The sequence below is a fragment of the Picrophilus oshimae DSM 9789 genome (assembly GCF_900176435.1).
GTDB lineage: Archaea > Thermoplasmatota > Thermoplasmata > Thermoplasmatales > Thermoplasmataceae > Picrophilus > Picrophilus oshimae.
This window is the reverse complement of record NZ_FWYE01000004.1, coordinates 115,343-173,013: the sequence shown is the minus strand read 5'-3', so window position 1 is coordinate 173,013 and position 57,671 is coordinate 115,343. Positions and strand designations below refer to the sequence as shown.

The following is a 57,671-nucleotide window of genomic DNA, read 5'->3' as shown; positions in this document are numbered from 1 at the left end:
TCTTTCTGTTAATCCCAGGGATATGGGTCTTGCAACCTCAATGAACAGCACTTTTAGATACATAGGAAGCAGCATTGGTGCACCGGTAGCCGGCTCAGTGCTGTCACTTTACACCGTTTCAAGAATTGTTAGGACATCCTCAGGAATAACAAAATTTTCATTTCCTGATGGAACAGCATACTTCTATGCATTTATGATCGGATCAATAGCCTTGATAGTATCTGCATTCCTTGTATTACTCGCAAATGAGGTCCTTGGAAGGAGAAACCCGAAATTAAATGTAAATGAGAATGCAGAAAAATCCATTTAAAAATTTAAATTATTTTAAAAATTATAATAAAAGAAATTATAGTATAATGGCTCATAATCACCGCCGTAATATATCAGGCCATAATCATTGTATGGAATTGTGCCATTGAAGTTGTACCAGTAGTTTCCACCCTGATAAGATGTTCCAATGATGCTTCCGTAGAGCCTGAAGCCATTAAAGTAATGAACAACATTGGCGGGCTGTTTTGTTATGTTCCACAGATCTTTATATATTGTATGTTCGCCAGTGTATATTGAAATATCTGGACTGTATGCTGTTATAACAACATCGAAGTAGTTATTGTATACTGTTTCGTTTGAGCTAAAGACCGCAAGTCCAAGAGGTGCCCCCCAGATGTTGGTAGCATTCTCAAAGGTGTTATTATAATCGTAAACATCGTTGAAGAAGTAGTTTCCCCAGATGGTGGTATTATGACTATCAAAGGTTAAAAGACCACTGTCCATAACATCAAAGATATTTGAACCAATAAGAAAAGAGGTAGAATTCCAGACAACAACGTTTGCAACCGGAAATCCGGATAGCGTTTCCGGGAAGTATCCCGATACTGGAGTTGACCATAAAGTTATGTTTGAATCATTATAGAACTCATAATTTAAATAATTATATCCTGGAAGATCATAGAAATCTATTATATTTTCATATGCCGGGTTATCATAGATAATATACATTGATGGCATTTTGTAAAGCACTGTACTTTCATTGACGTTCATTATAAGAACGCCTGGAAATACGGGAAATCCATAGTCATTGAATTCCTCGAATAATGGGCTTACTGGAAAGATCTGTTTTCCTGTTATTATGTATGGATTGCCTAACGTTCCGTTTCCTGAATATGAGATATTTTTCAGCTGCTGGTTATTAAATGCATACAAAGGCGTGTATATTCCATAGAAACGGTTTTTATTAAGTGTGATTCTGCCTCCAGGTAGTATGCTGGTGCATAATAGCTAAGCATTGATATTCCAGAATAATGGTCTGCTGGCAGCTCATAGTTATAGCTTCCGTTTATCGATAATGGCAGCCATGATGCAAGGCTCTCATTGAAGTAACAACCCGGGGAAACAAATGCAAAGGCATTGGATGGTTCTATCCTTCCTGAAAATTTTTCCATTCTATCGTTATTTGATATATTCCACATGCCATAAACAAATGATGGGCCTGTTGTTAAATGCTCCGTTGCACCGTGCCATGATATGGCAATTCCATCGGAGGTCTCACCCGTTTCTGAACCAACGTCATATGCAGACGGCACATTTTTATACGATTTATTATAAAGATATTTAAGGTTCATTGTTGCGTTTATATTATATAATGATGTCGTGCTGCCACCGCCGGGGCCGCCTATTATTATTTCAAAATCGTATGGTATGTATCCCGTTGGTGTCAACTGTGTTCCGCTTGCAAGGTATTCTGGATTTATTACAGCCCTTGTTGAATTAAATAAAACCTCATCGTAGGTGCCTGATACATTCATCGAGGCTGTTTTAACAGAATAATTAAAGAAAACCGCGGAATCATTATTCACAATGCCGGAGTTCATGTAAAGATTTAATGTAAATGGTGCTGTAACATTTATCGTTGGGCCAACAGCATAGTAAAACGTTGGTGCACATACAAATCCTGATGAATGATAGCTTATTGAATTTGCCGTGAAGTTTATTGCCGGGCTTGAGAAATTCCATATGTTGACAAGAAACTGAAGCTGGTGCGTCCTTGCAGAGTAAAATGCAACGTTCTGCGTCCAGAATGAATAACCGGATTTACCAAAGAGTGTAACGTTGCTTAATACTGCATTCAATTGAAACGTTTCGCTTTCAGGGCCATCATTTAATAGATAGAAATCTGACATATTATATATTTTTATTGAGGCCATGATGCCCGGTGTTGTTAGGTTAAAACCTGTTAATCTGCCATTGATATTCTCGGTACCATAGAATCCAATACCAAATGGTGCCGGTGCATTATTATACGATGGTTCTATAACACCATCGGCGTAATTTGTATCAGGCATCGCTGCAGGTGGGCTTATGTATCTTAATGGAACGCCCCTTTTTTCGGCGATTTTTTCTAAATTGTATACCCTGTTCCCGCTGTCTTTTTCTGAAACAAATGCACTGATTTGATTTTTATCTCCTCCATGGTCATTTATTATTGCAAAGGCTGAGATCAAAAAAAGCATGGCTATAAAAGCCGCAAAAGCCTTTTTCATAAAATAATTAATCAATAAAGATATAAATATTTTTGTTGATTATAATTTAGAATGAATTTTTATATCTTTCCAGGATCTGAATCCTTTTTGCAGGGTGCGGGTGATCACTGAATATTGATACAGGTGGCTTCATGTTCTTCCATTTCTCAACAAGCTTTCTGTAGTCCCTTCCAAGATCGTTCTCTATATGATCCGAGAACATTAGCATGTTTACAGTGCTGTTTGATGTCTGCTTCGATGGCATTGAATATGAATATATCTTTGCAAGTGCATTCTGCAGGTTTTCAGCGCCGTTTGGTATTGTCATCGCAGAGTTTACATCTGCATAGCTCTCACGGATTCTGTTAACACCAAGAATCATTATGTTGAATACCGAGCTTAATATGAATAATAGTATTGCAACAAGGAAGAAGCTGCCGCCGTTCCTCCTGCCAAAGCCGGAGAAGATCATTGAATAGCCCAAATAGAATATCAATGTTGGTATAAGTCCTATGGCCAAAAGCAGCTCAACATCATGGTGCTTTAAATGGCCAAGCTCGTGGCCTGCAACCGCCTCAAGCTCGTCCCTGTTTAGTATATCAAGTATTGACTTTGTGAATGCTATTCTTTTTCCGGCCAGCGGCGATGAGTACGCAAATGCGTTTGGTGATCCCCTCATTGCTATGTAAACCTCGGGCTCCTTTATATTGTTCTTCTCTGCTGCATCGTGAACAATGTCTATTAAATATCCATACTGCGACATTGGCGATACCTTTTGAAGCCTATAGGTCATACCAATGATGTACGGGCTGACAAGCCACTGGATAATATCAATGAAGAGGACAAAGATTAACAGAAAGTATATTATTGAAATGCCTGATAAACCGTAGAAATAGTAAAGAAGGCCATAGGCTATTAAAGAGAACAGCAGGGCTATTCCAATACCGGCAAGTATCGTTATGACCTTAAGCTTTATTGAGTAAAGATCCATCATTGTATAATCAAAATTTAAGATATAAAGTTTATAATAATTTTTTTTAAATTATATGTAAAAGAAAACCGTCAACGATGTTCATAATTATTGTGAATACAAAAACGCCGGCGAATATGCTGCCCTTCCAGTAAAAGACCTTGCTGCCATCCAGCGGTGGTATTGGTATCATATTAAACAGCGCAAACCAGAGGTTTAGGGCACCAACGTAGTATAAAACGTAGTGAACAATGCCAAGTGAAAATATCGATAATATGTATGTTATTATTCCTATAATAATATTTGTTGCTGGCCCTGCAAGCGCTATCTTTCCCTGGCTCTCATTGTCATAGACCCCGGCAAATTCAACTGCACCGGGTGCGGCAAAAAGAAAGTGGAATAACGATGTTATAAGCGCAAGGAATGCACCAATCGGCCATAGCTTAAAGAAGGCAACAGCACCAAGACGCCTTGCAACGGCACGGTGCGCAAGCTCATGAAATAAAAACGCTGTTACAACCACCAGGAAGGCTATTGCAAGATAAATTAATGATAGTAAACCGTAAAAACCGAGGCCATTCAATAAAATAAAGAAGGCAAGTGTCATTATCAGTAACGCTGCTGCTATGTCACGGCTCTCATTTTGATAATAATACATGTTATGGTATGTTAAAATTATTATTTAAGTATATTGTGAACAGGCTCCATTTTTATGTAAAGATATACGTCCTTTGCAAGTATAACATCGTTGACATAATGGTATATACTGTTAATGCTCAGCTCATCTGTTTTTATATTCTTTATAATGTTTATGTAGAATTCATCCTCGCGGTACATGTAAAAATCATCACTTTCAATGAAGGAGAACACAGGATCTATGTAATTTTCAGGTATTGCAACGGAGGCATCTTCCCTGTTCAGGCGCTTTTTATGGTCGTACTCATATTTAAATAGAACACCTGCGTAATCTATTATCCTTGAAAATCTTCTGTAATTTTCAATTATATATCTTAGATTATTTAAATCATCTTCATTAAATAAATAGCTGTACTTTTCAATGGTTTTAATGGCATCGTCTGTTTTTAATGTTGCAGACATTGATTTTATTACATTAATTATTATCTCCCTTCTCTCAATAAATATACCATTTGAATATGCATTTATTATTCCGTTAAAGTTTCTTGCCCTGAATGAAAATGCGTAGAAGAGAATTAAAAACACATCATTTTTGTATCTTATATAATTGCTGATCAGGAATTTGAAAAGCTCTTTGTATAATCCGTGCCTGAACATTATTGATGATAAATATATTGAATCTTTAATATATCCTGTTTTCTTGTATAATCTCGATGCCATGGAAACCTGGCGGCTTCCTGTGCACCTTTTAATGCACATGTATATTATCTTTCTATCAGGCTTTTTATAAGAATAATCAATTACCGCCCTTTTTACCGATGGCTCACACCACAAATCCAGGATATCGTAAATTAAATTGTTTTCAATGAACTTGCCCATATTTTTAATTATATCTGTGAACTTATTTTCAAATATATAAAGATATAAGATATCACGGTACATTCCCCTTTCATTGAAATAGTAATCTAAATATTCAAGATTCTTCTTTATTGATATTTTATATTCTATATTTATGTTCTCCGGCCTTTTTGCTGATATGTAATTATTATAATTTATAATGAAATCCTCAAGGTCCCTTTTTTGATAGTATATCCTTGAGATCAGCGCATAAAAAACATTGTATTTAATGGAATTTTTTATTAAAAACGATAAGGCTGCATCGTTATTTAATGATTTTAAAATTGAGTAATGGTATAAATAATCGTCTAAGGATCCTGATTCCTTTAATATCATTGCAGAGTATTTTATGGATTCTCTTATCTTTTTATTCTTAAAAAAGAACCCTCTTAATATTCTGTAAATACCGGGATGTTTAAGATTCTTTATATGTTCTATCATATCAATGTTTAAATCAATATTATTCATTGAATATAAAATATTGAATGTATTGTAAAGACCAAGATTATATGAAAGATCCATGTATTTTAAAGCCTCATCATAGTTTTCGAGCTTTATTAATATCATTATTTCAAGTGCAATGAAGTATGAATTCTTAAGCATTGACAGGGATTTTTCTATGAACTTTAGTGCCCTGTTAAAATCATTTTTAATGTAATAGTATTTTCCAGCAAAGTAATAATAAAATGGATCGCTTCCATTTACCTTCTGCAGTTCAAGCAGTGCAAGGTCATATCTTTTTAGCCTTAATAGCGTGTTTATAAACGGATAAATGAAGAATTCAGAATCGTAATTGTCAGTGTCAAAATGGCCATTTACAATATCCCTTATGGTCGATATAATATCATAAACATCATTATATCTTGGGTTTAAATTATTTAATATTACCTTTTTTGGATCAAAATCAAAAGATCTAACATTTGAAATATAACAGGTTGCGGATGATGAGCAGTCATTGAAACCTCCAAGCGGCTCGCCACGCATAAATGATACTATCGCATTAATTCTGGGATCGTTGTTTAACTTCAGCTTCTCATCGGATCTATACGTTGCAAAGACGGCGTTCAAAACATGTCTGTCTATATAATTATAATTAACGTCATCACCAAGGTATATCTTTGATGATATATAATATCCAGGGAACATCTGTTCTAAATTGTTCTCCTCTATAAATTTGATTATTTCATTGTAATCCATATTATAATAATAGTATTTTATTATGTTTGAGTATATATAATCATTCCTGATATTGTTATTATATGCATCCATGCATGCACTGTAAAGCATGCTATAATCCTTTAAGCCATCGTAGATCTTTATCCGCTCCATTGTTATATCCTTATCAAGGCCAAAGTTTTCTATGTATTTTTCAGCATAAGAAACGGCAAGATCGTACTTTCCAGTGTATATAAAACCGTCAATTTTGTACAGCATTATTTTTTTATTTAAACCATTCTCACGCTCATAAATATCAATATATATGTTCATCTCCCTGTAATTTTTAAGCTCATGCTCTATTTCTATAATGTTCATGAGAACAGATCTGTCATAATTCCTGAAGATATTTATGTAAATATCAAGCGCCTTTAAAAGCATTCCAGTTCTAAAGTAGGAATCTGCTATTTCCTTATCATCATTTTTTGCATATTTTATTGCATTTTCGTAATCTCCAAGTATATAAAAATAGTGTGAAACATTATCTACATTGTTTTTTATGAGCTCGTCCATGATAAACCTTAAATTTTTCAAATCGTTTTTCCTTGCATAGTAATCCGCAAGATCCCTTAAAAAGTTTTTATTGTATTCCAGCGCCTTTTTTATCGCCATTTCCTCGTATTCACTATTATTATAATTTTTTAATATGCGCCTTATTGAATTTTCGTCATGGGTCTTAAAAACCTCCTCTATAATATCATCGTACATGCCAATGTATGATATTATTGCGGCCTTATCATATATACTTTTATTTGATAATATTTTATTTAATCTGTTATTTATCTCAGGATTTTCAAGAAGTATCCTGTTATTTTTTATATAATTTATAAATTCTGTGTCGTTTGATCTTAAAGCATTTAAACAAGCATTAAATAATTCAATATTAATCCTTGAAACTGCCATGCTGCATAGATTTTTTTTAATTATTAGTCTATAAAAATTGTTTAAATCCATGCCATCAAGATCGTTCATATATCCTTTTATAATCTTCAATGCAGCGTTTAAATTTTTTTCATCATCAATGTTTTCCATGTAATTATAAAGCTTTTTCCTGACTTTTTCAATTGAAGCCATTGTACTTGGATCACTTTATTATTAAAAGTTTTATGCAATATAAAATAATCTAATAAAGACAATCATAACTTTTTGGATCAAATATTTAATACCATACATAAAATAAAACTATATTTATTAAATCCTAATATATAATTATTTATAAATATACCCTTTGAATGATGTATAAGGATTGATATGCCATTATCATATATAATAATAGGCGTAATACTGCTTGGTGTATCGATTTATCTTATAGTCTCCATTCTGGAGGCTGAGAAGATATGACATCGGAGAGCATATATCAAATTATTGATAGTAATAGAGGAGTCTCTGGCATAATTATTGTATTTATATACATATTCCTGGCGCTCCTCTTTGGCTACCTAATATCAAATTACATATCAAAGCTTTATATGGACGAGGAGGATAAGACCTGGCTTTATCCATTATCAGGAAGGGTCACAAATTTTTTTGAAAAGCTTCTTGGAGAGGACAAAAACAAAAAGATGAAATTTAAGGACTACTTTTTAAATTTATTAATATTCAATGCGGCTGCAGGTGTAATAGCCTTCATTGCAATATACTTCCAGAGATTTTTTCCATTTTATGATGATAATAAAATGGGTTTATCATTGACCTTTAACACTGTTGTAAGCTTTTTAACAAATACCGATCTTGAGCATTTTTCAAATCCATTAAAATTAAGCATATTCTCATGGACTTTTTCAATAATGGGGCTCATGTTTTTGTCAGCGGCCACAGGTTTTGCAGCCTCCATGGCCTTTGTCCGCGGTATAAGAAATGATGACGGCTTCATTGGCAATTTTTATCATGATTTTCTTGTATCACTCTTTTATTTAATATTTCCGCTATCCATACTTGGTGCAGTTATATTTATCCTGGCCGGTGTTCCTGAAACGTTAAGGGCATACATTGATGTTTATCCTCTGTTTTCATCAGGCCCTGAAAAACTGCCTCTGGGTCCAATAGCAACGTTCATTGCAATAAAATACGTTGGCACAAATGGGGGCGGCATCTACGGAGCAAATGCGGCCTATCCGCTTGGAAATCCAAACTGGTTTACAAACATTGTTAGCTACATACTTCTTATAATAATACCAACAGGTTCAATAATGGCCCTTGGCCGCGTCTTTATAAAAAGATTTGCAAACATGCTTGTTTATGTGCTGTTCACAATATTTGCAATAACATCACTTATGACCTATTTATCTGAATTTATTGGCATACCGGAAATATCAGCACTTGGAAGCTATTCAGGTAACATGATAGGCAAGGAGGTTTACCTCGGACTGGCACCAACCGTGATGTTCCAGGTCGGCTCAGTTTTTACATCAACAGGTGCGGCATCGGGATCAATAATTTCATACACGCCTGTTGGTATACTTGGCCTTTTAATAAATCTTGTTTTAAACGATCCTCTTGGCGGTGTTGGTACAGGTGTTATAAATATATTTACATATGTGATATTCACAGTTTTTATATCGTCTTTAATGGTCGGCAAGCTACCAGAGATAATGAGCATAAGAATCGGTTCAAGGGAGATGAAGTATTCAACCATTGCACTGCTTTCACATCCACTGATCGTTTTGATACCGCTTGGAGTAACACTATTAATACCCGGTGTTATGGAAACATTCTTAAACGGTCATGCAAGCAACATAACAAATCTATTATATGAATTTGCATCCGCGGCATCAAACAATGGTTCAGAGGCCGGCGGCTTTTTAACTGATTCAAATTATTTCAATTACCTTGATGGAATTATAATGCTCCTTGGCAGATATTTAATACTTGGCATTCAGCTATTACTGGCACAGCAGTTCGCATTTAAAAAACCAAAGTCTGAATATACCAGGGCAACAATAGACATAGGCTCACCGGCTTTTGGCTTCATGCTCTTTGCCGTAATAATAATGATAGGTCTTTTATCATATTTACCAGTCTTTGCACTTGGCCCATTATACTCTTGGGCCAGGGCATTTGGCATATAGGTGATGTAATGGATTATAAAATATTTAAAAATGCATTTATCGAATTCGATCCGAGGTATTTGATAAAAAACCCGGTTATGTTTATAACAGAGATATCCATGGTTATATCATTCTTTGTTGCCATAGACCCTGGATTCTTCCTGGTTCAGGATTCAAAACTGTACGAGGAATTTTACATATCAGTTACCGTGCTTTTATTTTTAACGATATTCTTTTCAAATATCAGCACATCACTGTCAGAGAGCCAGAGCAGGGCCATAACAGACTCCCTTGAAAGGATGCGCATAACAACAAAGGCAAGGCTTATAAATGATAATAATGAAACATACGTTGATTCAAGCACATTAAAAAAGGGTGATATAGTCCTTGTTAAAAAGGATGAGATAATACCAGGCGATGGCGAGGTCATAAAGGGCTCTGGCTATGTCAATGAATCTAATATTACAGGAGAGTCAAGACCGGTTCTTAAGCTTGTTGGAGACAGTGTAACCGGAACAACAAAGCTTGTAACGGATGAGATTGTTATTAGAATAACGGCAAATCCCGGGGAATCATTTATTGACAGCATGATAAACATTGTTAAAAACGCTGTAAGGGAGAGAACACCAAATGAAATAGCCTTAAGCATATTCCTGTCCGGTGTTACATTAATATTTTTAATAGTAACCGCATCGATATTCTCATTATCAAAGTATTCTAATATCAGGCCAAATATAGATATATTAATAGTGCTTTTAATAGCATTGATACCGACAACGATAGGCGGCCTTCTACCTGCAATAGGCATAGCCGCTGTGAATAAGGTATCGAAATACAATATCATATCAAAGAGCGGCAAGGCTGTTGAAAACGCCGGGGACATAGATACGATAATACTTGACAAAACCGGAACAATAACCATGGGCGAGCGTGAGGCCGTTGAATTTTATCCAGCACATGGCGTGGATAAATTATATTTAATAAAAAAGGCAGCAATGGCATCGATAAATGATGAAACCATCGAGGGCATCTCGATAATAAAACTTGCCGAGAAATACAATGTAAAGCCGGATGATTTAAGCGGCTATGAATTTGTACCATTCAGCTCCGAAACAGGTTACAGCGGAATAAAAAATAATGAACATTTCATATACAAGGGATCATTAAAAACCATGAACGAAAAATTCAACGTGCATGATGATTATATAACCGGCATATGCAAGCAGATATCATTAAAGGGTGGAACGGCACTGCCGGTCATAGAGGACAATAAATTCCTTGGTGTTATAGAATTAAACGACACGCTTAAGCCTGGAATAAGGGATAGAATAGAGGATCTAAAGAAGATGAATATAAAAACCGTCATGCTCACCGGCGATGATGAGGTAACGGCCGCTTACTTTGCATCCCAGGCAGGAATAGACGAATACATAGCCAATAGCAAGCCTGTTGATAAATATAACAAGGTAATAGAGGAAAAATCACGTGAGAGAATGGTTGCAATGATAGGCGATGGAACAAATGATGCACCTGCGCTATCAAAGGCGGATGTTGCCATGGCCATGAACACAGGAACACAGGCTGCAAAGGATGCTGCAAACATGATAGACCTTGATTCAACACCAACAAAATTAATAGATGTAATATTTTTGGGAAAGCAGATACTTATAACAAGGGGTGCATTAACAACGTTTAGCATAGCAAACGACGTTTCAAAGTACTTTGTTATAATACCTGCAATGTTTTTTATGTTTCCGGAGCTATCCTTCCTTGATATATTAAATCTAAGGAATCCATTACTTGCAATAACATCGGCATTAATATTCAACACAATAATTATTATAATGCTTGTTCCACTTGCACTGCGCGGTGTTAAATACACGCCATCAAGCGCATCGGATCTTTTAAAAAGGAATATTATAATATACGGTTTCGGTGGTCTGGTCTTCCCGTTTATAATGATATATATAATATATCATCTTCTCTTACTGGGGGGCATCCTATGGTAAAAAGGGTTTTTAAGGCAATTGTTTTATCCATTATAGTAATGTTAATAGCAGGCTTTGCATTTCCTGCAATAGCATCATTGATAACAGAGGAGACACTGCCCTTCTATTCAAATGGTCATCCTGTTACAGTTGATAATAAAGTTGTTGATTCATACCTGCTTGCCGAGGCCTTTAATAACAGCGTGTTCTTCCAGCCAAGGCCATCTGCAATAAATTACAATCTATCATGCTCAGGTGCGTATTCATATTCATTAACAAATCCTGAGGTATATAACATCACAAAGAACGATCTAAAAAGGTTTGCAGAGTATAATCATGTGAACGAATCCAAAATACCCTCGGCAATGGTGTCATACTCGGGCTCGGGTCTCGATCCATCAATACCGCTTAATGGGGCAGAGCTTCAGGTAAACAGGATAGCCAATGCAATATATAACATGGCAAAGAACAAATCGGTAGATCTTAATATAAGCAGTATAAAGGCCTTTCTATTAAATATCATAAACAGGGATAAAAGAATGAACTTTCCAATCTTTGGGACATACTATGTAAACGTTGTTAGATTAAACTTTGATATTATATACTATTTAATGGATAAACATATTATAAATAATTCATTTTTGGAATAATCATTTTTTTATTAGTAATGTATCTAATCTTGTATCCTTAATTATGTATTTTAAATCAGAATTTATTCTGAACTTCTTTCCCTGGATAGATCTTGCACCTATGACTATTGCATCAGGATCCTCAGAACCTATCATGTAATTTAACTCTTCCTTTATACCTGTATTCTCGCCAGATTTTATTAATCTTATATTGTATTTCGAGCTTAGCAGTCCAAGATTGTCAAAAAGCATCTTAAATCCATGCCTGCGAATTTTATCATATTTCCTTAGATCTATTAAAACAATCTCTGAACCTGTTATGCTGCTTATAAGAAAGCCAAAGGATACACCGGATCTTGTATTTATCTCCTCTGATACAGGTATAAATATCTTTTTGTATGGATAGCTTTTTTCACTTATGCTCATTAGGGCTATTGGTATATTTATGTTTTTTAATAGGTAATCACCTATGCTGCCGAATATTGATCCGGACAATGTGGCCCTTTTATGTGTTGCTATTATTAATATATCATATGATCTTGAATTTGCCTCCTCTATTAAACCTGTTCTTACATTATCAGAGGTCTTTATCTTTGGAACAACCTTTATGCCACGGCGCTTTCCATCCTTGAAGGCATTTGTAACAAGGTTAACACTGTTTGTCCACTCAACACTGTCGCTTCTTTCCCTGACGGTAATTGCAGTAATCTCGGAATTTTCATGCTGGCTGATATCAAAGGCGAGCTGAAGTGCCTTTATGGAATTCGTTCCTTTAAACATTGGGACAAGTATCCTGTCAGATTTTATTGAATATGATCTTGACGATTCAAACATAAAATAATATTTGAAATGACTTTATAACTTTTTTCATTATGATTATAATATAATATTTATAAATGATATAAATTATCACACAAAATTTTATGATCATGAAATAATTAAATAAATTAAAAACAAAAGTTTAATTAAGATTTTTTGATAAAACCATGTGTACTGCATTCTTATAAAAAACAGGGAGGTAACCAATTTTAGCAGCATCTATGAGCTCCTTAAAACAGGGGCAGACTCGCTCTTCGTAATAGACTACGATGCAATTACAAGAAGGTATTTAAATATAGAGCTATACGAAAAACTGTCAGATTATTTTGAATTAACTGTAATGAATTTTCCGGTCACGGATCAGGACTTAATAGATACATTTATCAATGGTGCATCAACCGTTGTAATAAATAATAATCTTACATATAAAACAATATCAAGGTTTCTCGAAATATCTGAAAATCTTGCAATGCTCTATGCATACAATGACACATGCAGGTACTTCAGTGAGCTTGGCGGCAGGATGTACCTATCGGACAGGCAGGTCATGCTACCATACAAATTAATATACAATTACGGTCATAATTACATAGAAAATTCAATAAATTTAGAATTCTTTCCGGATGAGATAAAAAGCATGATAGACTAGAAAATATTAAATCAATGTATAATATATTAAATAAATGAAATGCACATTCTGCAACGAAAAGGCCGTTTACAATGTGAAATACAATGGCACAGCCCTCTGCAGGGAGCACTTTATAAACTTTTTTGAGAAGCGCGTTAAAAGGGAGATAAGAAACCAGACAGATCTAAAGCGTGATAAAATAACAATATCCGTTGCAATATCAGGTGGCAAGGACAGTCTTGTTACATTATACGTTTTAAATAAAATACTATCAGATAGAAGAAATCTAAAAATAAAGGCCTTTACTGTTGATGAGGGCATATCAGGCTACAGGCCATCCGGTATAGAAAAGGCTGCCAGGCTGTGCAAAAGCCTTGGCATAGATCATGAAATAATATCATTTAAGCGTGAGTTTGGGTACACACTTGACGAGATCATGTCAATAGATAATACAAGGATATCGTGCTCCCACTGCGGCCCAATGCGCAGATCATTGATGAATAAAATATCAATGTATAATAAAGCCGATTATCTTGCACTTGGAATAAACCTTGATGATTATGCACAGTCAATTCTAATGAACGTTGTCAGGGGAGACATTTCAAGGTACATAAGGCTTGCACCACATACAGGCATTGAACGTGATGGTTTAATACCAAGGATAATACCATTAAGAAAGATACCAGAAAAGGAGGTCGTTATATACGCAATATTAAACAATATTGATTATGATAACAGCTGGTGCCCTTATTACAGGGATGCATACAGAAATGAGGCAAGAATGATAATAAACATGCTCGAGGAAAAAACTCCAGGAACAAGGCAGGCAATAGTCAAATTCTTTGATGGAACCAGGGATATATTAAAAAATTCATATGAATCAAAAGATATGAAGAGATGCATGATATGTGGCAGTCCATCACAGAACGATGTCTGCGAGGTATGTTCTGATTTAAAAGAGATAAATGAAAGGGTATTAAAAAAGAGCATATAAATAGTTTTTTTCAAATCCATAAAGAAAAATGTTATATAAATATGGAATAATAATATTACATGTCAGATATAAAAGAGAATGTTCTCAATGCAATAGGAAACACACCTCTTGTAAAATTAAATAAAATCAATGTTAAAAATATAGAAATATATGTAAAGCTTGAGTATTACAGTCCCGGCATGAGCATAAAGGACAGAATAGCCCTTGGCATGATAGAGGATGCCGAGAGAAAGGGTTTGATCGAGCCGGGTGACACAATAATAGGCAAAACCTCAGGTAATACCGGCATAGGACTTGCGATAGCCTGTGCTGTAAAGGGATACAGATTTGTTGCGGTCATGTCCGCTGGAAATTCCGCAGAAAGACAAAAAATACTAAGGGCCCTTGGTGCCGAGGTCGTTCTTGTGCCGCAGCAACCCGGTGAGGAACCTGGAAGAATATCAAGAAAGGACAACGATGCCGTTGAGAAAAAGACACAGGAATTAACAGAAAAATTGAATGCATACAGGCCAAATCAGTACATAAATTCAATGAACTGGAAGGTTCATCAGCACACAACCGGCCAGGAGATAATAAGGCAGACTTCTGGAAGGCTGGACGCGTTTGTTGCATACATAGGCACCGGTGGAACCTTTGTTGGAATAGCAAGGGCCCTGAAAAGCTTTAACAATGATATAAAATGCTATCCTGTTGAACCAGGCGTTGCAGCATTTCTCGCAGGCAAAAAGGTTATAACGACGCAGCATCTGATCCAGGGTGGCGGTCATGCAGTAAAACCTCCGTTCTGGGATGAATCAATAGTGGATGGATATATACAGGTTTCCGAGGATGAGGCAATAAAAACTGCAAGGGCACTTGCAAAAAATGAGGGTATACTAACAGGTTTTTCAGGCGGTGCAAACGTTGCAGCCGCAGCCAAGCTCGACGATTCATTAAGGCCGGGCAGCATCGTGGTTACGGTTTTGCCTGATACAGGACTTAAATACCTTTCAACGGTTCTCTATGAATAGGTAAAATCCTCGTCAGTCATTTCAAGAAATATCTTCTCGGAAACCTCCGGCCTGCTGTACCTTATTATCCTGAACAGCATTGATTTTTCCTTTTTTATCATTTCCAGGGCCTTCTCAACAGAGTTAACATTGTATGAATTTTTATCCCTGGGCTTAACATTTTTATCAAGCTCATTAAAAAACTCAAGGAACTCATCTGCAACATCAAGATGCACCGGTGATATGTTTAAATGAACTGAATCCGGCATGTCAATAAAAACGTTTCCAGGCTGTATCTGTGGATACCAGCCGTTCTCTATCATTTTTATTCCAAGGTCTATAATGTCCTTATCATTATGTGTGAATGCAAATATCGTTGCATCAGGCCTTCCAATGATTTTATACCCGAGATCTGTTATGCCGGATCTGATCATTCTATATGCCTTTAATGTTTTTTCCGCGAGTTTTTTGTATCCATCAAGGCCAAGATAGTTTAACGTTGCCCATGAACCTGCAAGCGGTCCTGCAGATTTTGTGGCCTGCATACCCATATTTGACATTGGATATCCGGGCCAGTCGGCATTTACATAGATCTGTCTTTTTCTGAGATCACGGTTTTTATATAAAACAACTGATGATCCCTTTGGTGTGAATCCATACTTATGAAGGTCTATCGACATAGATGAAACACCTGGAAGCTTAAAATCAAAATCTTTTATGTTCAAACCAAGACCTTTCAGGAACGGCAATATCATGCCGCCGACGCAGGCATCAACGTGAAACCATGTGTTTTTATCAAGTGCAATCTCGGATATATCCTTTATATTATCAATGCCACCGTATGGAAATGATGGCGCAGATGCTATCACGGCCGCGGTTCTGTCATTAATATATTGATTAATTGTATCATCAGCTATGTAATCTTCATTTACAGGGACTCTTGTTATCTTCATGCCAAGGTATTTTGCAGCCTTGCTGAATGCGGGATGTGCCGTAACCGGTGCTACAATCTCAGGAACGTACTCCTTTTTTTCCAGGAAAAGGTCCCTGGCGGCCTTCATTGCAAGAAGTATGCTCTCGGTGCCGCCTGTTGTAAATGTTCCGGATGTATCATCGTTCCCGTGCATTAAATCAGACATCATTGATATTAGATCGTTCTCAATCTTTAACGTGCTTGGAAATGCATGGTAATCCATGCCATTTCTATTATAAAATTTTAGGAGTATTGATGATAGATCATCAAGATCCTTTAAGCCCGGATCATAGAAATATGTAAAGAGCCGGCCCCTGCTGTTTTTTATATCGTTCTTACCGTACCCATCAAGTATTGAGTTTATTTCATCAACGGGTATGCCCCTCTCTGGAAATCTTTTTAGCATAAACAAAGATTTTTCTATATATTATAAATTTTTTTATCTCTAATAATAGTAAATATATTTTTAAACAATGTAATTATAATAAATCATGGGTAAAATCGTTGGCATTATAGGCGGTATGGGGCCTGTTGCAACCGTTAAATTCATAGAAAAATTAACCTCCATGACGGATGCTGAAATTGATCAGGATCATGTTAGATATGTATTATACAATGATCCAGAGATACCTGACAGGATAGAAGCATACTTTGAAAACATGGAGTCCCCGGTTAACGCAATAAACAACGGCATAAAATATCTTGAATCCATTGGCATAGACACAATAGGCATGGCCTGCAACACAGCGCATATATGGTTTAAGGAGTTTGTTTACAAATCAAATTTCCTGAACATGATTGATTTAACAGCATCTGTATTGAAAAAATCAGGATTTAAAAATGTACTTTTATTATCAACAAATGCAACGGTTTCATCCGGTCTTTACACCAATAAATTAAAAGATTATAATATAAATACAGTTATACCGGATCAGGACATTGTTATGAAATCGATACATTATGTCAAGGTCAATGATACCAAAATGGCCAGGGAGACCATCGATCCTGTTATTAATGGGCATAGAAACGAGGTCGATGCACTTTTGCTGGCATGCACAGAGATGCCTGTGATAATATCCGAAAAAACATACAATATCCCGGTAATAGATTCAGACGAGGCGCTGGCAGCAGCATTAATAAAAAGCGCAGGAAAGAGGTTAAAAAAGGAATACAGGCTTTATGATCTATAGAAATATTTATTAAATTTCTATTAATACAGAAACTGCGGGGTTGTAGCTTAGCTTGGTTGGAGCACCCGGCTGATAACCGGGAGGTCACCGGTCCAAATCCGGTCAGCCCCATCTTATAATTAATCAATTGAAAAATTTAATAAATTCGATACATTTATTTCTTATGCTCGATTTTAGGATTGCCGAGATTTTAACAGAAGACCGGCCGAATAAATACTGGTACATGCTAAGAAATATAGGAATTAATGATGCCGTTGGAATACTTCCAAGACATTTCAGCGACTGGCGTATGCATGGTGAATTAAATCCATGGGATTACATATCATTGAAAAGATACAAAAACATGATCAATGATTCTGGCTTTAATCTTGTTGCCATTGAGGACAATCCACCAATGGATAAAATTATTTTAAATCTGGATGGCAAAGATGATGAGCTTGAAAACGTGGCAAGGATGATCGAGAATTTTGGAAAACTAAATATAAAGATATGGTGCTATAACTGGATGGCTGTTATTGGCTGGTTCAGATCGTCAACACATATATTAAAGGATTATGGAACAACATCCGGCTTCAACGAAAACGACATAAATGATTATAATTTCAATGTAAGAATAAATAAGTCTGATCTATGGAAAAATTTAAATGATTTCCTTGATTTTATTGTTCCAATAGCGGAAGATAACGATGTTAAACTGGCAATGCACCCTGATGACCCGCCTCTGGATAACTTTTCTGGCATACCAAGGATAATGAATTCTATAGAATCATACGATCATTTAATTGAATTAAATAAAAGTGATTACAATGGCATAACCATGTGCCAGGGGAATTTCACATTGATGACGGATAATTTGCCTGATGTTATAAAACATTTCAATAAGAAAATATTTTTTGTTCATTTCAGGGATGTTTTAGGCGATAGACATAATTTTATAGAGACATTGATAGGCCATGGCAAAACAGATTTATATAAATGCATGAAAGCATACAATGATATAAATTTTGACGGAATTATGCGCGTCGACCATGTTCCAACACTTTATTCTGATGATGCGTCCGTTCCTGGATATTCATATTTAAACAGGCTCTACGCCATAGGATACATAAATGGACTTAGAGATTCAATAAAAAACGGCTCTAAAACGAGATGATGTCTATTATGTCCATGACATTGCCATTTCTTGATATTGAATAAAGACATATTGGACATGAGGTTACAATGTTTTTTGATAATTTTATTAGCTGATTGTACCTATCCTCTGACACATTTTTTGAAATCTCCGGGAATAAAAGCTCATCAGGTCCGCCACAGCAGAAGGTTTTATCGCCACTGCGATCAGGATAGATAACCATGGCAAGGCTTTCTGCGATATCCCTTGCACCTTTATATCTTCTATCACCATTAAAATTGCATGGGTCATGGAATGCTATTTTTAGATCTGTCCTTTTCATTTTATCTGTTTTTAATAAATCAAGATAGTAAACGATCTCCGGGTTAAAATCTTTTATGTATTTTTTGTATTCATACTTTAATATATTATATGTATGCGGATCAACCGTTATTATTTTTTTATAATCCTTTATTAAATTATAAACGTTTTTTATATATTCGATGAAATCATCTATAAAACCGTAATCATATAAAAGCGTTCCCGGATATGGTTCATTGTATCCAAGAAAATCGAACCTAACACCGCTATTTTTCAGGGCCCTCACAATTAATCTTAATTTATTTGAATAGTAATCGATTTTTCTGTCTTCAGGGATAACAAGCCTTGATAAATAATTGTGTCTTGATGCTATATTTATTAATCTCTTAAAAAGATCGTTGCCAAATCTTCTCTTTAGTTTTTCAATTACCTCTGTGTATGGCATGAGCTGGTACATTAAGCCGGTGTAAAGCAATGTGTCTGAATCATCAAATTCAATGTCTGAAAACCATCTATATGATTTAATGTTTAATGGTATGGGAGATTTATACATCTTTATGTTTTTCACAATTAATTTAACCTCATCCCTTTTTGTAAGGTTCATCTTGTTTAATATCATCCTTGAAATATCGCTTATCCTTCCTGCATCAACACCTGTTGGGCATACCTGAAGGCATACATGGCAGTCAAGGCATGAATAAAAAGTATCTGAAAAATTTAAATTAAAGTCATTTGATATTATACCATTGAACATAACAAGGCCGCTCTGTGCCCTGCCCCTGGCGGTTCTTGCCATATCATAACCGGAATTTTTATAGGTTGGGCATACAGAATCACAGAAACCGCAGCTGATGCATTTTGAACTCTCTGCCTTTAATTCATTTAAAAGATCATTAAAATCAATCAATAAAATCACCCCTGTTTAAAATATTATCAGGATCGAAGATTTTCTTTATTTTATTCATGAAGTAAAGGCTCTTTTCCTGGTTCTTGTATCTAAACTGTTCTTTAAGCATACCAATCTTTGTTTTTCCTATGCCATGCTCGCCGGATACTGAGCCGCCGAGTTTTATTGCGAGCATGTTTATCTCGTTCATTGCTGAAACTGCATTATTCCATTGTTCACCTGGATCGGCACCAACCTGTGGGTGTAAATTTCCATCACCGGCATGGCCACATGTTGCTATATAAACATTGTATTTTCTTCTTATATTATCAATGCCCTTTAGTGCCTCGCTTAATCTTGAAATTGGAACCACTATATCACCGTCTATAAAGCCCGGGTAAAGAAGTCCTGGTGCGGCAAAGGCAATCCTTCTTATTTCAAATATTTCATCAAACTCTTTCCCTTTAGGAACAACAATTTTCATTGCCCTCTCTTCTATTATATTTTTTATTTTATTGAAATCATCCTGGCTGAAATCTGTATCCACAAGAACCATGCCGCCATTAACCTCAGGATAATTAAATCGCTTTATTTTGTTTGCTGCTGCTATTCCATAATAATCAGCGAATTCAAGTATTAATGGATTTAACATTCTTATTTTTAAAATGGCATCCATGGCATCATCAATATTATCATAAAAACCTGCTATTCTGTATATCTTTCCTGGAAGGCCAAGTATCTTTAGATAGGCCTTTTTAACTATGCACAGTGTCCCCTCGCTGCCACATATTAGATCGACAAGGTTAAAGCCGCCGCGGTTTTTATATATTGTTTCACCAAAACTCGTCTCCTCGCCGTTTGCCAGAACACAGTCAAGCTTTAACACCCAGTCCTTGACAACACCATACCTTGCACATCGCATGCCGCCGGAATTCTCATTTACTGCCCCGCCAACTGTTGCTGTACTCACACTTGATGGATCCGGTGGAAAGAAATAGCCGTATTTCATGCATTCATTGTTTACCTCCTGCAATGTTGCACCGGCATATGCCTCCACGTAGCCATCTTTAAAATTCACTCTTATATTATTTAATGGCCTCATGTCAAGTACAATCGTGTTTTCAACAGGGACAACTGCCCCTGTTGGGCTTGAACCGCCACCACGTGCTATGACATTTAAATGGTATTTTGATGCTATTTTTAATACCCTTGATATAATATTTTCATCTGTAATTTTAACAACGCATAGCGGAATCTTTTCCATCCTGTCTATGCTTCCCTTTCTGTAAATTATTAAATGCTCGTTATCGGTTAAAACGTTATTAATACCTGCCGCTTTTATAATTTCATTAATAACATCATTCATATCTTATAATATTACATTTAAATAAATATTTTGGGCAACGATAAAATTTAATTTATAATAAACATAGACATACAATGAATTTTTTTATTATATTTAAAAGAATACGTAAAATAACAAGAAGAAACATGTTTAAATCAATTATCATTTTAATAGCGATAATTATATACTCGGTATTCTCAGAATATATTCTTGAAAATCCAATAAGATCAAGCGGCATACATAATTTATTCACAAGCCTTTGGTGGACAATGCAGACAATAACAACAGTTGGCTATGGTGACACACCTGTATATGGTTTCTACGGACGCATCAACGGTATGCTTATAATGGTGTTTGGCATAGGCACAATAGGATATGTCACAGCCTCACTGGCAACGATACTAATAGATTCAAGATTATCTGCAAGGTTTGGTGATGTTATGGCCCTTGAAAGCAGGCATGTTATAATATGCAATTTCAATTCAGAGACAAAAAAGATATTGAAGATGATAGATTCAATTGGTCTTGACATAGTTATATTATCCGAGAATGAACCTGAATTGAAGGAGTATACATATGTAAAGGGTATGGCCATAAAGGAAAGGGATTTAATAAAGGCCGGGATAAAGAAGGCCCTAACAGTGATAGTATTTGCAAAAAACGATGACCGTGATTCCCTTGCAATAGATGCAGAAACGATACTATCTGCAATGGTTATAAAGAAATTAAACAAAAATGTTCATGTAATTGCTGAACTTTTAAATCCTGACAGCAGGGAGCATGCCAGTGCCTTTGTTGATGAAACAATAGTCCACGGTGATGTTACCGCAGAGCTCATTGCTGCATCGATAATGAATCCAGGAATAACAAATCTTTTTAGCACGATATCACAGTTCATAAAGGAACAGGTCATTAACGACGATGATAAAAGAATGAATTATAAGGACTTTTATATTAAAATGCTTAACAGCGGAAAGAATGTAATAGCATTTAAAAAGGGCAATTCAGTAATAATAAAGCCGGATGATGAATTATCAAATTATGATGCATTCTTTTATATATAATATTTATACTGTACCATGACTGTAATTAGTAAGAACGATTATACAAAATTTTTCTGGGTTCACAGGAAAACCCTTTTAATAATATCAATAACAATCCTGATCCTAAGGTTTGTATTATCATTTTTGAATAATATTATTACAAATATCCTTAATTTTTTATCCCTGCCCGCGGCGTTCATAATAATTGAAATACTTTTTATGTACAGCTTTAAAAAGGATTTAAATAGAATTAAAATTTAATAATAATATTTATATATCCATTTTATGAACAAAAGATATGTAAATTTAATTATAATCATTATATCTGTTCTTATTGCAGTTATTTTAATCGGTACCATTGCAATACAGCCACTTGAGGAACCGTCAGGTAAATTTTTCAGGATAAATGGAAAAAGCAGCGATATCAATATTATATTCGTAAGCTGGCTTGGCTGTCCAATAGGTGCATCATTATCATGGCCCCTGTACTTTGCACTTTTAAAATATGGAAATTTATCATATTACGAATGGCATTCCGATCCTAATGACGTTTATCCAGATACCCCGGGATTAATATTTAAAGGTTATTTCTCAAATACAATAAATGCAACATTCATTTATTTATACAATGAAACATTAACAGGAAATCAAAATAATGAAACGATAAATGGAAACCTTGTTTCATATGGTCTTTCAGAATTAAAATCCGAGCTACCATGCAATTATTACAAGATCATTAAGAAGTATACCACAATTGACTGGATATCAGGCAGTCTCTTTGAGAGCAGTGCCGATTCTGTCTCACCGCACCATATTAATACCGTTCTATTAATATCAGGACCAAATGGATCCTATTTTTTAAACGGCGCACTTTACAATCCTGGTAATATATCAATATATGGAGACAACTACCTTTTAAAATACGGTGATAAAATAAAATTTATAAGATCTGCAGAGGAAAACATACTTGAACATATATCAATGGTTGAATAAGATTAAATAATTTACTGGTTATTTATTTTATAAAAGAATTTTTGCCTGACCTTTTCAACCTTTGGTTTAATAACTACCCTGCAGTAACCCTGTTCAGGATGCCTTTCAAAGTAGTTTTTATGGTAATCCTCTGCTGGATAAAAGTTTTTATATGGTTCAACTGAAACAACTATTTTGCTGTATTTACCTGAGGCCTCAAGATTTTTTATGTAATTAACAGCTCTTTCTTTTTGATATTCATTTATATAAAATATTGCCGTTCTGTAGTTTGTTCCAACATCCTCTCCCTGCCTGTTCAGTGTTGTGGGATCAATGACAGAGAAATATATCTCAAGAATGTCATCAAAGCTTATCTTTTCAGGATCGTACCTTATTCTTACAGTTTCGGTATGACCTGTTCTCTGGCTGCAAACTTCCTCATAGGTTGGGTTTACAGTTGTTCCACCGGCATAGCCCGGCTGAACATCATTTATACCGTATATATCCTTGAAAACAGCCTCCATGCACCAGAAGCAGCCGCCTGCGAGATAGCATACATCTTCCATGTTTTTGCATTCCAATTTAATAGTTATACTTTTGTATTAATATTTTTATCATGATTGTTAACAATGAAACATCAATTCAAAATTATAAATATCTTAATAATTATAATAATATATTAATTAATTATATATTTAAATAATACCTTAAAATACCAAAAATATGAAGAATGTTGCAATTATAATATCAACATCAAACAAGGAAAAGGCGGTTGCAGCGGCAACACTTGCAGGCGTTTCAAGGAAGAACAAGTTCTTCGGCGATGTGAAATTAATATTCTTTGGGCCAAGTGAAAGATTCATAGCAGATAACGATGAAACAATAATGAAGCTAATAAACGATTACAACAGTGCGGGCGATTCAAAGGCCATTGCGTGCAAGCTGGTTGCAACAAACCTGAATCTTCTGGATAGGCTTGATAAGGTAAGTTTAGTAAAGCTTGATATGGTCGGCCCAATTATAAAGGATCTTGCAGAGAAGGACTACGAGTTTTTAACATTTTAATTGATATTATTTTTATATTAAATAATACAAATCATTAAAAATTGCCTGTTTCTTAATATTAATAGGCATATAATAAAATCATTCACGTATAAAAAATGTTATCTATGTAGATTTAATTAACAACCATGATAAGATATGATCTAAAGCAGAGCGAGATGCCAAGGAAATGGTATAATATTATACCTGATTTACCTGAAGAGGTTCCAATGCCCCTTGATGAAAACGGCGAGGCCATGGAACTGCTTAAAAGGGCCGTACCATCAAAGATCCTTGAACATGAGTTCTCACACGAAAGGTATATAGATATACCAGAGCCGGTTTATGAAAAATACATGATGGTTGGCCGCCCAACACCGATAATAAGGGCAAAAAAATTTGAGGAATACCTTGGAAATAATATAAAAATATACATGAAGATGGAATCTTACACATATACCGGATCGCATAAAATAAACAGTGCCCTGGCACATGTATACTATGCAAAACAGGATAACGCAGATTTTGTTTCCAGTGAAACCGGCGCCGGCCAGTGGGGGGCGGCTGTTTCACTTGCCGCGGCTCTTAATAATATAAAAGCACACATATTTATGGTCAGAACGAGCTATTACGCAAAACCATACAGAAAATTTCAAATGGAGATGTATGGTGCAGATGTCCATCCAAGCCCATCAGATTTTACAGCATATGGAAAAGAACTATTAAAAAAAGATCCAGAAAATCCGGGGTCCCTGGGCATAGCAATAAGTGATGCAATGAAGTATGCACTTGAAAACAATGGAAAGTACATTGCCGGCAGTGTTATAAATGCGGATATATTATACAAAACAATAGCAGGCCAGGAGGCGCTTTTACAGATGAAGATGACCGGTGATGACCCTGATTATATAATAGGTGTTGTCGGTGGCGGTTCAAATTACGCGGCCCTTGCATTTCCATTTCTTGGTGAGGAGCTTCGTGAGAATAATATAAGAAGAAAGTACATAGCTGCTGGCTCTCTTGAGGTACCAAAAATGACAAGGGGCGTTTATAAATATGATTTTGCAGATACAGCAGGCGTTCTTCCAATGCTGAAGATGTACACAATTGGCGCTGACTTCATACCGCCACCTGTTTTCGCCGGCGGGTTAAGATACCATGCGGTTGCACCTTTGTTAAGCCTGTTAATGCATCGTGGCATAGTTTCCTCAAGGGACTATTCACAGGAAGAATCATTTAAATACGCACAGCTGTTCTCAAAGATAGAGGGCTATATACCGGCACCTGAGACATCACATGCGCTGCCGATTCTAAAGGAAATAGCGGACGAGGCCGAGAGGACCCATGAAAAGAAGACCGTTCTTGTAAGCTTCTCGGGCCATGGCCTGCTTGACCTTGCAAACTATGCGGATGCTCTTGGATTAAAGTAAATCAATCACTGTAATCGTGAAGAAATTCATCTATTTTTTTAATTATACCCCTGAAATTATATTTTAATTCATTTATTTCGTTATATGCAATATCCATGTATGGTCTCCATTCCATAAGATTCTCGGGCGGCGATAATAATATTTTCCTGTTTTCAATAATTTTTGAAACCTTTTTTGATTCAGGCTCGTATAATATATAATATGGTGAATCAATATATGATGTTACCTCATAGATGACAGGCTGAACCATAAAAAGATGTTCTATGTAATTCCTTGATATTTCAATATGGGCAAATATCTTTGAGTATTTATCATCATAATTAAATATTCTTATATGAAGCTCCCATGGGCTTTCAACTGGTCTTGACAGGCCAAATATCTCGCCCTTATATATGCTTGGCAATGCATCCTTAAAATCGTATTCTATCAATTTTATAACAAATTTCTTTACATAATCCTTTGGTATAACTATTGAAAATGTATTTTCATCCCTTGCAGATTCAAGATCTATATCATATAATTTATTTTTAATCCTAATCCTTTTTGGGTACTCTATGCCAATGCTTTTATACTGCATTATGCATTATTTTTATCTTGCTAATTAAGTTTTTTTGTTAATTAATCATCATTGTTTTTACCAAAAACATTATTGCAACACGTTTTATATTTAATCATTTAAAGCAGTTATTCTGAAATACCAATAAATGATATAAAAAAAATAAATTAAAAAAGCCATGTTATCCTTAATTTATATAAAATCAATAATGAATTATGATCAATTTTTATATGAATAATTTATCGAAATAAATTTTATAAAAACTTTAATAATTATGAATAAAATAACCTTTAAATCATTAAAAACAAAAAAATGTTAATACATTTTTAAGATATCGAACGGATGAACAAATCTCTTAAAAAGGATTCATTGAATGTCTATAATGTAATTTTTCAGGGTGTCGCCGGATCGGCACCTGCAGGCGCGGCTGTTGCAACGTTGACAGGCTCGGCAGCATTTGCCCTTGGATCCTTGCCACTATCTGCAGTTATAGCATTTATTATAGTTTTAATAAATGCGGTTATAATAAACAGGATATCAAAATATGTTGCCGGTGCCGGTGGTTATTATGCATACAGCCGTGATGGCCTCGGGAGCTTTGCAGGAATATTCACAGGCTGGATGTATATAATGTACCAGATCATGTCACTTGCATTTATAGCCCTGAGCGTTGCCATCTTTTTGCCGGCACTTATAGAGACAGTTTTTGGCATAATGCTGCCATCATATTTGTGGTTCATTCTTCTTATAATAATAATCTCCTTTGGATACTTTGTCTAATTTTCAGGCGTTAAAAATTCTGTAAGGTATGCAATGGTGATGGCAACAATAGAGGTTATAGTCATTGCGCTTGTAAGCATACTTATAATAACAATAAAGCCATCGATAAACACTGCAAGCGTATTTACACCGGTTTATGCAAAGGGAGGATTCACAGGCGTCATGCTTGGTGTTTTATTTATGTACACGGCATTCTCTGGTTTTGGCACCGCGACACCGCTTGGGGAGGAGGCACAGAATGAAAAGAAGGTTATAGGCCGTGGTGTTGTTATCTCGGTAATAGTCCTTGGTTTGTTCTTTATACTTGCATCTTATGCATTTACGGTTGGCTGGGGTCCAGAGAATATGCTAAGCTATTCGCAGGAACGTGTTCCAGGTGTAATCCTGTCAGAAAATTACCTTGGCATAGCAGGTGCACTTGTGGTTACAGTGCTCTTTGTGAACAGCCTTTTCACGGATTCAGTTGTTTTTACAAACTCACTTTCAAGGGTTGTTTTTTCAATGAGCCGTGATAACGTGCTTCCAGGAATACTGTCAAATGTACATGAGCATAGAAGGACACCGCATGTTGCGGCGGGCATCATGGCAATAATTGGCTTTATAATAGCGGCCATAGCCGTGGTTACACTTGGTGGCTTCAATGCATTTCTTTACATGGGTATAGGTGCAACATTAAGTGCACTTGTTGTACATATGATCGCAAACGCATCACTGCCAGGAATAATAAACAAAATGAGGAAAAAACTTAATATTTTCATGGATATAGCACTGCCTGTTATATCAATAGCAATACTCGGCTTTGTGTTCTATGGTAGCTTTATAAGCATAAACAAAATAGTTATAATAGCATCAATAACATTTGGTATCTGGTTAATCCTTGGAATCATCTATTCATTTATATCAATGGAGAAATTCTCGCATCCTGTTATAGATAAATAATTAATTTTTTATAAATTTAAAATTAAAATTTTATTGAAAATTAAGTCTTGCTTAAATATTGCTAATTAATACTCCATAAATGAAATATATTCATCTAAAGGTTATTGCACTTAACATTTTCATGCTTCTTGCCGTGACATTTACAATGAGGGCAACAACAAACATGCTAATGACGATTATTCCCGTGTTTACCAAGTATGTTATTAATGCCGATGTGCTTGATGTTGGTCTTACAGCCACCCTGGCAGGCATAGGTGCATTAATTTCAAATATATTTGTAAACGGTAAAATAAGAATAGACAGGACGCCAGTTACAATATTCTCGTTTCTCCTGCTAATGACCATATCGATCTTCTTTTTAATCTTCTCATCGAATATATATGAGGTCCTTGTATTATCACTTGCGTCAGGCCTTTCCATGGGCGTTGTCCAGACACTCTTAATGACTTTAATAACGGCGCTCGCACCAAGGGAGCTTAGAGATAGATACATAGCAATGTTCACGGCATCGTTATCATTAAGCTTAATAGCAGGTACCCTTGCACAGGGTTTAATAGTAAAATACATAAATGTAAGGACGGCCTTTATAATATTCTTCTTTGTTTCACTGTTATCAACATTGATAATGTTAATCTCATCAAGAAGGATAAAAATCAATCCAGGCAAATCAAAAAAGATAAAATTCTCGGACGTTTTATCAAAATCATCAACTGCATTAAAAAATCCAAAGGTTCAGTTTGCATTATCAGGAAACATATCATATGCATTTCCATTTGTTTTAATACTAACCTATGGAAGCATCTTTGGAAATGAATATGATAATATAAATCCATCATCGTTCTTTTACATACTTGCTGCATTCTTCTTCGTATCATTTTTAACAAGGCTTTACATGTCAACACACAGCATTAAAAGAAAGGAGTTATTAATGTACTTTTCCTTTGTTCTTGGCCTGGCAGGATACATAATAATCGGCATCAGCTCATATTATATAATATTCCTTATAGGTTTAATAATACTTGGTATACCCCATGGATCAATATATCCAATATCAAGCTATTACCTTTCAAATTCCGTTGAAACAGAGGATCTAAACATAGTATACTCAATGTTCTCATTTATAATGAATATAATAGCATTTATTATACCATTTGTCTATGGTTTAATATCAAAACTCTATGATCTAAGGATAGCATCGCTTTCATTGTCAATACCAATGGCGCTTGTTATAATATACTCTGTTATATCAAACATTAAGGGCAATAGATCATTAAAGAGAAATGAATCATTAAATTAATTTTCTTAAGCAATCAGGGCAGAAGCATGAATCACTTATTAGCGACAGCATATTTATCTTCTCCCTTTTTATTTTTATCCCAGAACACCAGCATGAAAGCCCGTTACATTCAAAAACTGATCCACAGCCAGGGCATATCCTTTTCATGATGGATTATAAAATGGTATTATAACAATGTTACCATAAATTTTTGAAGATCATGCAAAATATTAAACGTTGTTATATTTTAATATATTGGTTATTAAATAAAAAATATTCATCTTCCTGGAATCTTATTAATTATATCTGGCATTTACAATATAATGATTCAATAAATATGAATGTTCTATTTAATTTATTAAAAGACAAAATTATCAAATTAAAATGTAAGATAAATAACAAAAAGCAGTGTTGATATTATATCTATAAAAACTATCTCGTTTGTTTTTCTTGTTATTTTAAAAGGATCTCCATGTATGTAAATTATGTGTATTATTGCAATAATGAATGCCGGTATTAAAAAAACAAAAAGATACAATTTATAAACTGTGATAACAAATGCCGGAATAAGCATTAAGGAATATATCTCCTTAAAATGCGTTACTCTTGTACCGTTAGGTTTATCCTCAATGGAATGATGCAAAAATCTAATGGCAGATGCCAGCAAACCTGTAAATATGCCTGTGATTAATACAAATACATCAACATTTAAATTGAAGACTATTACAGCACCTGTGTAAACCAGTGGTCCAAAAGAAAGGAACGTTGATATCTCACCAAGGCCGCGGTTGTCCAGCATCACAGGTGGAAGCACGTAAAGGAGTGAAACTATAACCGCTATAATACCTATGATTATTAAATAATATTTTTCTGTGATTACAAGCAGGTATATTCCAAGGGAAACCGCTATAAGCATTGTTATGATAAAAAAGTATCTTATTATTTTGGGATTAACATGATTTTTTATTATCAGGTACGGGCCAACAGGAAACAGGGTATCATCATTGTAAAGTTTTTTACCATTTTTATAATCATAGTAATCCATTGAAAGGTTTAATGCAGCCTGCATAAACAGGACTATTAAAATCATTACAATGAATAAATATAATTTTTTATAATGATCGAATGAAAAAGCTATTATAACTGGTGATACAGAAGTAAAGTACAATGGTATCTTTAATCCCCTGATTAAATCAATAATCTTCATGCTACATGATATTTATTAATATGATAAAGCTTCACATGTAATTTTAATATATTTAATTGCGATATTAAAATATGAATAAATCTATATTAAAATTCATGAGAAAATCAAAAACCATGACCCTATCTACCGATGGGATAAAACTATGGGGAACAAAGGTTTACTATGCCCTGGATCATGGATTCATCTTCTTTATAGAGAAAAAGGGATTAACCATACAAAATATATACAAGAACAATAATGTAAGCTTTGAGATAGATAATAATAAATTATCGATAATAGTTCAGGGTTCAGGCCACGTTGAGATTCTTGGTGAGCCAACAGATTTTGACAGGGAGCGTGGTATACTTCTTTACAAGGTTCCAGAGGATGTCCAGTTCATGAAGCACGGCACGGTCTATATTGCAAGATTGGTACCCGATTTTATCAGGGTCATAGACATGAGAACAGAGTTTAAAAAGTTCGATATTGATATAAATTTGGATGAATTTACAGAGAAGCAGCATCCTGTATTTTTATCATCAAGGCCATGGAGCTTCCAGCAGAGCATAGCTGCAATACTGCTTGGCGCCGTGCTTGCAACGAGAATAAATTTATTCCTGCTTTTTTTATCCATCATGGGCGTTCTTCTGGCCCAGGCATCCTTTAATATATTAAATGGCTACTTTGATTTCAAATCAGGAAATGATAATAAGCTATCAATGACAAGCACCAGGGTATTTATAGACAGGATTGTTCCAGAGCGCAGGGCAGTCCAATATTCAATGATAATGCTAATACTTGCCGTAATTATTGGAATCTACGCAGTATATATAAAACCGGAGATACTATTATACTTTGTTATAGGCCTTATTGGCGGTATATTATATAATCTTCCAAGAATAGGCTTAAAAAGGATGGCCCTTGGTGATATCTCAGTGTTTATAATATGGTCTGTTATTTTTCTTGGAAGCTATATTTTCCAGGGAGGAATAATAAATATACCTGTGATCTTCATATCATTTGCCGTTGGTATATTAACCTTAAGCATACTTCACAGCAACAACTGGCGTGACATAAAGGATGACAAGAATGCAAATGTAAAAACTGTGGCATCATTGCTGGGCGAAAAAATATCAATGATCTATTATCTTATACTGATATACATACCATACATACTTATATCTACAGCATTCTATCTTTCATATAAATTACTGCCACTGCTCTCTGTTTTTATAACAATACCAATGTCGGTATACCTGGCAAGAATAGCAATTAACAATAAAAATATAAAGCGCGGGGAGCTTGACAGGTTAACAGCAAGATTCACATTCATCTTTGCAATAACAGGCGCGGTATTCTACCTTGGCATTATGTTTATATACGGCATGGATAAATTTATACTATAATTTATTTATAATCTTTTATTATATAAAAATAATTAATATTAGAATTATGTTCTTCCAGATTCAATAACATATTTTATAATATTATAAACTAGAATGGCCAAAAGAATGGATGATATAACGATATCAATTAAACCATAGTCATATGAAAATTTCTGCGGTATCGCCAGGCCTGTTATATACAGATAGGCATCAATGGTTACCAGCAGCAAAAAGGATAAAATTATCCTCATTAGATTTAATTTCATATCTTAATATAGCATTAACCATTATATAAATTTCAGTCATATATTAAATTTATGGTTTAAATTTTTTATTTTTAATTCAAAATAATCTTTAACAAAATACGTTATTTTATAATTTAAATATTCTTAATTTTTTATAATTTATTAATATTATGTCACTTTTATTAAGAGACATAAAAAATTAACAAAATATTTTTAAACTTTATCATGTTATATTTTTATAATAAAGGTGTTATGATGGATGAAACTTTTGGAAATAACAGATATTCTGTTATTAAAAAGCTTGGCGAGGGGGGCAAGGGCATTGTTTATAAATGCATTGACAATAATTTAAACAGAATAGTTGCATTGAAGTTAATAAAAAGTGAGAGCCTTGATGATGAATCATATTCAAGGATTATTAGAGAGGCTGAGACAACTGCAAGGTTATCACATCCAAACATTGTTTCAATATATGACATGCAGAAGGAAGATAACAGGTTCTTCATGGTTATAGAATACATAGATGGTAAGGATCTTCTGGATTACATAGATAATAAGCCATTAAAACTTGATGAAATACTTAGTTTAATTATACCAATTACATCTGCGCTTTCATACGCGCATAAAAACGGCGTGCTGCATAGAGATATTAAACCAGAGAACATAATGGTCTCAAAGAACGGTGAGCCAAAGTTAATGGATTTCGGTCTTGCAAAGGCCCTTGATAGACCCGGAATAACAAGGGCAGGAACGATAGTTGGTACACCGGCATATCTATCACCTGAAAGCGCCCTTGGCAGGGAATCTGATAACAGATCAGATCTTTACTCACTTGGCTGTGTTCTATACTATATGAGCACAGGAAGGCCACCATTTACAATAAATGATACGATAAAATTGATATATAGCCATATACACGATTATCCGGCTGAACCATCAAAGATAAACAAGGATATTCCAAGGCAGCTGGATTCAATAATAATGAAGCTTTTAAGAAAGAACCCGGATGACAGATTTCAAAGCGCAGATGAATTATTATACGCCCTGAAGGCCCTTGAAATGGAAAACAGGCCTGATAATAAAAAAGAAATAATTGAAAAAACAGATTCATATAAAGATCAGTCTATGCTTATAGGTCTTGATAGTATAATTTCGGAGTTACAGTCTGCTGTAGATTCCGGATTATCAGGCTCCGGCAGCATATATTTAATAACAGGCGAGTCCGGTCAGGGAAAGACAAGGATCCTTGAAAAGACCATGGATTATGCTGTTTTGCGTGGAACAAAATCGATACTCTTAAAGGGTCGTGAATCAAGAATGTCAACACCGAATTACCTGTTTACAGAGATGTTCCGTGAGTTCTTTTACGAGGCCCCGCAGCAGCTTGTTTACAAGGTCTGTGGTGATTATGGTGATGTTGCCGTAAAGATACTTCCTGAACTAATTTCAAAACTTGGAAGAATCAATGATTACATGTCCAGTGAGCCTGATCAGGCAAGGCTTAGATTCTACGATGGCGTTATAGAAATAATAAAAAATATGTCAATTGAGTACCCGGTACTCATGGAAATAGACGATATAAACTATGCTGACAGCGGATCTTTAAGTATAATAGATTCAATAATGGATAAATTGCAGTCACTCCGTTTTGTTATAATAGCAACGATGTCAAAAAGCGATTCTTACAACGATGAGCTGGATCATATAATATCAAACAGGATTTTAAATAAAATGGAGACAAAAAATCTTGACAGACCACAGACTGCAATGTTAATAGCCTCAAGGCTAAACGAGGATGTATCAAAAATAAGCGATGAGTTTACAGATTTTATCTTTGTAAAAACTGATGGGAATCCATTCTACATAGAGGAGGTATTAAAGCTTTTAAAGGACAAGAAGTTGATATTCAGGGATGAACATGGAAGCTGGGATAGAAAGCCGATAGAGGAAATAGGAATACCATCATCAATAGGCTCTTTTATTAAGGAAAGATTATCAAGCCTGGATGATATAACCATGGACATTATATCAATGGCATCTGTCATCGGCTATGAATTCGATGTTGATGTTCTTGAATCGATATCCGGCATTGATGAAAACCAGTTTGAAAAGATAATAGAGAACTCAATAAAAAGAAAGATCGTTTATGAAAGGAAGACCGCACCAGGGGAGTTTAGATTATTCTTTTCGAATCCACAATTGCATGATTATTTGTACGAAAATATGAGCATGTTTAGAAAAAGAAAGCTTCATGCAAAGATAGCAAATGCAATTGAAAGCATCTACGGGGATAACAACAGCGCATTCTTCCGGGATCTTGCAAGGCACTATTTGGAGGCTGGAAACCTTCAAAAGGCCCTTGATTATAATATTAAGCTTGCCGATAACTGGTCAGAATCATTCCAGTTTGATCAGGCCGTAAAGGAATACCGCAGGGCACTTGAAATACTTGGAGAGATACACAAACCAGGAAAGGATAGCGAGATGCTAAGGGCAAATCTATTGTATAAAATATCAGAAAACGCAGTATTTAATAATGATATATCTGAAAATGATTCAATATACCTCGATGAGGCCATAAGAATCTTTGACAGGTACGGCGAGGATAAAAAGATCGCGGAATCAATTTTAATATCAAGTGCATCATATAATAAATTTGATTATTATATAGATTACACGAGATCATTTTTAAACAGGCTTTATGAAAACAAGGGAGATCCTGAGGTTATAGGCATAGCATCAACGGCAATTATAGGATCTTTATGGTACACGGCCAATGTTTCAGAGGCCAGAAAATGGGGCAAAAAATACATTGACTATGTCAGGAGCATAAACTATTATGATAAGTATACAATTAGATGCAAGGAAATACTTCTTTTGGTTCATCCACTTAATTCATACAGTGATCTTGATGATATAATTAAAAGCTATGAAGAAATAGCATATGAATCAACAAATCTTCTTGAAAAACATCCCGATGATTTAATACTGCTTAACACCTTATCAACGCTTTTCAACAATTTTGGGACAATGATGGCCAGGATGGTCTTTGATTTAAAAAAGGCCGAGCAGGCATTCGATAGGGGCATTCAATTTGCCGGAAAGATCAGCAGGGGCCAGAAAGCGCGTCTTGAGATATCCAAATACGAGGAGCTATTTTTAAGCGGCAATAGGGACGTTGTTAACAGATACTTTGATATGGTCTTTAAAAGCAATTCAAGGGATGATTTTTATATTATGGTCTCAAAATTTGGCGAGCTCTATTTTGATTACTTTCATGGTGATATTGATAAAACAATCACGTTAATATCAGAGCTTGAGAAGATACCGTCAATGCAGGTCTTAACATCGATACCGGAGGTAAAGGTGCCAATCTTTGTTGACAATAAAAAAATCACAGAAATATATGATTACATTGAAGATATTATAAAAAAAATAGATGGTGAGATCACAGGCGATACAATAAAGGGCTATATTATAACATTGATGCACGCTGTTTACGTATCATCAATTGCAAATAACAGCGAAAATGCCATAAAATATTTATCATTGATCAAAAATGAATATAATAAATACGGACTCTGGTGGATAGGTTCATACATGAACATAGCTGAATCCTATTATCAATCATACTTTGGAAACCGTGATGCTGCAAAGAAATTAATGAACGATTCAGCATTAAAATTTCATGAGCATGGTTTTGATATATACTATGGTATATACATGTATGAGCTTGCGGTTCTTTATCACATGGATGGGGAGCAGGAAAAATGCAATATGGCACTGGACAGCGCATTAAGCGTTTTTACGCCAATAAATTTTACACTGTACATTGAAAAATGCCTGAGATTAAAGGAGCTTTTAAAGGCATGATATATCCATAATACTTTTATCCGGCCTTTTATAAATGATATAACTTTTAGCAAGGTCAGGATTTTTATTTTTAAAATAATGAATAAATTTGAAGCCCTGCAAAAATAATATTTAATTAAAAATATAATTATGCATCATCTATAATAAAAGCAATCTATTTTGATTGAATAAATATAATTAAATTCATTTTTATATTAAATATGTTAAATAAAAATAATTTCATATGAAAACAACGATGTATGCCATTAGGCTTATTATTGATATCTGAAGAACAAGCTGTATTGATGCAACAATTGATATCTTTTTCATTTTTAATGAGACAGCATGTTTATCAAGGCTTTTATTAATAAACAATGCGTATCTTAATATAAATACTAAACTTAGCAAAACAAGTATTAACGAAATTATCAGAATTAATATAAAAAGAATATCAAACTTAAATATATGCTCCCTTAATGATAGCTCGTATCCTGCCAGTGGTGTTATTATTGAAACGCCTGGTATAAAAAATAGTATCATTGGTATTAATCTTTTTGAGATATCAAATCTTATTGAATCATCCATACCGGACATTACTATAAAAAATATGAGGCCAAGAAATACATCAGTTCCTGTCCATATAACGCCCAGAAGAACATGAACATAGTCCAGAATAAGTATGCCAGGTATAAGAAATGCCACAATAAACGCAACCAATGGTATTATTAAAGATAAATATCCTAATTTATAATTCATATTGAAACACCCGTCGCAAAATGGGCCATTAATAATATAATGGCCATTTGAAATATTACCTGTATCAGTGAAAGTTTTAGATTTAACATTGTTAGCCTTACGATCTTGTTTTTATCTCCTGCTCCGTGAAGAATCTCTTTATATATTCTTAATTCATTCGGCAGGAATATACCAATGCCCTGAATGAAAAGTATTCCTGCAATGACAAGTGCAATTATTATATAAATTGATGTAAATGGTATTGAAAGGTCCATTGCGGTATACACGCCTGCCGTTATTGTTACCGTTGATATCGCCGGCATAAAGAAGAGCATTGTTGGTGTCAATCTCATTGAAATATATGTTCTTTGAATGTTGTTTAAACCCTTCATAACATATGAAAAGAAGATACCAAGGACAAGATCCATGCCGGTTCACATTGATCCGGAAACAACGTGCAGGTACTCAAGCAGGTAAAAATTCTTTGAGTAAAGAATTATTACAAGAAGTAATGGCGGTATTACCAGCATCGGCAATCCCCTTTTAAGTGAATTATATAATGTAAATCTTCTGTCAGGAATTAAAAGTTTAGTCATTTCTGTAGCATTTTCTATCTATGATAAAACATTATACATATTTTATTTTTTTTATATTAAATATCATCACAAAAATCTTTTATTTTTATTTTCATATTTTTTATTTATAAAAATAATTATCAATAAACTTTGAAAAATAAAGATTGTTTTGTTTAAATTTCAGTATCAATAATTTAATAGATATCAAGAGCTATACATCTTGCCATTGCGCCACTGCCATTTTTTATCTTTATGGGCAGTGCCACTATAAAATAGCGTTTACCCTCAATGAGGTTTTCAAGGTTCATATCCTCTATGAATATAAAGCCCCTTGAAAGAAGCTTTTTATGCACCGGGAAATCTGAATGCCAGTATGGTTCTATACCAAGCGTGTCTATGCCTATGGTTTTTACATTTTTATCCATAAAAAAGTCTGCTGCATCCATTGATAGCCCAGGGAAATTGTATAAAAAGTTCCTGTCGAACGATCTAATCTTAGAAAAACCTGTTCTTATAAGTATTATATTATTATAGTATTCCCTCCATTTTGATCTTAGATCTTGTGCTGTTATCTCCTCACCTGGTTTTTTATCTATTTCTATGCAGAATCCATCACCAACAATGCTCCTCAAATTTAGATTATCCACAGTTTCGCCTGATTCCGAAAAATGATAAGGCGCATCGATATGTGTTGATGTGTGCGTCATTGTCTTTATCTCTTCTATATTATAATCTTCCCTTGGTATTATTCCGGATCTTTTTATCTCTGGCAATGGGGAGGATGGCCAAACAGGCATCTCATTGTATATACTGTTTGTTAGATCAATAATATCTTTTATCTCCATAAAATTATAGCATTATAATATTTATAAGATTATCCATTAATATGAATCGATTAAAAATTAGATAAATTTCAATGATGCCTTATTTATCCTGAATTATTATAATAAAAAACTATATTATAATTACTCCATTATAAATAAGCAAGAACTTTTATTTCAAATTCCCGCATTTTACATAATTTAATATCAGGCATGCTGTTTTTTTATGTAATCTTTTACAGGATTCAGATATTTTATTTGATTATTATAGAATTTTAATTCAAAAATAGTATAAAGGCATATAATTATATATTTATAATATATTATTTATATGAAGAAATCAGATTATTGAATGAAACCGCCACATTTATCTTATAAAATATTTATATAGAAAAAATGCATTTTCCATTAATGAATTCAGAACACATGTTCGGTAAATTTTCAGACAATTTATCGGACAATTATGAAATAGATAGCATTCCAGAGAATTTAAGGAATAAGAAGCCATCGGAGCTGTTTACACTATGGTTTGCCGCGAATCTAACCGTTGGTGATTTTGCCGTTGGATTTATACCGGTTGAGCTCGGCCTTAACATTTATTATGCCATTCTTGCAATAATCATAGGAAATGTCCTTGGGTCTGCACTTTTGGGTGTAATGTCACTGACAGGCCCAAGAACAGGGCTACCACAGATGGTTATAAGCAGGTATGGCTTTGGAAAGAGGTTTGGAATCTTTATATCAGGTCTTCAGTGGATAAACACAATGGGCTGGCTCACAGTAAACCTGGTTCTTGCTGGATTTGCATTATCACTTGCACTGCACTTCTCGGTTTATGAAATACCGGTCTTTGTAACAGGAATAATCATACTATTAATATCATACCTTGGCAGGAACATTATAAGCCATTTTGAAAGGGCTATGAGCATCGTCCTTGGCATCATATTTTCTTTTATAGTTATAGATTCAATGATAAGACCTGAAAAAATTCTTTTATATCATGGCGTTTACAGTGGCATCGGTTTTGGAATAACACTTGCAAGCACGTTCTCATATATAATGTCCTGGGCACCATATGCGGCAGATTATTCAAGGTACAATCAAGACAAAGGCAGCGTTTTTACATATTCATTCGTAGGTGGCATGATATCATCCATATGGGCTGAAATTGCAGGTCTTTTTGTTGCAATCCTTTCTGTAAATCCTGACCTGAATCCGGCTCTTGATCTAAAGGATGCCCTTGGATACTATGGCTTTATAGGACTTTATGCATTATTCCTTGGTGGCATAGCCGCAGACGCAATAAATCTATATTCAAATTCATTATCAATGAAGAGCATGGGCATAAAAATAAAAAGAAGGCTTGTATCAATTATAGGAATATCAATAGCAATAATTGTTTCAATGATTGCATATAACAAATTTTATCTATTCTATGAGGACTTTCTTTTTATACTTGACTACTGGATAACCCCATGGATAGGCATAATGATAGCAAGCTTTTTCATTGACATGCACGGTAAACCATTATCAGGTATTCCTGGATTTAATGTTCCAGGCATATTATCATATTTTATCTCACTTGGTGCATCTGTTCCATTCATGGATCCCGGATTCTTATATGAGGGCGTAATATCAAAGCTTTACCTTGGCGGCGTTGATATAAGCTACTACGTATCATTTTTGCTCTCGATACCGTTGTACATTGCAATAAGAAAATTAATAAAAAACAAAGATATTGTAATAAATGCTCAACGATCTTGAGATAATTAATATGGCAAAAAGATCATTGCTTATATCCAAGAATTTTGATGAAAAATGCTTAACACCGAACGGCTACGATCTTAGAATTAACGATATAATCCCTGGAAATGATATAAAAAAGGGAACGGTATTCTTTGTATCATCATATGAGGAAATAAAGCTGCCTGATAATATCATAGGATTATTATTTATAAGATCATCATTTGCCAGGAAGGGCATCTTTGGCTCATTTGGCGTTGTTGATGCCGGTTATATGGGAAATTTAACACTTTCATTTTATAACGCATTAAAAGATGTAAAAATTGAAAGATATGAAAGAATCGTCCAGATCGTCTTTGAAAGGATAGAAAAACCTGAAAAAACATATTCAGAAAGATCCGGGAATTATTATGGTAAATCAGGTATAAACCTATAATTCATTTAATTATTCAATAAAAATTATTAATAATTATTAATGAATACAGATTAAATGAGGGCTTTTATAGTTGGCAGGTTCCAGCCTTTTCATAACGGCCATATGGAGATCTTAAAGAGGATACTCCATGAAAACGATTCCGTAATAATAGGCATAGGCAGCGCCCAGTTTTCACATACATTAAAGGATCCATTTACTGCCGGTGAGAGGCATTTAATGATATCATCCGCACTTGAGGAGAGTGGTGTGTACAATTATTATCTTGTACCAATTGAGGATGTTAATTCGAATCCCCTCTGGGTGTCCCACGTTGAATCATTAACGCCACCATTTCAAAGAGTTTACACAAACAATCCACTTGTAAAGAGACTTTTTTATGAAAAGGGCTATGAGGTTCTTTCAATGGATCTGCTTAACAGAAAGGAATGGTCTGGCACATCAATAAGAAACAAGATGATAAGGGGTGAAAACTGGAAAAAGGATGTACCGCCTGCGGTTGCAAGGGTTATAGACGAAATAGATGGCGTTTCAAGAATACGCGATCTTTCAGAGAGTGATGAATAAAAAACATAAAAATTTCAATAATTTAAGATCATTTTTGCAGGCATAAAATTCTAATTATATAAGAATTTTAAAAATGTCATTATCAAAAGAAAAATATTTATTTAAATATAACCTTATAAATTAATGAAAATCAAAATGCGCTTGATAGCTGCATCATACAGGCAGCGCGATGTTACGGTAGAGCTCTATGGCAGGGCTGATGATGGCAGCTCTGTGACTGCACTTTACTTTGGATTTAAGCCATATTTTTACTATGTAAATCCGGATGAAGAATGCATTGAAAAGATAAAAAACAATGATGAATTCATATCAATGGAGGAAAAGGATCTCTTCCTAAACGGTGAAACGGTAAAAACACAGAAAATAACGGTAAAATCCCCATGGAGGGTTCCGGAATTGAGGAAAATATGTAAGTGCCAGGCCCTGGCCGCAGATATACCATTTCATCACAGGTTTATATATGATTTTGATCTTGGATCCAGCCTTGAGATTGAGGGAGACGAGATTAATGATGAGAGAATTAATTATTCCACAGATCATGTTATAAAAATAAAGAATATAAAAAATACAGAGGCATTCAATCCAGATCTAAAGATACTATCATTCGATGTTGAGAATTCTATAAAAACAAAGGAGATCTATGTAATAGGCTATGCAATTTACTTTAATAACAAAATTGAGACTGGAAGCATTACAGGCACTGAACACGAGATATTAAAAAAATTCAATGAACTTATAATAAATAATGATCCGGATATAATAACAGGTTATAATATTGATGGATACGATCTTCCTTTAATAGAGGAAAGAATGAAATATAATAATATAAAATTTGGCATAGGCCGTGATCATTTACCGCCAAAGAGGATCCTTGACCAGTACTGGCGGCTTCATGGCAGGGTTGTTAGCGATGCCTGGTGGGCTGTTAAAAAGGTCGTAAAGCCAAAGCATGAAACTCTAAACTATGTGGCAAGGCTTTTATTGAACGATGAAAAGGAAAACATAGACAGAATAAACATTGAATCTGAATGGGAGACAAAAAAGGAGGATGTAATAAAATACTGCATAAAGGATGCATACCTGGCCCTTGAAATATACAGAAAGATAAGGATTCTTGACATGAATTTGTATTTATCAGCGGTTTCAAAGCTTCCGCTGGATGATGTTGCAAACGGCGGAACAAGCACATATGTTGACTCAATATTAATAAGGGAGGCGGATAAACAAAACATAGCCGTTCCAATGTCTGCACATGATTTCAAGGAGGAGAGCTTTGAGGGCGGCTATGTTCACAGCATAGGTGCCGGGCTTTACGATATGGTCATTGTCCTTGATTTTAAAAGCATGTATCCATCGATGATTATAAAATACAATATATGCTTTACAACACTGAACGGGAACGGAACCATAGTGGCACCAAACGGCGCCAGATTTTTAAGCCCTGATATTAAAAAGGGGTTAATACCATCAATGCTTGAGTCCCTGATGAAGGATCGTGACAATATAAAAAAGCAGATGAAGAGCTCATCCGGCGAGGAAAAAGAGTATTTAAACGGCCTGCAAAATGCAATAAAGGTATTGATGAACACATTCTACGGCGTTCTCGGGGCATCTTTTTATAGGTTTACAAATCCTGAGATAGGCGGTGCAATAACATCACTGGGCAGGGTTACAATAAAAAATATAATTGATAAACTTGAATCCTCAGGACACCGTGTTATATACGGTGATACTGATTCAATATTCATAGAATCAGGCAAGAAAACAAAGGAGGATGCAATAAAGTTTGGAAACGAACTAAGCGATAGAATATCAAAGGAGGAGAATCTCGTTCTTGAGTTTGAAAAGATTATGGACCCGCTGTTTTCACACGGTGCAAAGAAGAGATACGCGGGCAAGGTCATATACCCGGACAGCATGGCAGGCGAGATACTCGTTCGTGGCTATGAGACAAGGCGTACAGATTCCTTTGATTTACAGAGTGAGGCACTTTCAAAGGTTTTTGAATACATATTAAACCGCGATGTGGATGGCGCAAAAAGATATGCAGACGAACTTGTAACAAAACTAAAGAATGGGGATAATTCAATACCAATAGAAAAACTGGTAATATCAAGAACTGTAAAGAATTTTAAGAGTTATAAGAACGCCGACTCAATGGCAAACGTTGCAGCTGCGAGGAAGCTTATAGCAATGGGTGAAACATTTATACCCGGCATGAAGGTTTCCTGGATTGTTACAAACGCAAGTAAAACGCCCCAGGAAGTCGAGCCATACATCGATGGAGAGCCATTTAATAAGAGACCTGATTACGATTATTACTCAAGAAGATTACAGGAGACATTAAACAGGGTTCTTGAGGGTCTTAACAAGGAGATAAAGGTAAATAAGAATCCGCAGACAAGGCTTGATGATCTGTTCCAGGAAAAGAAAAAAACCATCGAGGACTTTTTCAAATAGTTTATATATAATAGATAAATTACTTAGGTATGGGCTATAAATATTATAACAGGACTAATTATCAGTTTCGCTCACTGGTATTTACATCTCTTGCGCATTTTACAAACGATGGTAATTTTTTGCTCTTTCCAACATTAATAACATATTATAAATTCATACCCGGGGTTAGCATAACCTTCCTTGGAATAATGGCCATTGTTTACAATCTTCTATCTGGACTTCTTGGAACGCCCATAGGAAGGCTTGCAGACAAAATAAACAGGGACTCATTTTTAATATTTATAGGCATAGCATCTGAGGGCATCTCCGTTCTCATATTTGCCCTTGCATTTCTGTACATGAATTATGCCAGTTATATAATATTCCTGGGTTCTGTTCTTCTTGGTTTTGGACAGGCATTTTACCATCCAATAGGTGCATCGATACTATCATTTACATATGGAAAGGAAAAAGCTCCAGGTGCAATGGGCATCAATGGTTCATTTGGCAGTCTTGGCAGGGCGGCACTTCCATCGATAATAGTTTATTCAATGGCATTTCTTAACAATTTTAATGGATTATTATTAATCTTTGCGTACACAATGGCATCCGCATTTATAATACTGTCAGGCCTAAGCTTCTTTAACAGATCAAAATACAGCGAGGCTGAAACATACAATGATAAATTTAATGATAATAAAATTAAGTCCGCACCATCTATTAAATTATATTACAGATTCCTTTTAGTACTTGTTGCACTGGTCTTTATAAGGTCAATGTTTCTGACCGGCACTGTCACCTTTGTGCCAGATTATCTTGATGATATATTTAAATCAAAAACACTCATGGGGGATATACTAACGCTGAGCTTTCTAAGTGCTGTTTTTGGCCAGCCCTACTTTGGCTCAATGGTGAAAAAATACGGTGGAAAATTCACAATACTAATAACAAGTTTAATATCAACGGTGTTCTTTGCATTATTTTTAATCTATGATAATATTATATACATAACACTGGTATACCTTGTTTACGTTTTTGCCGCATTTTCAGGATTTCCAGTGCTTCTTGGATACGTTGGCCAGGTCATACCAAGGGAGTTCTCAACCCAGTCGAATGCACTTGTCTGGAGCTTTGGCAACATTGTTGGCGGTTCCGCAGGCATAGCATTGATAACAGGCTTCAATGCTTTAAAATATCCATTGCATTTCTCTTTATCAATAATGCTTATCTTTGCAGTGGTATCACTGGTAATGGTACCGCTGCTGCCATCAAAAAATAAAGGTGAAAAAGTTGTAAAGAAAGATAAAGAACCAGGCAAAGTATGAAAACAATCCAAAGGCTACTGATATTTTTAACATCCTTCCTTTTTTTATGGTAAAATAAATGATTATATTTAAAGCTGCAAGGGCGATTCCATAGTAGAATCTTTCATATACATTGCCATAGAGCGCAGATGTTATTGGAAGTCCCATAACAAAAGGTGATAAAACAACCGCCAGCGAGCTTAATATAAATAAATAGAAGAGATCCTTTTTAAAAGCATAAACCAATGTAAAGTATGCCATCGGTGATATGAACGTGCCTATGTATGCAATTATAACCTCAAAGATTATTCCTGTGCTTGGCAGTAAAAACGTTATGTATTTTGGATCAGCAAATAAGACAACTGTCAATGCCCATGTGAGCATGCCCATAACTGCGGCATAGAAGTATTTAAAATAATCATCATAGATTCTATGAACCTTTGAGCTGCCAAGAATTACAGGTTTCTGAATATTTTTTTCGTTAAATGAATGGATATTTACGTTTCTATAAAATTCCAGTGTGATTATTTTATTATAATCCACAATTGAATATTCATTTGATGGTTCGTAACGCTTTATATAAAAGAATAATAAAAATTTATTGTAATTGCCCAATATTAGTGTTGCAATTATTATTCCGAATAACGCTCCGATTAATATATCCGGATAAACATATACTATGTTCTTAAATGTTATGATTATATGCATAGTGAGTAATGCAATTATTATAAATAAGCTTTAATAAAGAACATTGAATTTATTTAAATGATGTCACATTTATAAATTTATCTTATATGATCTGAGCCATTCAGAATCACTGTTATATATATCGCGCACGTCATTTAATTTATAATAAAGTATTGCAAGCCTTTCAAGGCCAAGGCCAAAGGCAAAGACAGGGTACTTTAAACCAAGTGGTTTTGTTACCTCAGGCCTGAATATTCCAGAGCCGCCAAGCTCTATTTCCCGGCCATTTACCTTAACAATTACATCCATGCTCGGCTCTGTATATGGATAATATGAAGGTATCAATTTTATGTCATCAAAGCCAAGCCTTCTGTAAAATTCACGCATAAACCATTTTAACGTTGATAAACTTGCATCTTTTGAATAGACCGCGCCCTCAATCTGATGGAACTCTGCAAGGTGCTTCCAGTCAACGCTCTCGTGCCTGAAGACCTTTTCTATTGAAAAGATGTACTGTGGGCTCTTTCTGTTATTATAAAGGTATCTTATTGTATTTACCGTTGTATGCGTTCTTAGAACAAGTTTTTTTGATTCATTTTCATCGAATTTATATCCCCAGCCAGGGTATTTATTTATGCCATGCTCATGAACAGACTTTGCTATTTCAATGATCTCTGGATTTTCCATTTTATAATCAAAATCCGTTGAGGCATAAAATGTGTCCTGAAGATCCCTTGCAGGATGATCCTGCGGTATAAACAGCATGTCCATGTTCCATGCAGTGTATTCAACAAAGTGCCCGTGCATCTCAGTAAAGCCAAGGTCAAAGAATATAGATCTTATCCTCTCAGTTAAATATGTTAACGGGTGCAGGCCGGAGCCACGCAGGCCCGCATCAGGATTCAAATCAAATGGCCTTAACCTTACATTCTTCCATGAATTGTTGACAAGCATTGATGTTGTTAATTTATCGATATAAATATCAGGATTGAACTCATTAAGTATTTTTAATCCGGCATCATTTATTTTTATTATTCTCTCATTGTAATTTTTCTCCCTTAAAAGCGACCTTCTTTTTAGTAATGATAAGGTTTCCATATCACATTCCTGGGGATTCTCAAGGCATGATCTAATCATTTTTATCTTTTCCAGTGCGGCATCATTATAATTTAAAAGACCGTTATTCGGTTTTATACCATATCTTGCAAGGTTTGAAATTGCTATCTTATAATCACTAATTAATTCTTTTAATTCATCCAGGGCTATTGATTTCCTTTCTTTTAATATTTTAATGGCAATTTCCTCTGGAAGTCCGTTTTCCAGGTACTTTTTCCCCTCATCTGTTATATAATAATATTTTTTTAATGATCTTTTAACATCTATGTAACCCTTTGATTCAAGATATGATACCGCGCTTGCAATCATTCTATCGTCCATGTTATTTATCTTTATACTGGATTCACTTACCCATGAACCGTTCTTTATAAAATTTAATACATTGTATTCATTCCTGCTTATGCCCTTTTCCATCAATTGAAGATATAATTTTTATATTAAAAGTTTCACAGTTTAATACCATGGCATCATTATCATTTATGATAAAAGAATATAATGATTATTACATCATAGATTTTAAAAGGCCTGTGAGAAAGTTCAGCTCCGCACCATTTAACGGCGGTGTTGGCACATCACTGAGATATATAAACAGAACAGTTAATTTAAATTACAATGATGATCCTTCATTGGAAATAATGGAATTTCTAATAAGAAATAAAATTGATTTAAATGGTACTGTTGTAACATTAACAGCCGTGCCCGTATCGCAAAGAGTAATCAAAAGCATTAATATTGATAAATATAAAATGGAATCAGTAATAACTGCAGGATTTGAAAATGCATTATCCATTGGTAACAGAAACAACTTTTACGGAACTGTAAACATTGCGGTTATAACAGATATGCCGCTATCGGATGCCGCGGCAATAAACCTGATGCAGTCAATAACTGAGGCAAAGGCACAGGCAATGAACGATCTAAATATCATGGATAAAAAGACCGGTCTGAGGTCTCCAGGAACATCAACGGACACTGTAAACGTATTCATAGACAATTTTAACATGGATATTAGATACGCCGGAAGGTTAACAGATCCAGGGTATTATTCATCATTAATTGTATATGATTCAATAATTGAGATCTATAAAAGGCATTATTTAAAATTATAATGCATTAATTTTATTCATTGAAATTACACGCTGATAAACAATATTCATATGTAAATATCACGCGAATATTTTAATTTTTGCTGTAGCTTTAATGTTTTCATAAAATTATTTTTTTATGATTCAATTATTTATCATGGCAATAATAACAGCAAAAAGTGTTAGCGAGAATGTAATAATCGTTGGCAATCTGGAAAGGCAGAGAACCGTTAACAGCTTTCTTGGCAATCTGGAAAAGGTATCTGAATTTGCAGGGTATACATCATACCAGGGAGAATACAATAATAAAAAGGTAACCACGGTCTTTCACGGCATAGGCATTCCATCGATATCATTAATAACAGATGATCTAATATCCCTTGGTGCAAGACGTATAATAAGGTTCGGCTCGTGCAATGCAATAAGGGAGGAAATAGAGCCAGGCTCCGTTGTTATACCGCAGGGCTACTCATACAATTTTGGCGGAACATTCAGGCAGTACCTAAATGATGAATACTCATATTCACTGATACCGGATTACGATCTTATGTTAAATACGGTCAACGAGCTTGAATCTCTTGGCATAAAGACATTTAAGGGCAGGGTCTTTACAAGCGATGCACTTTTCACACATTCAAGGGAATTCATAGAAAAGATGGCAAAAGACAATCATATGGCACTGGAACTAGAAGGCGCCGGACTTTACCTCATTGCCGGATTAAAGAACGTTAAGGCACTATCAGTTCATCTTGCATATGGAAACCTTTTAAACAATAAAAAGATGGATGCATCAGAGATATCTGAAAAAGAAAAATTAATAGCAAAGGGAATATTAAACGTTTTAACAAGATAGATTAAATATTTAAAAATATATCCATTATCTCATCAATTTTTATTGTTTTATGTGGGTTTGGCCTTGGCCTTGTTGATATGTAAACACCGTATGGCTCAATTTTATCTCCAATTACATCGCCGTATGGTGAGAATATGATAAAATCGTTGAACTTATTTATAATTTCATATAGATAGTTATCTATCATTGAATAGATATCGCATTTTACATCGGTGCCTCCCGGTATATTCAATGAGTTTACTGATGCTATTGTATAATCTGTTTCCGCATTATTTATTTTATTGAAGACATTTCTTATTTCAACGTTGTAATCCTCATTAAAATATGATGAGTAATCACCAATTGTTGGATTATCTATTGGTATGTTTATAATTGAGAGCCTGTTTTTTATTTTATCTGGAATATCAAAACCATCATTGTAATGCATGATTCTTCTCCAGACGCTTTTTATATCATGACAGTTTTCATTATAAACAACACCCCTTGGGTGTGTGTTGAAAAGATTGACCGTTGCAGGCATCGTGCAGCGCATAAAGTACCCATAGCTAAAACCATTTATTCCAAGAAGCAGTTTCAAAGCAGCCATTTTAACTTCTCCTCTAAAACATTCTCCGGAACCACACCAACTGACCTGTCTGCAAGCATACCGTTCTTGAAGAATAGAACAGTAGGCAGTCCTGTTATATTATACTGATACAAGAGTCTCATGTTCTCATCACCGTTTACCTTGCCAAATTTTACCTTCGTATATTTTTCTGCAAGATCCTCTATTAATGGTGATAGTATATGGCATGGTGCACACCATGGAGCCCAGAAGTCTATAACAGAGACGCCCTCTGAAACAAATGTCCCGAAATTTGATTCGTTTAGTGTTTTTATCCTGTTTTGGAGCTCATTCATTATCTCATTGAGCCTTGCCCTTTTTATTTTCTCTAGATCCTCGTCCATATTATTTTCGAATTGCAAGATCATATTTAATTTTTATTAAATATGATGGATAATTTAAAAATATTTCTTGAAAACGATTTTATATAAATTATTAATATTTTTAATTTATAATTAAATTTATAAAAAGCATTACCTTGAATTATTATTTTTCTTTAATTAAAACTTAAAATTCCTTATATATTCCAGGAAGATCAAAAGCCGAAACTTTGTAAGATCAGCAGATGGGCCTCATGCAAACAAGTATGTAGCGCCACGGAGCATTTTTTTTCTGATCCGAGGGCTCCATGGCAAATTCAACATCAAAGATATCAGATATCCTTGAAACATCCTTTTTTAATGGCTCGACAAAAATGTTCTTTCTTATAAAGCCGTCCGCATTTATAAAATGGCCGGTGCACCTCAATGCCATTTTTATATTTTTATATGCTATGAACCTTCTCCTTCCAAGATTATGAAGCACAAGGTTTGAAACAACAAGGTCAAAATTATTCTTGATTTTCATATTTAAAAGATCATCATTTATTATATTTATTCTATTGTAAATGCCAAGCTCCCTTAAATTGTTTTCAAGCCTTTCAATGCTGTTATCAATTAATGATCCGGAAAAATTATCAAGATCTGTTATCTCTGCATTTTTAAAGTACGATGCCGTGACATATGTAACAAAGCCTGAGCCCGCACCCGCATCAAGTATATTTATATCCTCATCACCATTGTATCCAAGCTTTTTAAATGCCTCAATGAACATAATTTTTGATATATTTCTAAGTTTCTCGGATTCCTCCCTGGATGAATGATGATAAATACCAAAATCAACGGGCATATTAATGTATATAATTATTGCTAATTATTTTTTTTATAGCTGTTCAAGAATATACCATATTAACTGGTTCAATGACAGGTTATCAGGATTCACTGGTGTAATATCATCATTGAACAGTGGTTTTACAATCTTTCTTAATGACATCAAAGAAGATCTTACATTTAATGGATTTTCAGGGCACGGGTAGTTTTCATTTGCCTCGCTGTTGTAAAGCGAGCATTGATCTGTATTAAATTTTATCGAGAATCTTCCTGTTGAGATGTAATGGGCTGTTACAGTGCTTATTCCACCAGGCTCTATACCAGTCCAGCCACCCTCAAGCATCTCATATGTTTCTCCAGGTGCGAGTGTGAACAGAAAGGCCACGAATTTTGTATCATCAGGATTCTCAAAAACAGCCAGCGGTGGTGAGTTGCTCTCAATGCCCGTATTTTTTAATGGCACAGGTCTTAATGCAAATTCAACCCCAAAGTTCTCATAGTATACTGGATAAAATGCATTGCCAAATGGATAAACGTCGCTTACATTGTTATTGTAATTTATTCCGCGTAAAAGAATAAATGAGATCTCCTTATTATTTGGATTCATAAATGTCCATTTTATTATGCCATTCTGTTTATTATACCATGCATAGCTTACAGATACATTTTTTAACGGATTTAATAATAAACCAGGGATATTCATTATTGTTTATAAAAAGGTTAAATAATAATCTATCGAATAATATTTCTTAAACATTTAAACATAAAAAAAATATATGTTAATAAAATATCACGTCATGAAACTTTTAGGAAGCAAAAAAATATATGAAACCATGGAGGAGATAATAAACCCGGAGCACACAATGCTTGTTATGTGGGACGTACAGAACGGCCTTGTAAACAATGTTTTTAATAAAAACGAGTTTTTAAGCTCTGCAAAGAGGCTTTTAGAGGCAGCACGTGCATCAGGCATGAAGGTTCTCTACACAAAGATTACGCCCCTGCCGAAGGAATACATGTCACCGGCAATGATATCATCCTATATGATGAGATTTCATGTTGATGATCCTGAGAAATTGCCTGTTTTTATGGCACCAGGATCAAGTGAGGCCGAGATATATGATGAATTAAGGCCAAAAGAGAACGATTACGTTTTAAACAAGCACACCGCAAGCATATTCATCGGCACAATCTTTGACAACATGCTTAAGGCCGCAAAAATAGAGACTATTATATTTGCAGGAATAGCAACGGAGATCGGTGTTGAATCAAGTGCCAGGGATGCAGGAAACCTTGGATACTACACAATAGTTGCATCTGATGCATGCTCCTCATCATCAAGGGATGGCCATGAGGCTGCATTAAAGTCTTTATCAAGCGTTGTTATGGTTTCAACCGTTGATGATATAATTAAAAATTTAAAATACTAAACATCTTTTTTTATAAAATCCTTCTTTGGTGTGTATTTTAACCTTAATATCGCGTACCAGGGCGATATCATATCAACAAAGGCCCCGATTAATCCGTTTTTTATTAAAACGTAGATGCTCAGCTTTTTTATGTACTGCCTGTGCATGGAGTAACCTGAATAGTACTGTATTAACATGAGAAACCATATAAATGGTGATAAAAAGGCAAGCTCAGGTATTATTATAGAAAATTTGTATATTATTACAAGCACGAAAAGAAACAGTGAAAGCGCTGCTGAAAACCATGATATTAGCTGAAAGATCATCACCGTTTTTCTGATCCTGCTTATATCCTTTCTTAGAATTGATTCCATTATGCCCCGTATCCAGCGGCGCCTCTGTCTAAGCTGATCCATCTTGCAGAGCGCTGCCTTTTCATATGCAAAACCCTTTAATAAATAAAAAACGTTTTTATATCTCCTTCTAACAGCATTCTCAAAGTTTAAATCCTCTGCGGTTGATCTATTGCCAAAATCCCAGCCTATGGAATCCTCTATATCCGATGATAATATTATATGTGATCCGTGAAATCCAACAAGCATGTTCCTCTCGCTCCTCTGTGAGAATATGCTCATTATATCCATGTAGCTTCTTGATAGCTCCTGCATCTGTGATGGCCTGCCGTTGAAGTTCTGCGGGTATAATATTATGCCAACACCAACACCGGTCTTATGCGTCTTTATAAATTCATCTATGCCCAATATTGTATCCTCGCCAACCATGGTCTCCTCGTCCTGGTGGTATATCCAGGCATCCCTTTTTCTAATATCACAGGCATACTGGAGCGCCCTTGCCTTGCCGGTGGTTTTATTTAAGGTTTTATAATCCTCGGGAACGACTATAAACCTTGCCATCTTTTCTATTTCTGAGAAATACCTTTTGTTTTTCTTATAGCCATCGGGTTCTATAACCACCCAGATCTCGGATTCAAACTCTATTCTATGCTCGGATAAAAGTTTATTATACCAGTAATCAACCGATTTTACAGTTTCAATAACAGATTTGTAATTAAACCCAAGAGTTGTTATTTGAAATATTACAGGCCTGCAGCTGCCTATAACCCTGTGTATTCTAAAATCCTCACCTGGCAGCCTTAAAAAGTATAGAAAGTTTATTATTATAAATGGCATTGGTATGAGCCATAGCAGCGTTATTAGCCTAAGATTGTTGTTATATATATGTATCCTTATTATTATAATGTATACAAAGAATGATGATAACGTCATAAAGATTATCAGGGCGATAAGAACATACCTCGGCATCAGGCTAAGGCGCCTTATTGTGTTATTATACTTTTCAATGGTAAAAAGTCTGTACTGAAAATAACCCATTGCATCACTTATAAGAAAATGTCATAAGGATATATAATTCTATAGATAGCTTAATCTTTAAAAATATTAAAATTAATAATTATATCTCAAATTTTCCGGAATCAATTGTATATTTTTTCAATGCATTTGAATCCACGTCTATACCGGTTCCGGGCCTTTTTAAATCGATGCTTATAATGCCATTATCCATTGTAAACGGATTCTTAACAAGATCTTCACTGTAATACCTTGCATTTGGTGATGTATCACCAGGATAATCTATAAGGTTGTTTGCCGCCAGGGCCATGTTATAGGCCCTGCCTATACCGGTTTCGAGCATGCCGCCAACCCATGCATGACCATTATTCTCCATGGCTATTCTTGCAATTTTTATTGATTCTGTAAGCCCGGAAACACGCCCTGGTTTTATGTTTATTACAGAGCATGCTCCAATCTCGAAGGCCTTTTCCGCACGCTTTGATGAGGTTATTGATTCATCAAGGCATATTGGTGTTGAGATCTCCCTGGAAAGTTTTGAATGGTATATTAAATCATCGTAGCAGAGGGGCTGCTCTATGTAAACAAGATTGTACCGGTCAAGTGATTTTAATAATTCAATATCGTTAAAAGTATAATCAGAATTTGCATCGGCGCTTAAACTTATATCCGGATAAACATCACGTATGCTTTTTAATATCTCATTCTCAAGCCCCTTTTTTATCTTGACCTTTATTCTGTTATACCCCATTTTTACTGCCTCGTCTATTCTTTCAAGCATTTTATCTATCTTATCGATGCCTATTGATATTCCAGGTATTGCATATCCCCTGTTTTGCCCAAGATAGTCTGCAAGGCTCTTTTTATTTAACCTTGCATGGTAATCATATAAAAGCATTTCCAGGGCAGCCTTTGCCATATTATGGCCCTTTATATATGATACACTCTTTAAAAATTCCTCCGGTTCTGGAAGGTTCTTAAGAGATTTTATAAGATATTCTGATATTATATGCATTGCTGTTGTATTATCTTCATAGCTGTAGAATGGATCGTGATCGCTCACGCATTCTGAATATGCTGTTATTCCATTTTCACTTAACCTGAATATTATTGATTCCCGGTATATATCGGTGCCAAAACTTGTTGTAAATGGATTTTTTAAGGGCATTCTAACAATGTAATACGAAATCTCCATTAAATACGTATTTTTAATTTAAATAAAAGTTTTTGCATTAAAATTATAAATATTATATTAAATAAAAAAAAATTAAAATATATTGAAATTTAGGTCTCTAATAAAAATTTATAAATATAATAATTTTAAAACCAAAAATAATTTTAAAGATAATTTATTATTAAAAGCCATGAAGAGCATAGTCGAGATATCGGAGATGAAACCCCCGGACATGGAGCGGGAAATGAAAGATGTTCTGAACTCAATAAAAGATTATAATGACGATGATATTGTTAATACGTTAAAAAGCTTTTTAATAGAGCTGAGAAAGGTTACCGATGACAATTATGTCAAATTATGTGTCACAAACATGTCAATAATCTCGAAATTCAGTGATGAGGATCTAAAAAATTTTATAAAACTCAGAATGAAGGCAAACTCAGAGGTTCCTGATTTTATAAGGGAGAGGGACCTTGAGATGATTGATCTTGCGCTTAAAAAGGTATCTGATGATGTAAGAAATAGAATATCAATGTTCATGTGAGCGATTTTAGAAAGCATACTATTCCAGATCTTATTTTTTTACCAAGATCGGTTAATTCATAGTATGTGACATTGCCGTTTACCCTTTTTATTACATTCATTCTCAAGAGCTCGGATAGCCTGTTTGCTATTATCCTCCTGCTTGCCCCAGGTATCGATTTATATATATCATTAAAGTTCTTTCTTGTATCATTATTACCTATAACACCAAGTATAAGCATTGTGTATTTTTTACCAAGCACATGCATCAACGGCAGTCCAGGATCTATGCATATTATTTCACCCTGGTAATCGATCATGCAGGCTTCCATGGATGATATATAATAAAATATTACTTAAAGGGTTCTGGTTATTTTAACAGCTATAAAATTCTTATCGGTATCGATCATGGTCTCACAGTTCTTTAAATGTATGTTCTTTGCATCGTTTATTGATAATGAATGCTCACGGTACATGAACTGAAAAGGCGATTTATAAGATTCTCTTAAAAATTCAAAGATGAAGATACTTCCGTTAATATTTAAAAGTGATGATAAATAATCAAGGCTTTTCTCCTTTTCAAGCCAGTGGTGATAGGAAAGCGAGGTTATTATCAAATCAAATTTTTCATTTAATGGCACCTCACGGCTGCTACCCTGCACGCACACTGCATTGATATTATTCTTTTTAAACAGCTTCCTTTCGGTCTCAACCATGTATGGCGATGGATCAACGCAGTAAATCCTTGCCCCCGGAAATTTTTTTGCAACCATTAATGAGAACCTTCCAGGACCTGCACCGATATCCATTATCGTTGATGGTGAAAGGCCGTCAAGCCTGTTAATTGAAAATTTATATAACTTTTTTAGCAGGCGCCATGCAATTGAATTATAGAACATCGTTGTTAACATTCCAAATTTTTCCTCGCCTTCCATGTAGTAATCCATAAATGGTTATTTATAATAACTAATTATATTTTTTTAATAAACCCTGTATCCATGATTTATAAATACAATACAAAAAATTTATTAAAATATATTTATCGGCCATTTAAAATTTCTTTTAAAAAAATCATGGATAAAAATATTTAAACATATCCAATTTTATTTTCATAATAAATATTATATTTATTTTAATATTAATCTTTTCAATGGTCTCTTTTATATACGGGAGGTATCATTTTTGAGGCGTATATACATAATCAATGGAACATCGGATTCAAGGTTTATAATAAAAAGATTGAGGCATGACAATTACATTATATCAAGCGCCGTTACCGATGAGGGTATTAAAAAACTCTCAGATCTTGGCATAGATGCTGTAAAGGGCCCTCTTGATATTAATGAAATGATGAATTTACTAAAGGAGAAAAACATAGATTTAATAATAGATGCATCACATCCATTTGCATACAGCATAAGCAGAACCGCAATGACAGTCTCCGAGGAGCTTGGTATAGATTATATAAGATATGAAAGGCCATCGATATTATATGAAAGCACATCAACATTTTCAAGCTATGATGAGATAGCAGATTGTTTAAACAGAATGAAATGTCGAGCACTAATAACAACCGGAATAAAAAATATTGATTATATAAAAAATGTAATTGATAAAAAGAACATTATTATTAGGGTCCTTCCAAGGCCTGAAAATATAGAAAGATTAATTAATATTGGCATTCCTGAAAAAAATATAATAGCAATGGAGGGCCCATTTACATACGAGTTAGAGCTTGCAATAATGAACAATTATAATATAGAATGCCTCGTTACAAAGGATAACGGTGACATAGAAAAAATAAAGGCCGCGCTTGAAAAGGGTATTAAAATTCTTATATTAAAAAGGGATAACATGGAATATAAAAACGTTTACAACGATATTAATGAAATCATAAAAGTGGTATACAATGTTAAATCCAGGGGAAATTTACAGGAAAAGCCTTGAAATAATCTATAATAGCCTTGGCATAGATGATAGTAAAGAGAACAGAATAAAGGCCCGTGCGGTTCATGCAACCGGAGATCTTGATGTATTTAAAACGATTGTTTTTAAGAACGATCCATTAAATAATGGCATTAACGCCTTAAGATTAAACAGGTTTATAGTAACAGATGTTAACATGGTAATGTCAGGGATAACAAGGTATAATAGAAAGGTATGCCTAATAAATGACGACGATGTCCTTTTAAAATCAAAAATGACCGGGCTTTCAAGGTCATATCTTTCAATAAAGAAGGCCGCATCAATTTATAAAGATGCAATCTATGTTATAGGTGATGCGCCAACAGCACTTATGTCATTGATCGAGGAGGTGAAAAAAGGCCTAAGGCCATCGCTTGTCATAGCAACGCCCGTCGGCTTTGTATCAGCACTTGAATCAAAGATTGATCTTTTATCCTGCGAAATACCGTTGATAACAAACATTTCCAGAAAAGGTGGTTCCCCAATGGCTGCAGCATTAATGAATGGAATAATAGGTGAGCTTCATGCCTAGGTATGGATACACAACTGGCACATGTGCAACCGCAGCAACCAGGGCTGCAATAATAGCCCTTGCCACCGGCAGAAAATTAAAAAGTGTCGAGGTAAAATTACCATCAAAGAAAAATGCGATAATTAATATAAATGATGTTGAGATAAAGGAAGATTATGCAATGGCATCCGTTGTAAAGGATGGCGGGGATGACCCGGATGTTACAACAGGGCTTGTTATATATTCAAAGGTTTCATTTACCGATTCGGGAATATACGTTGATGGCGGTGAGGGCATAGGCCGCGTCACAAAAGAAGGTCTTCCTGTAAAACCAGGCAATGCGGCGATAAATCCGGTGCCAATGAGAATGATAAAAAACACGGCCATGGAAACACTATCAGAATTGAATATTTCATCAGGATTAAAAATTATAATATCGGCTCCCGGAGGAGATAAGGTCGCATTAAAAACATGTAACCCAAAGCTTGGAATCATTGGCGGCATATCAATACTTGGAACAACGGGCATTGTTGTGCCATACTCGGCAGCATCGTGGCGTGCAAGCATAGTCCTTGCAATGCGTGTTGCTATTAAATCAAATTATGATACCGTGATACTGACAACGGGTTCAAGAACCGAGGAATACGCGAGAAAATTATTTAATGACAGGTACCCGTGCATAGACGTTGGCGATTTTATAGGCTTCTCCGTAAGACGCGCTGCGGAGAATGGCATAAAGAATATTATAATA

At 34.8% G+C, this 57,671-nt stretch carries 58 protein-coding genes, 1 tRNA gene and 1 pseudogene (2 of these 60 running past the window's edge); 32 read left to right on the top strand and 28 right to left on the bottom strand.

Translation table 11 applies throughout. The annotated features are described in order from the left end of the window. Positions 1 to 310, top strand: partial view of an MFS transporter gene (locus tag B8780_RS07320; RefSeq protein WP_011176963.1) — the final stretch only. 1,154 nt of this gene lie to the left of the window's left edge; only the last 310 of its 1,464 coding nucleotides appear in the window; its start codon lies off the left edge, out of view; it ends in the stop codon at positions 308 to 310. A gap of 14 nt (positions 311 to 324) precedes the next feature. Here B8780_RS07320 and B8780_RS08315 read toward each other — a convergent pair whose 3' ends face one another. The 5 genes from B8780_RS08315 to B8780_RS07300 are packed head-to-tail and all read right to left on the bottom strand — an operon-like array spanning position 325 to position 7,311. Beyond that, entirely contained in the window at positions 325 to 1,203 is an 879-nt protein-coding gene (locus B8780_RS08315; RefSeq protein ID WP_236719415.1) for a hypothetical protein, read from the bottom strand. Then, a complete protein-coding gene (locus B8780_RS08310; RefSeq protein ID WP_236719414.1) occupies positions 1,176 to 2,540 on the bottom strand; it encodes a thermopsin family protease in 1,365 nt (454 codons plus the stop codon). Before B8780_RS08310 ends, B8780_RS08315 begins: the two co-directional genes overlap by 28 nt. 46 nt (positions 2,541 to 2,586) lie before the next feature. Next, the gene (gene htpX, locus B8780_RS07310) at positions 2,587 to 3,510 is read right to left on the bottom strand and encodes a zinc metalloprotease HtpX (protein ID WP_084273229.1); all 924 of its coding nucleotides are present in this window, start codon (positions 3,508 to 3,510) and stop codon (positions 2,587 to 2,589) included. 46 nt (positions 3,511 to 3,556) lie between these two features. Continuing rightward, entirely contained in the window at positions 3,557 to 4,147 is a 591-nt protein-coding gene (locus tag B8780_RS07305) for a zinc metalloprotease (protein ID WP_153274091.1), read from the bottom strand. Positions 4,148 to 4,167: 20 nt separating this feature from the next. After that, positions 4,168 to 7,311: a tetratricopeptide repeat protein gene (locus B8780_RS07300; RefSeq protein WP_084273211.1), complete on the bottom strand. Its 3,144-nt coding sequence runs from the start codon at positions 7,309 to 7,311 to the stop codon at positions 4,168 to 4,170. Between the two features lie 177 nt (positions 7,312 to 7,488). Here B8780_RS07300 and B8780_RS08415 point away from each other — a divergent pair, with 177 nt between their 5' ends. The 4 genes from B8780_RS08415 to kdpC are packed head-to-tail and all read left to right on the top strand — an operon-like array spanning position 7,489 to position 11,922. Then, the gene (locus B8780_RS08415) at positions 7,489 to 7,578 is read left to right on the top strand and encodes a potassium ABC transporter ATPase (protein ID WP_153274090.1); all 90 of its coding nucleotides are present in this window, start codon (positions 7,489 to 7,491) and stop codon (positions 7,576 to 7,578) included. Continuing rightward, entirely contained in the window at positions 7,575 to 9,305 is a 1,731-nt protein-coding gene (locus B8780_RS07295) for a potassium-transporting ATPase subunit KdpA (RefSeq protein ID WP_084273210.1), read from the top strand. The genes B8780_RS08415 and B8780_RS07295 overlap by 4 nt, the downstream gene beginning before the upstream one ends. A gap of 8 nt (positions 9,306 to 9,313) precedes the next feature. Beyond that, positions 9,314 to 11,293, top strand: coding sequence for a potassium-transporting ATPase subunit KdpB (gene kdpB / locus B8780_RS07290; RefSeq protein ID WP_011176957.1), 1,980 nt, complete (start codon positions 9,314 to 9,316; stop codon positions 11,291 to 11,293). Next, positions 11,287 to 11,922 (top strand): potassium-transporting ATPase subunit KdpC, encoded by a 636-nt coding sequence (gene kdpC, locus B8780_RS07285; protein ID WP_084273209.1) that lies wholly within the window; start codon positions 11,287 to 11,289, stop codon positions 11,920 to 11,922. The genes kdpB and kdpC overlap by 7 nt, the downstream gene beginning before the upstream one ends. Here kdpC and B8780_RS07280 read toward each other — a convergent pair whose 3' ends face one another. Beyond that, entirely contained in the window at positions 11,923 to 12,735 is an 813-nt protein-coding gene (locus B8780_RS07280) for a universal stress protein (protein ID WP_084273208.1), read from the bottom strand. A gap of 154 nt (positions 12,736 to 12,889) precedes the next feature. Here B8780_RS07280 and B8780_RS07275 point away from each other — a divergent pair, with 154 nt between their 5' ends. From B8780_RS07275 to B8780_RS07265, 3 genes are read left to right on the top strand one after another with little or no spacing between them, the layout of a single operon-like run. After that, on the top strand, positions 12,890 to 13,369 hold the full coding sequence (locus B8780_RS07275) for a hypothetical protein (RefSeq protein ID WP_011176954.1): 480 nt from the start codon (positions 12,890 to 12,892) through the stop codon (positions 13,367 to 13,369). A 34-nt stretch (positions 13,370 to 13,403) separates the two neighbouring features. Then, positions 13,404 to 14,342: a TIGR00269 family protein gene (locus B8780_RS07270; protein WP_084273207.1), complete on the top strand. Its 939-nt coding sequence runs from the start codon at positions 13,404 to 13,406 to the stop codon at positions 14,340 to 14,342. Between the two features lie 59 nt (positions 14,343 to 14,401). After that, entirely contained in the window at positions 14,402 to 15,352 is a 951-nt protein-coding gene (locus B8780_RS07265; RefSeq protein ID WP_084273206.1) for a PLP-dependent cysteine synthase family protein, read from the top strand. On the opposite strand, the gene B8780_RS07260 is transcribed toward B8780_RS07265, so the two are convergent. After that, positions 15,343 to 16,710, bottom strand: a complete 1,368-nt coding sequence (locus B8780_RS07260) for a pyridoxal phosphate-dependent decarboxylase family protein (RefSeq protein ID WP_084273205.1) — start codon at positions 16,708 to 16,710, stop codon at positions 15,343 to 15,345. The two genes, B8780_RS07265 and B8780_RS07260, sit on opposite strands and share 10 nt — an antisense overlap. Before the next feature lie 85 nt (positions 16,711 to 16,795). On the opposite strand from B8780_RS07260, the gene cuyB reads away from it, so the two are divergent. From cuyB to B8780_RS07245, 3 genes are all read left to right on the top strand, one after another. Next, positions 16,796 to 17,494 carry a cysteate racemase gene (gene cuyB, locus B8780_RS07255; RefSeq protein WP_084273204.1) on the top strand — a complete coding sequence of 233 codons (699 nt, stop codon included), beginning with the start codon at positions 16,796 to 16,798 and terminating at the stop codon, positions 17,492 to 17,494. A 36-nt stretch (positions 17,495 to 17,530) separates the two neighbouring features. Continuing rightward, a tRNA-Ile gene (locus B8780_RS07250) sits at positions 17,531 to 17,605 on the top strand. A 52-nt stretch (positions 17,606 to 17,657) separates the two neighbouring features. Beyond that, positions 17,658 to 18,647 carry a mannonate dehydratase gene (locus B8780_RS07245; protein WP_084273203.1) on the top strand — a complete coding sequence of 330 codons (990 nt, stop codon included), beginning with the start codon at positions 17,658 to 17,660 and terminating at the stop codon, positions 18,645 to 18,647. On the opposite strand, the gene B8780_RS07240 is transcribed toward B8780_RS07245, so the two are convergent. Together B8780_RS07240 and B8780_RS07235 are read right to left on the bottom strand one after the other, a co-directional pair. After that, positions 18,634 to 19,833: a (Fe-S)-binding protein gene (locus B8780_RS07240; RefSeq protein WP_161939702.1), complete on the bottom strand. Its 1,200-nt coding sequence runs from the start codon at positions 19,831 to 19,833 to the stop codon at positions 18,634 to 18,636. The two genes, B8780_RS07245 and B8780_RS07240, sit on opposite strands and share 14 nt — an antisense overlap. After that, on the bottom strand, positions 19,826 to 21,178 hold the full coding sequence (locus tag B8780_RS07235; protein ID WP_084273201.1) for an FAD-binding oxidoreductase: 1,353 nt from the start codon (positions 21,176 to 21,178) through the stop codon (positions 19,826 to 19,828). Before B8780_RS07235 ends, B8780_RS07240 begins: the two co-directional genes overlap by 8 nt. A 74-nt stretch (positions 21,179 to 21,252) precedes the next feature. Between B8780_RS07235 and B8780_RS07230 the strand changes: the two genes are divergently transcribed. Genes B8780_RS07230 through B8780_RS07225 form a run of 3 tightly spaced genes read left to right on the top strand, consistent with a single transcriptional unit; the run spans position 21,253 to position 23,193 of the window. Then, positions 21,253 to 22,221 (top strand): ion channel, encoded by a 969-nt coding sequence (locus B8780_RS07230; protein ID WP_084273200.1) that lies wholly within the window; start codon positions 21,253 to 21,255, stop codon positions 22,219 to 22,221. A 15-nt stretch (positions 22,222 to 22,236) separates the two neighbouring features. Beyond that, complete coding sequence (locus B8780_RS08155) at positions 22,237 to 22,461, top strand: hypothetical protein (RefSeq protein WP_153274089.1); 225 nt, start codon at positions 22,237 to 22,239, stop codon at positions 22,459 to 22,461. A 24-nt stretch (positions 22,462 to 22,485) separates the two neighbouring features. Continuing rightward, a complete protein-coding gene (locus B8780_RS07225; RefSeq protein ID WP_084273199.1) occupies positions 22,486 to 23,193 on the top strand; it encodes a DUF929 domain-containing protein in 708 nt (235 codons plus the stop codon). Between the two features lie 11 nt (positions 23,194 to 23,204). Here B8780_RS07225 and msrA read toward each other — a convergent pair whose 3' ends face one another. Next, a complete protein-coding gene (gene msrA, locus B8780_RS07220; protein ID WP_084273198.1) occupies positions 23,205 to 23,738 on the bottom strand; it encodes a peptide-methionine (S)-S-oxide reductase MsrA in 534 nt (177 codons plus the stop codon). Positions 23,739 to 23,895: 157 nt separating this feature from the next. Here msrA and B8780_RS07215 point away from each other — a divergent pair, with 157 nt between their 5' ends. Next, on the top strand, positions 23,896 to 24,237 hold the full coding sequence (locus B8780_RS07215) for a hypothetical protein (protein ID WP_084273197.1): 342 nt from the start codon (positions 23,896 to 23,898) through the stop codon (positions 24,235 to 24,237). Positions 24,238 to 24,362: 125 nt separating this feature from the next. Further along, complete coding sequence (locus B8780_RS07210) at positions 24,363 to 25,643, top strand: TrpB-like pyridoxal phosphate-dependent enzyme (protein ID WP_011176942.1); 1,281 nt, start codon at positions 24,363 to 24,365, stop codon at positions 25,641 to 25,643. Between the two features lies 1 nt (position 25,644). Here the strand turns inward: B8780_RS07210 and B8780_RS07205 are convergent, their stop codons facing one another. Then, positions 25,645 to 26,220, bottom strand: coding sequence for a hypothetical protein (locus B8780_RS07205; protein ID WP_084273196.1), 576 nt, complete (start codon positions 26,218 to 26,220; stop codon positions 25,645 to 25,647). Positions 26,221 to 26,541: 321 nt separating this feature from the next. Here B8780_RS07205 and B8780_RS07200 point away from each other — a divergent pair. Next, a pseudogene (locus B8780_RS07200) lies at positions 26,542 to 27,918 on the top strand (APC family permease). 79 nt (positions 27,919 to 27,997) lie between these two features. Further along, positions 27,998 to 29,215 (top strand): MFS transporter, encoded by a 1,218-nt coding sequence (locus tag B8780_RS07195; protein ID WP_011176939.1) that lies wholly within the window; start codon positions 27,998 to 28,000, stop codon positions 29,213 to 29,215. On the opposite strand, the gene B8780_RS08410 is transcribed toward B8780_RS07195, so the two are convergent. Both B8780_RS08410 and B8780_RS07185 read right to left on the bottom strand, forming a co-directional pair. Next, entirely contained in the window at positions 29,207 to 29,362 is a 156-nt protein-coding gene (locus tag B8780_RS08410) for a cysteine-rich CWC family protein (protein WP_083750373.1), read from the bottom strand. The genes B8780_RS07195 and B8780_RS08410 overlap by 9 nt on opposite strands. Before the next feature lie 211 nt (positions 29,363 to 29,573). After that, positions 29,574 to 30,401: a prenyltransferase gene (locus tag B8780_RS07185; protein ID WP_084273195.1), complete on the bottom strand. Its 828-nt coding sequence runs from the start codon at positions 30,399 to 30,401 to the stop codon at positions 29,574 to 29,576. A 71-nt stretch (positions 30,402 to 30,472) separates the two neighbouring features. On the opposite strand from B8780_RS07185, the gene B8780_RS07180 reads away from it, so the two are divergent. After that, the gene (locus tag B8780_RS07180; protein WP_084273194.1) at positions 30,473 to 31,786 is read left to right on the top strand and encodes a UbiA family prenyltransferase; all 1,314 of its coding nucleotides are present in this window, start codon (positions 30,473 to 30,475) and stop codon (positions 31,784 to 31,786) included. Positions 31,787 to 31,830: 44 nt separating this feature from the next. Here the strand turns inward: B8780_RS07180 and B8780_RS07175 are convergent, their stop codons facing one another. Beyond that, the gene (locus B8780_RS07175; RefSeq protein WP_048059409.1) at positions 31,831 to 32,031 is read right to left on the bottom strand and encodes a hypothetical protein; all 201 of its coding nucleotides are present in this window, start codon (positions 32,029 to 32,031) and stop codon (positions 31,831 to 31,833) included. Positions 32,032 to 32,265: 234 nt separating this feature from the next. Here B8780_RS07175 and B8780_RS07170 point away from each other — a divergent pair, with 234 nt between their 5' ends. Next, positions 32,266 to 35,883, top strand: coding sequence for a serine/threonine-protein kinase (locus tag B8780_RS07170; protein WP_161939701.1), 3,618 nt, complete (start codon positions 32,266 to 32,268; stop codon positions 35,881 to 35,883). 219 nt (positions 35,884 to 36,102) lie between these two features. Here the strand turns inward: B8780_RS07170 and B8780_RS07165 are convergent, their stop codons facing one another. The 4 genes from B8780_RS07165 to B8780_RS07155 all read right to left on the bottom strand — a co-directional run bounded on the left by B8780_RS07165 (position 36,103) and on the right by B8780_RS07155 (position 38,017). After that, positions 36,103 to 36,618 (bottom strand): hypothetical protein, encoded by a 516-nt coding sequence (locus B8780_RS07165; RefSeq protein ID WP_084273192.1) that lies wholly within the window; start codon positions 36,616 to 36,618, stop codon positions 36,103 to 36,105. After that, positions 36,615 to 37,025 carry a hypothetical protein gene (locus tag B8780_RS07160; protein ID WP_084273191.1) on the bottom strand — a complete coding sequence of 137 codons (411 nt, stop codon included), beginning with the start codon at positions 37,023 to 37,025 and terminating at the stop codon, positions 36,615 to 36,617. The genes B8780_RS07165 and B8780_RS07160 overlap by 4 nt, the downstream gene beginning before the upstream one ends. Before the next feature lie 6 nt (positions 37,026 to 37,031). Continuing rightward, complete coding sequence (locus tag B8780_RS08150) at positions 37,032 to 37,193, bottom strand: hypothetical protein (RefSeq protein WP_153274238.1); 162 nt, start codon at positions 37,191 to 37,193, stop codon at positions 37,032 to 37,034. Positions 37,194 to 37,366: 173 nt separating this feature from the next. Then, complete coding sequence (locus B8780_RS07155; protein ID WP_084273190.1) at positions 37,367 to 38,017, bottom strand: cyclase family protein; 651 nt, start codon at positions 38,015 to 38,017, stop codon at positions 37,367 to 37,369. Between the two features lie 387 nt (positions 38,018 to 38,404). Between B8780_RS07155 and B8780_RS07150 the strand changes: the two genes are divergently transcribed. The 5 genes from B8780_RS07150 (at position 38,405) to B8780_RS07130 (ending at position 44,500) form a co-directional block, all read left to right on the top strand. Next, positions 38,405 to 39,757, top strand: coding sequence for a purine-cytosine permease family protein (locus B8780_RS07150; protein WP_236719413.1), 1,353 nt, complete (start codon positions 38,405 to 38,407; stop codon positions 39,755 to 39,757). Beyond that, entirely contained in the window at positions 39,741 to 40,172 is a 432-nt protein-coding gene (dcd, locus tag B8780_RS07145; RefSeq protein ID WP_084273188.1) for a dCTP deaminase, read from the top strand. The genes B8780_RS07150 and dcd overlap by 17 nt, the downstream gene beginning before the upstream one ends. A gap of 54 nt (positions 40,173 to 40,226) precedes the next feature. Continuing rightward, on the top strand, positions 40,227 to 40,736 hold the full coding sequence (locus tag B8780_RS07140) for a nicotinamide-nucleotide adenylyltransferase (protein WP_011176930.1): 510 nt from the start codon (positions 40,227 to 40,229) through the stop codon (positions 40,734 to 40,736). Between the two features lie 123 nt (positions 40,737 to 40,859). Next, complete coding sequence (locus tag B8780_RS07135; RefSeq protein WP_084273187.1) at positions 40,860 to 43,196, top strand: DNA-directed DNA polymerase; 2,337 nt, start codon at positions 40,860 to 40,862, stop codon at positions 43,194 to 43,196. Between the two features lie 29 nt (positions 43,197 to 43,225). Beyond that, positions 43,226 to 44,500 (top strand): MFS transporter, encoded by a 1,275-nt coding sequence (locus tag B8780_RS07130; protein ID WP_084273186.1) that lies wholly within the window; start codon positions 43,226 to 43,228, stop codon positions 44,498 to 44,500. On the opposite strand, the gene B8780_RS07125 is transcribed toward B8780_RS07130, so the two are convergent. Both B8780_RS07125 and pheS read right to left on the bottom strand, forming a co-directional pair. Further along, the gene (locus B8780_RS07125) at positions 44,444 to 45,187 is read right to left on the bottom strand and encodes a hypothetical protein (protein WP_084273185.1); all 744 of its coding nucleotides are present in this window, start codon (positions 45,185 to 45,187) and stop codon (positions 44,444 to 44,446) included. The genes B8780_RS07130 and B8780_RS07125 overlap by 57 nt on opposite strands. 69 nt (positions 45,188 to 45,256) lie before the next feature. Then, positions 45,257 to 46,696, bottom strand: a complete 1,440-nt coding sequence (gene pheS, locus B8780_RS07120; protein ID WP_084273184.1) for a phenylalanine--tRNA ligase subunit alpha — start codon at positions 46,694 to 46,696, stop codon at positions 45,257 to 45,259. A 47-nt stretch (positions 46,697 to 46,743) separates the two neighbouring features. On the opposite strand from pheS, the gene B8780_RS07115 reads away from it, so the two are divergent. Then, positions 46,744 to 47,391 carry an adenosylcobinamide amidohydrolase gene (locus tag B8780_RS07115; RefSeq protein ID WP_084273183.1) on the top strand — a complete coding sequence of 216 codons (648 nt, stop codon included), beginning with the start codon at positions 46,744 to 46,746 and terminating at the stop codon, positions 47,389 to 47,391. 133 nt (positions 47,392 to 47,524) lie between these two features. Continuing rightward, entirely contained in the window at positions 47,525 to 48,220 is a 696-nt protein-coding gene (locus B8780_RS07110) for a phosphorylase family protein (protein ID WP_236719412.1), read from the top strand. Position 48,221: 1 nt separating this feature from the next. Here B8780_RS07110 and B8780_RS07105 read toward each other — a convergent pair whose 3' ends face one another. The 4 genes from B8780_RS07105 to B8780_RS07090 all read right to left on the bottom strand — a co-directional run bounded on the left by B8780_RS07105 (position 48,222) and on the right by B8780_RS07090 (position 50,675). Further along, the gene (locus tag B8780_RS07105; RefSeq protein ID WP_153274237.1) at positions 48,222 to 48,806 is read right to left on the bottom strand and encodes a hypothetical protein; all 585 of its coding nucleotides are present in this window, start codon (positions 48,804 to 48,806) and stop codon (positions 48,222 to 48,224) included. Then, a complete protein-coding gene (locus B8780_RS07100) occupies positions 48,794 to 49,168 on the bottom strand; it encodes a thioredoxin family protein (protein WP_236719411.1) in 375 nt (124 codons plus the stop codon). The genes B8780_RS07105 and B8780_RS07100 overlap by 13 nt, the downstream gene beginning before the upstream one ends. 214 nt (positions 49,169 to 49,382) lie before the next feature. Beyond that, positions 49,383 to 49,991: a class I SAM-dependent methyltransferase gene (locus tag B8780_RS07095; protein ID WP_084273179.1), complete on the bottom strand. Its 609-nt coding sequence runs from the start codon at positions 49,989 to 49,991 to the stop codon at positions 49,383 to 49,385. A gap of 33 nt (positions 49,992 to 50,024) precedes the next feature. Next, a complete protein-coding gene (locus B8780_RS07090) occupies positions 50,025 to 50,675 on the bottom strand; it encodes a hypothetical protein (RefSeq protein ID WP_084273178.1) in 651 nt (216 codons plus the stop codon). 94 nt (positions 50,676 to 50,769) lie between these two features. On the opposite strand from B8780_RS07090, the gene B8780_RS07085 reads away from it, so the two are divergent. After that, positions 50,770 to 51,402, top strand: coding sequence for a cysteine hydrolase family protein (locus B8780_RS07085; RefSeq protein WP_236719410.1), 633 nt, complete (start codon positions 50,770 to 50,772; stop codon positions 51,400 to 51,402). Here the strand turns inward: B8780_RS07085 and B8780_RS07080 are convergent. Continuing rightward, positions 51,399 to 52,772 (bottom strand): glycosyltransferase family 2 protein, encoded by a 1,374-nt coding sequence (locus B8780_RS07080; RefSeq protein WP_084273176.1) that lies wholly within the window; start codon positions 52,770 to 52,772, stop codon positions 51,399 to 51,401. The two genes, B8780_RS07085 and B8780_RS07080, sit on opposite strands and share 4 nt — an antisense overlap. A gap of 79 nt (positions 52,773 to 52,851) precedes the next feature. Then, entirely contained in the window at positions 52,852 to 53,943 is a 1,092-nt protein-coding gene (gene menC / locus B8780_RS07075; protein ID WP_084273175.1) for an o-succinylbenzoate synthase, read from the bottom strand. 169 nt (positions 53,944 to 54,112) lie between these two features. Here menC and B8780_RS07070 point away from each other — a divergent pair, with 169 nt between their 5' ends. Continuing rightward, on the top strand, positions 54,113 to 54,466 hold the full coding sequence (locus tag B8780_RS07070) for a hypothetical protein (RefSeq protein ID WP_084273174.1): 354 nt from the start codon (positions 54,113 to 54,115) through the stop codon (positions 54,464 to 54,466). Here B8780_RS07070 and B8780_RS07065 read toward each other — a convergent pair. After that, the gene (locus B8780_RS07065) at positions 54,459 to 54,764 is read right to left on the bottom strand and encodes a winged helix-turn-helix transcriptional regulator (protein WP_236719409.1); all 306 of its coding nucleotides are present in this window, start codon (positions 54,762 to 54,764) and stop codon (positions 54,459 to 54,461) included. The two genes, B8780_RS07070 and B8780_RS07065, sit on opposite strands and share 8 nt — an antisense overlap. 36 nt (positions 54,765 to 54,800) lie before the next feature. Then, positions 54,801 to 55,391: a class I SAM-dependent methyltransferase gene (locus tag B8780_RS07060; RefSeq protein ID WP_084273173.1), complete on the bottom strand. Its 591-nt coding sequence runs from the start codon at positions 55,389 to 55,391 to the stop codon at positions 54,801 to 54,803. A gap of 235 nt (positions 55,392 to 55,626) precedes the next feature. Between B8780_RS07060 and cobK the strand changes: the two genes are divergently transcribed. The 3 genes in view from cobK to cbiD are tightly spaced (each overlapping or abutting the next) and all read left to right on the top strand, a layout consistent with a single transcriptional unit that may run on beyond the window. Continuing rightward, positions 55,627 to 56,391, top strand: a complete 765-nt coding sequence (gene cobK, locus B8780_RS07055) for a precorrin-6A reductase (RefSeq protein ID WP_161939700.1) — start codon at positions 55,627 to 55,629, stop codon at positions 56,389 to 56,391. After that, entirely contained in the window at positions 56,354 to 56,941 is a 588-nt protein-coding gene (locus B8780_RS07050) for a precorrin-8X methylmutase (protein WP_084273171.1), read from the top strand. Before cobK ends, B8780_RS07050 begins: the two co-directional genes overlap by 38 nt. Beyond that, positions 56,934 to 57,671 carry the 5' portion of a cobalt-precorrin-5B (C(1))-methyltransferase CbiD gene (gene cbiD, locus B8780_RS07045; protein ID WP_084273170.1) on the top strand. It continues 288 nt past the right edge of the window, so only the first 738 of its 1,026 coding nucleotides appear in the window; it begins with the start codon at positions 56,934 to 56,936; the stop codon falls past the right edge of the window. Before B8780_RS07050 ends, cbiD begins: the two co-directional genes overlap by 8 nt.

Excerpts from the sequence above, each read along its gene's own strand:
- menC (WP_084273175.1), bottom strand. The coding sequence starts at position 53,943 with ATGGAGATTTCGTATTACATTGTTAGAATGCCCTTAAAAAATCCATTT.
- B8780_RS07060 (WP_084273173.1), bottom strand. The coding sequence starts at position 55,391 with ATGGATTACTACATGGAAGGCGAGGAAAAATTTGGAATGTTAACAACG.
- B8780_RS07050 (WP_084273171.1), top strand. The coding sequence starts at position 56,354 with ATGTTAAATCCAGGGGAAATTTACAGGAAAAGCCTTGAAATAATCTAT.
- B8780_RS07210 (WP_011176942.1), top strand. The coding sequence starts at position 24,363 with ATGATAAGATATGATCTAAAGCAGAGCGAGATGCCAAGGAAATGGTAT.
- B8780_RS07175 (WP_048059409.1), bottom strand. The coding sequence starts at position 32,031 with ATGAAATTAAATCTAATGAGGATAATTTTATCCTTTTTGCTGCTGGTA.
- B8780_RS07100 (WP_236719411.1), bottom strand. The coding sequence starts at position 49,168 with ATGGACGAGGATCTAGAGAAAATAAAAAGGGCAAGGCTCAATGAGATA.
- B8780_RS07080 (WP_084273176.1), bottom strand. The coding sequence starts at position 52,772 with ATGGGTTATTTTCAGTACAGACTTTTTACCATTGAAAAGTATAATAAC.
- B8780_RS07205 (WP_084273196.1), bottom strand. The coding sequence starts at position 26,220 with ATGCAGTATAAAAGCATTGGCATAGAGTACCCAAAAAGGATTAGGATT.
- B8780_RS07095 (WP_084273179.1), bottom strand. The coding sequence starts at position 49,991 with ATGCCCGTTGATTTTGGTATTTATCATCATTCATCCAGGGAGGAATCC.
- B8780_RS07065 (WP_236719409.1), bottom strand. The coding sequence starts at position 54,764 with ATGATCGATTACCAGGGTGAAATAATATGCATAGATCCTGGACTGCCG.
- kdpC (WP_084273209.1), top strand. The coding sequence starts at position 11,287 with ATGGTAAAAAGGGTTTTTAAGGCAATTGTTTTATCCATTATAGTAATG.
- B8780_RS07245 (WP_084273203.1), top strand. The coding sequence starts at position 17,658 with ATGCTCGATTTTAGGATTGCCGAGATTTTAACAGAAGACCGGCCGAAT.
- B8780_RS07185 (WP_084273195.1), bottom strand. The coding sequence starts at position 30,401 with ATGAAGATTATTGATTTAATCAGGGGATTAAAGATACCATTGTACTTT.
- B8780_RS08150 (WP_153274238.1), bottom strand. The coding sequence starts at position 37,193 with ATGACTAAACTTTTAATTCCTGACAGAAGATTTACATTATATAATTCA.
- B8780_RS07195 (WP_011176939.1), top strand. The coding sequence starts at position 27,998 with ATGAAATATATTCATCTAAAGGTTATTGCACTTAACATTTTCATGCTT.
- B8780_RS07110 (WP_236719412.1), top strand. The coding sequence starts at position 47,525 with ATGGCAATAATAACAGCAAAAAGTGTTAGCGAGAATGTAATAATCGTT.
- B8780_RS07295 (WP_084273210.1), top strand. The coding sequence starts at position 7,575 with ATGACATCGGAGAGCATATATCAAATTATTGATAGTAATAGAGGAGTC.
- B8780_RS07270 (WP_084273207.1), top strand. The coding sequence starts at position 13,404 with ATGAAATGCACATTCTGCAACGAAAAGGCCGTTTACAATGTGAAATAC.
- B8780_RS07165 (WP_084273192.1), bottom strand. The coding sequence starts at position 36,618 with ATGAATTATAAATTAGGATATTTATCTTTAATAATACCATTGGTTGCG.
- htpX (WP_084273229.1), bottom strand. The coding sequence starts at position 3,510 with ATGGATCTTTACTCAATAAAGCTTAAGGTCATAACGATACTTGCCGGT.
- B8780_RS07105 (WP_153274237.1), bottom strand. The coding sequence starts at position 48,806 with ATGGCTGCTTTGAAACTGCTTCTTGGAATAAATGGTTTTAGCTATGGG.
- B8780_RS07260 (WP_084273205.1), bottom strand. The coding sequence starts at position 16,710 with ATGCTAAAAAGATTTCCAGAGAGGGGCATACCCGTTGATGAAATAAAC.
- dcd (WP_084273188.1), top strand. The coding sequence starts at position 39,741 with ATGCTCAACGATCTTGAGATAATTAATATGGCAAAAAGATCATTGCTT.
- B8780_RS08410 (WP_083750373.1), bottom strand. The coding sequence starts at position 29,362 with ATGAAAAGGATATGCCCTGGCTGTGGATCAGTTTTTGAATGTAACGGG.
- msrA (WP_084273198.1), bottom strand. The coding sequence starts at position 23,738 with ATGGAAGATGTATGCTATCTCGCAGGCGGCTGCTTCTGGTGCATGGAG.
- B8780_RS07230 (WP_084273200.1), top strand. The coding sequence starts at position 21,253 with ATGAATTTTTTTATTATATTTAAAAGAATACGTAAAATAACAAGAAGA.
- B8780_RS07280 (WP_084273208.1), bottom strand. The coding sequence starts at position 12,735 with ATGTTTGAATCGTCAAGATCATATTCAATAAAATCTGACAGGATACTT.
- B8780_RS07215 (WP_084273197.1), top strand. The coding sequence starts at position 23,896 with ATGAAGAATGTTGCAATTATAATATCAACATCAAACAAGGAAAAGGCG.
- B8780_RS07140 (WP_011176930.1), top strand. The coding sequence starts at position 40,227 with ATGAGGGCTTTTATAGTTGGCAGGTTCCAGCCTTTTCATAACGGCCAT.
- B8780_RS07180 (WP_084273194.1), top strand. The coding sequence starts at position 30,473 with ATGAATAAATCTATATTAAAATTCATGAGAAAATCAAAAACCATGACC.
- B8780_RS07130 (WP_084273186.1), top strand. The coding sequence starts at position 43,226 with ATGGGCTATAAATATTATAACAGGACTAATTATCAGTTTCGCTCACTG.
- B8780_RS07090 (WP_084273178.1), bottom strand. The coding sequence starts at position 50,675 with ATGAATATCCCTGGTTTATTATTAAATCCGTTAAAAAATGTATCTGTA.
- B8780_RS08310 (WP_236719414.1), bottom strand. The coding sequence starts at position 2,540 with ATGAAAAAGGCTTTTGCGGCTTTTATAGCCATGCTTTTTTTGATCTCA.
- B8780_RS07235 (WP_084273201.1), bottom strand. The coding sequence starts at position 21,178 with ATGAATGATGTTATTAATGAAATTATAAAAGCGGCAGGTATTAATAAC.
- B8780_RS07265 (WP_084273206.1), top strand. The coding sequence starts at position 14,402 with ATGTCAGATATAAAAGAGAATGTTCTCAATGCAATAGGAAACACACCT.
- B8780_RS07170 (WP_161939701.1), top strand. The coding sequence starts at position 32,266 with ATGGATGAAACTTTTGGAAATAACAGATATTCTGTTATTAAAAAGCTT.
- pheS (WP_084273184.1), bottom strand. The coding sequence starts at position 46,696 with ATGGAAAAGGGCATAAGCAGGAATGAATACAATGTATTAAATTTTATA.
- B8780_RS07125 (WP_084273185.1), bottom strand. The coding sequence starts at position 45,187 with ATGCATATAATCATAACATTTAAGAACATAGTATATGTTTATCCGGAT.
- B8780_RS07135 (WP_084273187.1), top strand. The coding sequence starts at position 40,860 with ATGAAAATCAAAATGCGCTTGATAGCTGCATCATACAGGCAGCGCGAT.
- B8780_RS08155 (WP_153274089.1), top strand. The coding sequence starts at position 22,237 with ATGACTGTAATTAGTAAGAACGATTATACAAAATTTTTCTGGGTTCAC.
- B8780_RS07070 (WP_084273174.1), top strand. The coding sequence starts at position 54,113 with ATGAAGAGCATAGTCGAGATATCGGAGATGAAACCCCCGGACATGGAG.
- cuyB (WP_084273204.1), top strand. The coding sequence starts at position 16,796 with ATGGGTAAAATCGTTGGCATTATAGGCGGTATGGGGCCTGTTGCAACC.
- B8780_RS07225 (WP_084273199.1), top strand. The coding sequence starts at position 22,486 with ATGAACAAAAGATATGTAAATTTAATTATAATCATTATATCTGTTCTT.
- B8780_RS07305 (WP_153274091.1), bottom strand. The coding sequence starts at position 4,147 with ATGTATTATTATCAAAATGAGAGCCGTGACATAGCAGCAGCGTTACTG.
- B8780_RS07160 (WP_084273191.1), bottom strand. The coding sequence starts at position 37,025 with ATGGATCTTGTCCTTGGTATCTTCTTTTCATATGTTATGAAGGGTTTA.
- B8780_RS07300 (WP_084273211.1), bottom strand. The coding sequence starts at position 7,311 with ATGGCTTCAATTGAAAAAGTCAGGAAAAAGCTTTATAATTACATGGAA.
- B8780_RS07115 (WP_084273183.1), top strand. The coding sequence starts at position 46,744 with ATGGCATCATTATCATTTATGATAAAAGAATATAATGATTATTACATC.
- B8780_RS07085 (WP_236719410.1), top strand. The coding sequence starts at position 50,770 with ATGAAACTTTTAGGAAGCAAAAAAATATATGAAACCATGGAGGAGATA.
- B8780_RS07155 (WP_084273190.1), bottom strand. The coding sequence starts at position 38,017 with ATGGAGATAAAAGATATTATTGATCTAACAAACAGTATATACAATGAG.
- B8780_RS07150 (WP_236719413.1), top strand. The coding sequence starts at position 38,405 with ATGAATTCAGAACACATGTTCGGTAAATTTTCAGACAATTTATCGGAC.
- B8780_RS08415 (WP_153274090.1), top strand. The coding sequence starts at position 7,489 with ATGCCATTATCATATATAATAATAGGCGTAATACTGCTTGGTGTATCG.
- kdpB (WP_011176957.1), top strand. The coding sequence starts at position 9,314 with ATGGATTATAAAATATTTAAAAATGCATTTATCGAATTCGATCCGAGG.